This window comes from Aliiroseovarius sp. S253 (assembly GCF_049800855.1).
In the GTDB taxonomy this organism is placed as follows: domain Bacteria; phylum Pseudomonadota; class Alphaproteobacteria; order Rhodobacterales; family Rhodobacteraceae; genus Aliiroseovarius.
Genome location: NZ_JBNAFW010000002.1, coordinates 450981 through 506920 on the forward strand (window position 1 = coordinate 450981; position 55940 = coordinate 506920).

Consider the following 55940-nt stretch of genomic DNA (forward strand, 5'->3'; position numbering starts at 1 on the left):
TGAAGAATTCAAAGGTACCGGCAACAGCGAGATCGTGCTGGATCGCAAGATCGCCGACAAGCGCGTTTTCCCGGCCATCGACATTCTGAAATCCGGTACTCGGAAAGAGGACCTTCTGGTGGATCCGAAGGACCTGCAGAAAACTTATGTGCTGCGCCGCATCCTGAACCCGATGGGCACTACAGATGCTGTTGAGTTCCTGATTTCGAAGTTGAAGCAGACCAAGACGAACTCGGAATTCTTCGATTCGATGAACACATAATATCTAACAAAATCAATAGGTTAGTCCAATGGACACGATCTATGCTCTTGCCAGTGCTCGCGGGAAAGCGGGCGTCGCGGTGGTCCGGATTTCCGGGCCACACGCGTTTTCTGCGGCCCGTGCACTTGCGGGCGATCTGCCTGCACCGCGTCGTGCTGGGTTGCGCCGGCTGATAAATGCGGATGGCGCATTGTTGGACGAAGCCTTGGTGCTGCTGTTCGAGGCTGGCTCTAGCTTTACCGGTGAAGACGTGGCCGAACTTCAACTGCATGGATCGACTGCTGTGGTCCGGGCTGTGTTGGCCGAGCTGTCCAAGCAAGATGGATTGCGCCCCGCGGAGCCCGGAGAGTTCACCCGGCGTGCGCTTGAGAATGAATGCCTCGACCTGGCGCAGGTAGAAGGCTTGGCGGACCTTTTGGACGCCGAGACCGAGGCACAGCGCAAGCAGGCCGTAGGCGTCCTTTCTGGCGCTCTGGGCGACCTCGCAGGAGCATGGCGAACCGACCTGATCCGCGCGGCTGCTTTGCTGGAAGCAACGATCGATTTCGCAGACGAAGACGTGCCCGTTGATGTCTCGCCCGAGGTAAACGCGCTGCTCGATGTCACATTGGAAAGCCTTGAACGCGAGACGGCCGGCACCCGTATTGCCGAACGCATCCGCGAAGGGTTTGAGGTCGCCATCGTGGGCCGCCCGAACACAGGGAAGTCCACGCTGTTGAACGCTCTGGCGGGGCGAGAAGCTGCGATTACCTCGGACATCGCGGGCACTACCCGTGACGTGATCGAAGTCCATATGGAGCTCGCAGGGCTTCCTGTGACCGTTCTGGATACGGCTGGGGTTCGTGATACCGAAGATCAGGTGGAAGCCATCGGTGTCACCCGTGCACTGGAACGTGCGAAGGCTGCGGACCTGCGGGTCTTCCTGCTGGAAGGCGCTGACGATCAGCCCGCGATGGATCCGCTGAACGATGACCTTATTGTGCACGGCAAGGCCGATCTGGGTGCGTCTGGAGATCTGGTTGTCTCGGGTAAAACCGGGCAAGGGATGGATCTGCTGGTTCAGAAGATCTCGTCCGTGCTGGAAACCCGTGTTCAGGGGGCAGGGATCGCGACACGTGAACGGCACCGGATCGCGATGGAACGTGCTCTGTTTTCTTTGGAAGATGCGCGAATCGAGGTACAACACGGCCCCGAACGCGCTGAATTTGCCGCAGAAGAGATCAGAACCGCCATTCGTGCCCTTGATAGTCTTGTCGGGCATGTCGATGTAGAGCATCTGCTGGACGAGATTTTTTCCAGCTTCTGTCTGGGAAAATAGCGTGTGCGTAGCGAAGGAGTGTTTCACGTGAAACATTTGGATTTCGATGTGATTGTAGTTGGAGGCGGGCACGCTGGTGCCGACGCCGCCCACGCTGCTGCGCGCATGGGCGCGAACACAGCACTGATCACTTTGCGTAAAGAAGACTTGGGCGTAATGTCCTGTAATCCAGCCATTGGGGGCTTGGGCAAAGGGCATCTGGTGCGCGAGATTGATGCACTGGATGGCTTGATGGGACGCGTCGCTGACCAAGCAGGTATCCAATTTCGCCTGCTTAATCGGCGCAAAGGGCCCGCCGTACAGGGCCCACGTGCGCAGGCAGACCGGGCGATTTATCGCAAGGCCATGTCCGCCGAGATCCTGTCGACTGAACGCCTGACCCTGATCGAAGGCGAAACGACGGACCTGATCATGGACGGCGACCGTGTTGATGGTGTTGTTCTTGAGGACGGATCACAGCTGCGTGCGGGCGCGGTGGTGTTGACCACCGGTACTTTCTTGCGTGGCATCATCCATATTGGAGATAAACAAAGCCAAGGTGGACGCATGGGGGATCGTCCGTCGGTTAAACTGGCGGAACGCATTGATTCCTTTGAACTTCCTTTGGGTCGTCTGAAGACGGGAACACCGCCGCGCCTGAATGGGAAATCCATAAATTGGGACATTCTAGCGTCGCAACCGGGCGACGATGATCCGGCGATGTTCTCCTTTATGAACAAGGCGCCCATCGCGCGGCAGATCTCGTGCGGGATCACCCATACGAATGCACAAACACATGACATCATTCGCGCCAACCTAGACCGCTCAGCTATGTATGGTGGGCATATCGACGGCGTTGGCCCGCGTTATTGCCCGTCAATCGAAGATAAGATTGTGCGCTTCGCGGACAAAGATAGCCATCAGGTCTTCCTCGAGCCAGAGGGGCTGGACGATGACACCGTGTACCCCAACGGGATCAGCACCTCATTGCCGGTTGAAGTACAGGAAGATTACGTGCGCTCGATTGTCGGGCTTGAAAAGGTTGAGATCCTTCAGCCCGGCTATGCCATCGAATATGATTACGTCGACCCGCGTTCTTTGACGGAAACGCTGTCTCTGCGGGATGTGCCCGGGCTGTATCTGGCTGGGCAGATCAACGGAACCACTGGATACGAAGAAGCTGCGGCGCAAGGTCTGGTCGCCGGTACTAACGCCGCACTTGCAGTGCAGGGCCGGGATCCAGTGATTTTCTCGCGCTCTAACTCGTACATTGGCGTGATGATCGACGACCTGATTACCCGCGGCGTGACCGAGCCTTACCGCATGTTCACTTCACGCGCCGAATATCGCCTGTCGCTTCGCGCGGACAACGCAGACCAGCGCCTTACACCAATGGGAATTGAACTTGGCCTTGTAAAGAAAACACGAAGAACCGCGTTTGAAGCCAAGCGCGAAGCGTTGGAAAAGGCTAAGGACAAGCTGACACAGGTCACCTATACGCCACAAGATCTAGTAGGTCTTGAACTTAAGATACGTAAGGATGGTACACGGCGCTCTGCATACGAGCTTCTTGCGTTCCCAGATATGAGCTTTGAAAAGCTGGTTCAGCTGGATGATTCTCTTGATCAGATCGATGACGAAGTAAAGCTTCAGGTCGCTCGCGACGCGCTTTACGCGAACTACATCGATCGTCAGCAAAAAGATGTTGAGGCTTTGAAGCGGGATGAAGCGCACGTAATCCCGGAAGGTTTTGACTATTCTGCGTTTAGCGGGCTCTCAAACGAGCTTGCTTCTAAGCTTCAGGCCGCGCGTCCACGTACTTTGGCCCATGCTAGCCGCGTAGAGGGGATGACTCCGGCGGCTCTGACGCTACTTTTGTCCAAGATTCGCCAGTTCGAGCGGAAGCGCACAGCATGAACCACGAAGAGTTTCAGCGTCAGGTCGATGTTTCACGTGAAACATTCGAGCGGCTCGAGGCGTATGTCGCCCTGATGAAGAAGTGGAATTCGGCGATTAATCTGGTTTCACCCAGCACTATTTCGCAAATCTGGTCGCGGCACATCCTTGATTCAGCCCAGATATATGAACTTGCGCCTGAAAAGCCCAATATGTGGTGTGATATGGGGTCAGGTGGGGGCCTTCCGGCTTTGGTCGTCTCAATCATGTCGAAAGATGCGCACCCTGAGCTTTCCATGATCTGCATCGAAAGTGATCTTCGAAAAGCGACCTTTCTGCGAACGGTCGCGCGAGAGCTGGATCTTCAACTGACTGTCCGGTCAGAGCGAATCGAGAAGGTCGAACCGCTAAGCGCCGACGTTTTGTCTGCTCGGGCTTTAGCCCCCCTTGAAGCGCTTTGTGGATTTGCCGAGCGTCACTTGCGGCCTGGTGGCGTTGCCATTTTTCCCAAGGGCGAAAACTATCGACAGGAAGTTCACGAAGCCCTTGAAAACTGGTCGTTTCAGCTTGATACATATCCTAGTAAGACCCATCCAAGCGCCGTTATTTTGAAGATCGGAGAAATCTCACGTGTCTGACCCATTCCAAGTACGCGGGCCGAAGATTATTGCCATCACCAACCAGAAGGGCGGGGTTGGAAAGACCACAACGACAATCAATCTTGGTGCAGCGCTTGCTGAAGCCGGGAAAAGCGTTTTGCTAATTGATTTGGACCCGCAGGGTAATGCGTCGACCGGATTGGGCGTTTCGCCAGATGATCGCGAAATGAGCACCTATGATCTTCTACTGGAAGAAGCTTCGGTTTTGGATGTGGTGAAAAACACGCAGATCAAAAACTTGATGATCTCGCCAGCGACGACAGACTTGTCTTCGGCCGATATCGAGCTGGTCTCGAACGAAAAGCGCAGTCATCTTTTGCGTGATGCATTGCGAGATGTTGCGTTAGAGAAGCTCAATCTCGACTATATCTTGATTGACTGCCCTCCGTCTCTGAACTTGCTAACGGTAAATGCGCTGGTCGCAGCGGACAGTGTTCTGATCCCGCTTCAAAGCGAGTTTTTCGCGCTGGAAGGGCTGTCGCAGCTTTTGCTGACTGTGCGCGAAGTGCGACAGGCGGCAAATCCGGAACTGCGAATCGAAGGTGTTGTGCTGACCATGTATGACAGCCGCAACAACTTGTCTCGACAGGTCGAAGCAGATGCACGCGAAAACCTGGGCGAGCTGGTGTTTGAAACCATTATTCCGCGCAATGTGCGGGTCAGCGAGGCACCCTCTTTCGCGCTGCCTGTGTTGATGTATGATCCGAACTCCAAGGGAAGCCGGGCCTATCGCAATCTGGCTGCAGAGCTGATCAAACGATAATCGGAGGCGAGAAATGAGCAAGTCACAGAAAAATCGCGGCTTGGGTCGCGGCTTGTCGGCATTGATGGCTGATGTCGCGGTCGAAGAAACCCCCAAAGGTTCAGCGCCGGAGCTGCGCCGTGCGGACATGATGGTGCCGATCGAGAAGATCAAACCCAATCCAGAGCAGCCGCGCCGGACGTTTACTCAAGAGCAACTGGATGATCTTGCTGCGTCTGTGAAGGAAAAAGGCGTCATTCAGCCCTTGATCGTACGCCCTCGGCCCGGTCGGGAGGGCGAATACGAGATCGTTGCGGGGGAACGTCGCTGGCGTGCGTCGCAGATGGCGAAACTACACCAACTTCCTGTAATCGTTAGAGAATATAGCGATACAGAGGCTCTGGAAGTCGCGATTATCGAGAACATTCAGCGCGCTGATCTAAACGCGATCGAAGAGGCCGCGGGCTATCGAGATCTCATGGATCGTTTCGGGCACACTCAAGAGAAAGTGTCGGAAGCTTTGGGTAAAAGCCGCTCTCACATCGCCAACCTTCTACGCTTGTTGAACCTGCCTGAGGATGTCCAAAGCTTTGTGCGCGATGGAAAGCTGACCGCTGGCCACGCCCGAACACTGGTAACTGCGGACAATCCGTCCGTTCTGGCGCGCGAAATCATAAGCAAAGGCCTGTCGGTGCGCGCGGCTGAGAAGTTGGCGAAAGGCGTAACCCCAAGCAAACCCCGTGCTGCAGCGGGCCCGAAAGCCGAGAAAGATGCGGATACCAAGGCGCTTGAGGCTGATCTGTCAGCTGCGACTGGCATGAAGGTGCAGATTGATCACAAGGCTGGCGGCGAAGCTGGCGCAGTGACCATTCGCTATCAAAACCTGGATCAACTGGACGATATCTGCGGGAAGCTGTCCGGTTAATCGGGCAGTAGCTCTCGCAGAATTCCATTTAACACCGGGCGACCATTTTCGGTCGCTCGAAGTGTGTTTCCGTCCAAGTCGATGAGATCAAGCTCGATCAAGTCTTTGTATTTATTGATATTAATCGGGTTCTCGTGGATCTCGTTCAGACGGTCAAGATCGATGCCCTCGGCGGTGCGAAGGCCCATCAGCAAGAATTCCGTTGCCCATTCGTCGGCCGGAATGATGTCACGCAGGTTTTCGCCACTACCCAATGACACAGCCTTCAGCCATTCATTCGGCGCCAGCGCAGTTTCTGTCGCATAGCGCGTCCCATTCAGCGTGATACGCCCATGCGCGCCGGGGCCAATCCCCAGCCAGTCGCCGGATCGCCAATAAATTAGGTTATGTCGGCTCTCATCACCTCGTCGCGCGTGGTTCGAGACCTCGTAGGCTGGAATTCCGGCATCGCGCGTTATGCGCTGAGTCAGGAAGAACATTTCGGTGGCTTGTTCATCGAGTGGAAGGCCCGGAAGCTTTCCCGCTTCATGGCGCGCGCCGAATGCAGTGCCGGGTTCGATGGTCAGTTGGTACATCGACAGGTGAGAGGGCCCAAAGCTGAGCGCTTCGCGCAATTCTTCATCCCAGGCTTCAATGCTTTGATTCTGACGAGCATAGATCAGGTCGAAGTTAACCCGAGAAAATAGCGTTTTCGCCAGCGTTAGAGCCTGTTTTGCCTCGTCAACACTGTGAAGGCGGCCAAGTTTTCGCAGGTCGTCATCGTTCAAAGCCTGAATGCCCATCGACACGCGATTGACGCCGCCATCTCGATATCCGGCGAAGTTTTGCGCCTCGATCGAGCTTGGATTTGCTTCTAGTGTGATCTCGATGTCGTTGGCAAAGATCCAGTGCTGACGCGCTTCGTCGATGATCGCGGCGACCGTTTCGGGCGCCATCAGGCTGGGCGTTCCGCCGCCGAAATAGATCGAGTCCAGCACGCGGCCCTGCGTTTCGGCCCCAACACGGCGCAATTCGGCCAAATAGGCATCAAGCCACGCGGATTGATCGATTGTCGCCGCCACATGGCTGTTGAAATCGCAATAGGGGCATTTCGAGGCGCAAAAAGGCCAGTGAACATACAGCCCGAAGCCGCCGATCTGCCAATTCTCAGGCAAAGGCGCCCTTCACCAGTTTGGCAAACGCGTCGGCGCGATGGCTCATCTGGTGCTTCTTGTCGGGATCCATTTCGCCAAAGGTGATGTCAAAGCCTTCGGGCACGAAAATCGGGTCATAGCCAAAACCCTGATCGCCGCGCATGGGCCATGTCAGCGTGCCTTCGACTTTGCCTTCGAAGACTTCGTCATGACCGTCGGGCCAAGCAAGGCACAATGTGCAGCAAAAACGTGCAGTGCGGGGCAGGGGCGCGTTCTTTTCCTCAAGAAGCGTCCAAGTTTTCTCCATCGCCATTGGGAAATCACGCCCGTTCGGCGTTTCGGCCCAATCTGCGGTGTAAACGCCCGGCGCGCCCTCCAGCGCGTCGACCATGATGCCGCTGTCATCCGACAGGGCGGGCAAACCGCTTTCTTTTGCAGCAAAATGGGCCTTGATCCGGGCGTTGCCGATGAAGGTGTCTTCGGTTTCTTCCGGTTCTTCCAATCCCAGAGCGCCAGCAGAGGTGACGGCGATGCCAAAAGGCTCTAACAAGGCAGAAATCTCGCGTAACTTGCCCGCATTGTGGGTGGCTACCACCAGTTTATCGCCGTCAAACTTCCGCATTATGCTGTTGCCTGTAGCTGTGCTGCGACCAGCTCAGACACACCTTTGTCGGCCAGATCCATCATTTGGTTCATCTGGTCGCGGGTGAAGGTCGAGCCTTCTGCGGACATCTGCACTTCGATCAGTTTCGGGCCGCAGAGAACAAAGTTGCCATCAACACCCGCTTCGCAGTCTTCCGGATAGTCCAGATCCAGCACGGGTTGGCCGGCATAGATGCCGCAGGATACAGCGGCGACCGGATCCGTCAGCGGATCTGTGGTGATGTCGCCAGCTTTGAGCAGTTTGTTCACCGCCAGGCGCAACGCAACCCAACCACCAGTGATTGCAGCACAGCGCGTGCCGCCGTCAGCTTGGATCACGTCGCAATCGACGGTGATCTGACGCTCGCCAAGGGCTACCAGATCAATACCGGCGCGAAGGCTGCGGCCAATCAGACGCTGAATTTCAACGGTACGACCGCCTTGTTTACCAGCAGCAGCCTCGCGACGCATGCGCGACCCGGTCGAACGGGGCAGCATGCCGTATTCTGCAGTGACCCAGCCTTTGCCGGTATTGCGTAGAAACGGGGGAACGCGCGCTTCCAGCGATGCTGTGCACAGCACATGCGTGTCGCCGACACGGATCATACAGGATCCTTCAGCGTGTTTTGTTACCCCGGTCTCGATTGAAATCGGGCGCATTTGATCTAAATCTCGACCAGAGGGACGCATGGCTTCTTCCTTTGTTTCCGCTTTGAAAGCGTGATAGCCATGGGTCCGGCAAAAAGGCAAGGCTAAGCTGATGGCAGACGCTTCTGATTTGATGGAAGACATGAACGATCGCTCGCGCGAGGTCTTCCGCTGCATCGTTGAAAGCTATCTTGAAACAGGTGCGCCTGTGGGATCACGCAGCCTAACCCGCAGCCTGACCGAGAACGTCAGCGCGGCGACCATTCGCAACGTGATGCAGGATCTGGAGTATATGGGGCTGTTGAACAGTCCACATGTCTCGGCTGGCCGCATCCCGACCGAGCTTGGCTTGCGGATGTTCGTGGATGGGCTGCTTGAGGTGTCCGATCTGACGACGGATGATCGCCAGAAGATCGACGCAACCGTCGGAAATGAAAGCAATATCAACTCGATGATGGATCGGGTGGGAGCGGCCCTGTCCGGGATCACCGCCGGGGCCAGCCTGGTTCTGACGCCCAAGCACGAAGCGCCGATCAAGCACATCGAATTTGTTTCGCTCGGGGCGGATAGGGCGTTGGCCGTACTGGTCTTTGCGGACGGTCATGTTGAAAACCGCGTGTTCGAGCCACCGGTCGGTCAAACACCCAGTTCGATGCGGGAAGCGGCAAATTTCCTAAACGCTTTGGCCGAGGGCCGCACGATTTCCGAGCTTCAGCGTATTATTTCGTCTGAAATCGCAAACCGGCGGCAAGAGCTCAACACATTGGCGCAGGCATTGATCGAAAGCGGCGCTGCGATTTGGGAAAATGAAGGCCAGACCTATGAGCGGCTGATCGTGCGCGGCCGCTCGAATCTTCTGACAGAAGACGGGCCCGAAGTGGATTTGGAGCGTATCCGTACGCTGTTCGACGACCTTGAACGTAAGCGTGACATCGCCGAATTCCTTGATCTGGCCGATCAGGGCGAGGGCGTGCGCATTTTTATCGGGTCTGAGAACAAACTTTTCTCACTTTCGGGTTCCTCTTTGGTGGTTTCCCCTTATATGAACGCTGATCGAAAGATCATTGGTGCTGTGGGCGTGATTGGCCCGACGCGGCTGAACTATGGGCGGATTGTTCCTGTTGTGGACTACACCGCGCAGTTGATCGGCAAAATGATCTCGGATCGAGGATAAAGGCCGAGGATAGAGGCAAAGATTATGACGGACGCGAAAACCGAACGCGCAGAGGAACTGGAACCGGGCATCGACAAACTGATGACCGAAGAAGTGTCCATGGAAGACGAGATCAGTCTTGAAGACGAACTGATCGCGATGCGTGCTGAACGCGACGAGATGAAAGATCGTTTCATGCGTGCGCTAGCGGATGCGGAAAACACCCGCAAGCGCGGCGAGCGTGACCGTCGCGAAGCCGAGAATTATGGCGGCTCGAAGCTGGCACGCGATATGCTGCCGGTTTACGATAACATGAAGCGCGCCCTTGAGGCGTCGAGCGATGCCGGCGAAGCCGACAAGGCTCTGCTGGAAGGCGTTCAGCTGACCATGCGCGCGCTGCTGGGTATTTTCGACAAGCACGGGATTCACCTGCTGTCGCCGGAAGTCGGCGACGAATTTGATCCGGAAGTTCACGAAGCAATGTTCGAAGCCCCGGTGCCCGGCACGAAGGCAGGCGACATCATTCAGGTAATGGCTGAAGGCTTCATGCTGCATGACCGACTGTTGCGCCCGGCGCAGGTTGGCGTGTCGTCGACACCGAAATAAGCGGCTCTAACGCGGCTGAATTTAGTTAAACGCCCTCGGATTTCCGGGGGCGTTTACTTTTCCGCGGCCAGTTCTTTCAGCTCATACAGCAAGTTTAGAGCTTCGATCGGCTTAAGATCGTCCGGGTGGATGTCTTTCAATGCGCGATCAAGGTCGCTTGGGCCGGTTGGCGCGATGGTTGCAGGTTCGGGAATGGCCGAAAACAGCGGAAGGTCATCAATCACCGCTTTCTGGCCCGACCCTTCGCGCTCGCCTTTTTCCAGAGCTTCTAGAACGACATTTGCGCGGGCCACTACGCTGTCTGGAAGTCCGGCCAGCTTCGCAACTTGCACACCGTAAGACCGATCCGCCGCACCTTTGCGGACTTCATGCAGGAAAATCACTTCTCCTTCCCACTCTTTCACAGCAATCGTGGCGTTTTCGACCCCGTCCAGTTTGTCGGACAGTTGGGTCATCTCGTGATAGTGGGTGGCAAAGAGCGCGCGCGATTTGTTGACGTCGTGCAGATGTTCGAGCGTCGCCCATGCAATCGACAGCCCGTCATAGGTTGCTGTGCCGCGCCCGATTTCGTCCAGAATAACCAAGGCCCGGTCGTCTGCTTGGTTCAGAATGGCGGCCGTTTCGACCATTTCGACCATAAAGGTCGACCGACCCCGCGCCAGATCGTCGGATGCTCCGACGCGGCTGAACAGTTGCGAGACCAGCCCAATATGAGCCGACTTTGCGGGAACAAAGCTGCCAGCTTGCGCCAGCAAGGCGATCAAAGCGTTTTGGCGCAGAAAGGTCGACTTACCGGCCATGTTCGGGCCGGTCAGAAGCCACACATCGGCAGCCTTCGCTCCATCGGCAAGGTCGCAATCATTGGCTACAAATGCCTCGCCAGATTTACGAAGCGCGGCTTCGACCACGGGGTGACGGCCACCTTCCACGTGAAACACGCGGCTGTCATTTACAATCGGGGCGGACCAGTTGTCGGATCGCGCCAAGTCTGCGAAACCGGTTGCCACATCAATTTCGGACAGTGCGCGTGCCGTATCGGAAACCGCAGCCACCTGATCTAAAATTGCATCAGTCAGGCTGGAATAGAGACGTTTTTCGATCTCTAGTGCCCGGTTTCCCGCGTTCAAGATCTTGGTTTCCATATCGCTCAGCGCGACGGTGGTAAACCGCACTGCGTTCGCCGTGGTTTGCCGGTGGATATAGGTTTCCGACAGTGGCGGGTTCAGCATCTTTTCGGCATGGGTCGCTGTGGTTTCGATGAAATAGCCCAGCACGTTGTTGTGCTTCACTTTCAGAGAGCTGATCCCAGTGTGCTCGGCATATTGCGCCTGCATCGCGGCGATCACACCGCGCCCCTCGTCGCGCAACTGACGCGCTTCATCGAGCTCTTCATCATAACCGGGGGCAATGAAACCACCATCGCGGGCTAAAAGTGGTGGTTCCGCGACCAGAGCTTGATCCAGAAGGTCGATTAGATCGTCATGTCCGCGCAAGCTGGACGAGGCTTCTGCCAATTTGGTCGGCAGATCTGATTGCGATATGTTGTCGGAAAGATCATTTGCAGCCGCAAGCCCGTTGCGAATGGCACCCAGATCGCGAGGGCCACCACGTTCCAAGCCAAGACGGGATAGGGCGCGGTCGATATCTGGCACGTTGCGCAAGAACGCGCGCGTGTCTTCACAGATCTGTCTCTGTTCCACCAGAAAACGTACCGCATCTAGCCGAGCGTTGATCTCTGACAGAGTACGCGATGGGCTGGAAATCCGTCGTTCCAGCAAGCGCCCGCCGCCTGCGGTCACGGTCCGGTCAATGACAGACAAAAGTGAACCGTCACGCCCCCCTGACAGGCTATGTGTCAGCTCAAGATTGCGGCGCGTCGCGGCGTCGATCTGCATCGTGCCCTGCGCAAGTTCCTTTACGGGTGGACGCAGAAGGGGCAATTTGCCTTTTTGGGTGATGTCCAAGTACTCGACAATCGCGCCCATCGCACCAAGCTCGGCGCGCGAGAAGCTGCCGAACGCATCAAGTGATCCGATTTTATACAGGTCAAGAAGCCGCTTTTCTGCTCCGGTGCTGTCAAAGGCTGCGCGCCCCAGCTCGGTCGGCGAGGCGCCTGAATCCGTCACTATTTCAGCGCAATCTTGGTAATTAGCCTCGGACAGCACCACCTCGCGCGGGGCAAGGCGGGCCAGTTCCGGGCCAAAGCGCACGGGTGAGCATGGCATAACGCGGATGGCACCGGTTGAAATATCAACCCACGCCAAAGCCGCTTCGTCACGCACCACATTGTAGGCGGCCAAGAAGTTGTGGCGGCGTGCGTCCAACAAGCTTTCTTCCGTCAGCGTTCCGGGTGTGACCAGCCGTACCACATCGCGCTTTACAACGGATTTCGAGCCGCGCTTCTTTGCCTCGGCCGGGTTTTCCAACTGTTCGCAGACCGCGACGCGAAACCCTTTGCGGATCAGCGTCAGAAGGTATCCTTCGGCTGCGTGAAATGGCACGCCGCACATGGGAATGTCTTCGCCAAGATGTTTGCCGCGTTTGGTCAGGGCGATGTCCAAGGCCGCTGCCGCAGCGACGGCATCGTCAAAAAACAGTTCGTAAAAATCGCCCATGCGATAGAACAAAAGGGCGTCCTGATAGCCCTCTTTGATCTCAAGAAACTGCGCCATCATTGGCGTGATCTTGGCTGGTTTATCGCTCACCTGCTGCCCCCCGGCATATTGCTTTGCGACAGACTAGGGCCTCGCGCGCCGGGGTGAAAGAGGGGTCAGGTGTTTTTGCGGCGCGAGACCCAATTCCAGCTGCTTTCGCACATGTCATCCAGCCCGCGTTCGGCTTCAAACCCTAGAACATCGCGCGCTTTTGTCGGATCGCCGTAAACACTGGCAACATCCCCCGCGCGGCGCGGCGACATCTGATAGGGAAGCTCTTTCCCGGCGGCTTGCTCATAAGCGTGGAGCATGTCCATCACTGAATAGCCGGTGCCCGTGCCAAGGTTCACAGTGTGGCCTTCGCCCGTTTTCAACAGTGCATCTACTGACTGTACATGCCCCCGCGCCAGATCCATCACGTGGATATAGTCACGCACGCCGGTTCCGTCGGGCGTGTTATAGTCGTTTCCGAAGACAGAAAGCTTCTCGAGCTCTCCGGTGGCGACCTTGGCGATATAGGGCATCAGGTTGTTGGGAATATCGTTCGGATCTTCGCCAATCAGCCCGGTTTCGTGGGCGCCGGCGGGGTTGAAGTAACGCAGGATACCGAAAGCCCAGCGGTCATCGGCGGCGGCGACCTGTTCAAGTGACTGTTCGCAGACCAGCTTGGTATAGCCATATGGATTATTGAAGCTACGCGGGGCAGTTTCCGGTACCGGCAGCTGATCCGGCTGGCCATAAACAGTGGCCGAGGACGAGAAGACCAGACGAAACACGCCCGCTGCCTTCATCACGTTCAAAAGCGTATAAAGCCCCGAGATGTTGGTGGTCAGATAGTCCAGCGGCTTCTCGGTGCTTTCACCAACAGCCTTCAGAGCGGCGAAATGGATGACGGCGTCAAATTTGTGCTCGGCAAACACACGGGTCAGCAGGTCCTGATCCAGCACGTCGCCATCTACATGGACAACATTCTCGCCGCTGATCACTTCAAGCCGGTCCAGTACGCCCCGATCCGCATTCGAGAAATTATCGAGGATCACGACCTGATATCCAGCCTTGGTTAGTTCGACAAAGGTATGAGAGCCAATGAACCCTGCGCCGCCGGTCAAAAGGACTTTTTGTGTCACGAGATGCCTCCAAATCTATTGATCGAGATATAGGATGGATCGGGTTGAAAGGCACGTCGGAATGAAGTTTCGATCTGAAATTGCGATTGTTGCGGCGATCTTCGGAAATAATTTCCAACAATTACCAAGAAACCCCCAATAAAAGACAGATTAATAGCCGAATACCGGTTGAGGCCCGGATTTTCCCCCTGTAATGGTTTGACTTCGAAAGAAGATGACAAAGGCCTGAACCATGCCCAAAGCCAAGATCACTGATGAAGAGGCTCTTGCCTTCCATATTGACCCCACGCCGGGCAAATTCGAGGTCACGCCGTCGGTCCCGATGACCACTCAGCGCGACCTATCCCTGGCCTATTCGCCAGGTGTTGCGGTGCCCTGTGAGGCGATCGCCGAGAACCCGCAGACGGCTTATGACTATACCAACAAGGGCAACCTTGTTGCGGTGATTTCAAACGGGACCGCGGTTCTGGGGCTGGGCAATCTGGGCGCGCTGGCGTCGAAGCCGGTGATGGAAGGCAAGGCAGTTCTGTTCAAGCGCTTCGCTGACGTGAACTCGATCGATATCGAACTGGACACCGAAGATCCCGAAGCCATCATCAATGCCGTGAAACTGATGGGCCCGACCTTCGGCGGTATCAACCTTGAGGACATCAAAGCGCCCGAGTGTTTCATCATCGAGCAGCGTCTTAAGGAAGAAATGGACATCCCCGTCTTCCACGACGACCAACATGGCACGGCGGTGATCTGCGCGGCAGGCCTTTTGAACGCGCTGCATCTGTCGGGCAAGAAGATTGAAGACTGTCGCATTGTTCTGAATGGCGCAGGCGCGGCGGGCATCGCTTGTATCGAGCTGATCAAGGCGATGGGCGCTCAGCATGACAATTGCATCGTCTGCGACACCAAGGGTGTGATCTATCAGGGTCGTACAGAAGGTATGAACCAGTGGAAGTCGGCACACGCCGCCAATACCGAACTGCGCACCTTGGAAGAAGCAATGGACGGCGCTGACGTTTTCCTTGGCGTGTCGGTCAAGGGTGCCGTGACTCAGGACATGGTGGCCTCGATGGCCGACAATCCGGTTATCTTCGCTATGGCGAACCCCGATCCCGAGATTACGCCGGAAGAGGCCCACGAAGTGCGCAATGACGCGATTGTGGCGACCGGCCGTTCGGATTATCCGAACCAGGTGAACAACGTGCTGGGCTTCCCGTATTTGTTCCGTGGCGCGCTGGACATCAACGCGCGTGCCATCAATGACGAGATGAAGATCGCCTGCGCTCAGGCGCTGGCCGAACTCGCCCGCGAAGACGTACCGGACGAAGTTGCCATGGCCTATGGCAAGAAGCTGACCTTTGGTCGCGACTATATTATTCCGACGCCCTTTGATCCGCGTTTGATCCACGTGATCCCGCCTGCGGTTGCACGGGCTGGAATGGACACCGGCGTTGCGCGCCGTCCGATCATCGATATGGACGGGTATGAACAAAGCCTGAAGGCGCGGATGGATCCGACAGCTTCGATCCTGCGCGGTATCACGGCGCGGGCGCGTAAGAACCAGGCGACGATGATCTTTGCCGAAGGCGACAACTCGCAAGCACTGCGGGCTGCGGTGCAATATCAGCGTAATGGCTATGGTCGCGCGCTTGTTGTTGGACGTGAAGAAGATGTGAAGGCCAAGTTGGCCGCCGATGGTTTGGGCGATGCCGTGCGCGAACTGCGCGTGGTAAATGCTGCAAACACCGAGCATCTCGAGACCTACAAAGACTTCCTGTACCAGCGCCTTCAGCGTCAGGGCTTCGACCGCCACGACATCCACCGTCTGGCCGCGCGCGACCGTCACGTCTTTGCGTCGCTGATGTTGGCGCACGGGCATGGTGATGGTCTGATCACGGGCGCGACCCGTAAATCGGCTTACGTTCTAGATCGGATCAACCACGTGTTTGACGCCCGCGCCAGCGATGGTGCGGTGGGTGTGACCGCTATTTTGCACAAGGGACGCATCGTTCTGATGGCAGATACCTTGGTGCATGAATGGCCCGAAACCGAAGATCTGGCCAACATCGCAGAACGCGCTGCCGCCGTAGCACGTGGTCTGGGGCTTGAGCCACGCGTGGCATTCGTAAGCTTCTCGACTTTCGGCTATCCGGTGTCGGAACGCGCCTCGAAACTGCACGAAGCACCGGCCATTCTGGAAGCGCGCGGTGTAGACTTCGAGTTTGAAGGCGAAATGACGGCGGACGTGGCGCTGAACGCAGATGTTATGGCGCAGTATCCGTTCTGCCGCCTGTCCGGCCCCGCCAACATTTTGGTGGTTCCGGCACGCCATTCGGCGTCGATCTCGGTCAAGATGATGCAAGAACTGGCAGGCGCCACAGTGATCGGCCCGATCCTGTCGGGCATCGACCAGCCAATCCAGATTTGTTCGACCAACTCGACCTCGAACGACATTCTGAACATGGCGATGCTGGCAGCGACCCGTCTGGGTAAACGCTAATCTCGCTAAGTTAGAGACTGAAACGGCCCGTAGGACATCCTGCGGGCCGTTTTTCGTTCTGTGCAGGTTTGAACAGATAGGTCGCGTATCACATTGAATTGCTCGACCACTCAGAGGTGCTATCTTTCCAGCTGATGATAGGAGGCACCAATGGGTCAGCTTGTAGATGGCGTTTGGCAGGATGTTTGGTACGACACCGGGAAAACTGGCGGGAAATTCAAGCGCGAGGACGCACGCTTTCGCAATTGGGTCACGGCAGATGGATCGGCGGGCCCGACGGGTGATGGCGGGTTCAAGGCCGAGGCCGGACGCTATCACTTGTATGTCTCGCTTGCTTGCCCTTGGGCGCACCGCACGCTGATCTTTCGCAAGCTGAAGGGGTTGGAAGATCTGATCGGCGTGACTGCCGTGCATCCTCATATGCTGTCCAATGGGTGGGAGTTTGATTCCGCTGACCCCGATCCGCTGTTCGGGCACAGCTTCATGCATCAAGTCTATACCACCGACAAAGCTGATTACTCGGGCCGCGTGACGGTTCCGGTTCTTTGGGACAAGCAACAAAACCGGATCGCCAGTAATGAAAGTTCGGAAATTATTCGGATGTTCAACACGGCGTTTGACGGGCTGACCGGAAACACGCTGGATTTCTATCCTGAACCGCTACGGACCCAGATCGACGAGATCAACGACGATATCTATCAAAACATCAATAATGGTGTCTATCGCTGCGGATTTGCGACCACGCAAGAGGCGTATGAACAGGCATTCGACGCGCTTTTCGAGGCTTTGGACCGCGTTGAAACCATCCTGACCGAGAGCCGCTATCTGGTCGGCAGCCACTTGACCGAGGCCGACTGGCGTCTGTTCACAACGCTAATCCGGTTTGATGCGGTCTATCACGGGCACTTCAAAACGAACCTGAAACGGATTGAGGATTTCCCGAATATCTCGAACTATCTGCGCGAGTTGTATCAACATCCCGGTGTGGCCGAGACGGTGAACATGGAGCACATCAAGTCGCACTACTATTACTCGCACGAGACGATCAATCCGACGCGCGTGGTGCCAAAAGGTCCGGCGCTCGATTTCAACCGGCCCCATGACCGGGACCGTTTCTAACGCTATTTGACTTGCGCGACGGCGCGACCCTAGGCTTGCCTATGGGGTATGCGCTGGACCATCTGCGCGGAAAGCATCCGCTTTGGCAAAGCTTCTGGGTCAACGGCGTTGGGGTCCGGGTGGCTGTCTACGCCCTGATTTTGGTGATATTGCGCGACGCCCCGATTGCGCTTTGGGTGGCTGCGTTGCTGATTGGCGCCGATGCGCTGTGTCTGCTGTGGCAAAGCGTCGGCTATTTCCGCGCAGCGGAAGGGCGGTTGCGCGATACCGGGTCGATGCTGCCCATTTGGGGCGGGATGATTGCCCTGATCATCGCGATATTCGTTGTTGTGTCACAGTGGTGGGCCTTGGGTCTGGCGACGCAGTTGGGCGATGGTGGACCCAGCTTTGCAGAACGCAAGTTGCAAGAGCGGCAGGCGCAGTATCAGATCACTCGTCAGCCGGATGGAGATCTGCTGTTTCAGGGGCAGATTGTTCTAGGAGTGACCAAGGCGCTGGGCCAGGAACTGACGCAGGAGCCGATCCCCACAAGCATCACCCTTAGCAGTGAAGGCGGCAATGTGTTCGAGGCGCGTGGCCTTGCCAAACTGATCGCGACGCATGGCCTGAATACCCAAGTGAACGACACCTGTAGCTCGGCGTGTACCTTGGTGTTCATCGCTGGAGGCCAGCGGCTAATTGGACCCGACGCACGTTTGGGGTTTCACAGCTATTCGCTGGAAGACGCACAGCGGTTGCCGGGGTTTGACATTGAGGCCGAGCAAGCTCGAGACCGTGATTTCATGCTGGGAAGAGGGGTGTCTTCAGATTTCATCGACCGAGTGTTTGACACATCACCCAGAAAGATCTGGTTTCCGGAACGCATTGCTTTGCGTCAGTCTGGCGTCGTGACGCAAGGCCGCTGAAAACAGAAAACCCCGCCACAAGGACGGGGTTTCCGATGATTTAGAGACGTATCTTAGTCGATGATCGCGTTCAGCGTGGCCGAGGGGCGCATCACTTTGGCTTTCAGTTCGACCGAGGGGCGGAAGTAGCCGCCAATGTCAGCTGCCGGACCTTGGGCCGCAGCAAGTTCTGCCAGAATGGCTGCTTCACCGTCGGCCAGCGCCTTGGCAACCGGAGCGAACTCGGCAGCCAGACCCGCATCGTCCGACTGAGCGGCCAGAGCATCAGCCCAGTAACGGGCAAACCAGTAGTGGCTGTCGCGGTTATCCGGATGACCAACTTTACGCGAAGGCGAGTTGTTGTTGTCCAGAATACCTTGGGTCGCAGCTTCCGCAGCGGCACCCAGAACACCCGCTTTGGCGTTGCCTTTGACGTCCGCCAGGAAGTTCAGGCTTTCACCCAGCGCACAGAACTCACCCATCGAGTCCCAACGCAGGTGGTTTTCTTCAACCAGCTGCTGAACGTGCTTCGGTGCCGAACCACCGGCGCCGGTTTCAAACAGACCGCCACCTTTCATCAGCTTCACGATCGACAGCATCTTGGCCGAGGTGCCCAATTCCAGGATCGGGAACAGGTCGGTCAGATAGTCACGCAGCACGTTGCCGGTGATGGCGATGCTATCGTTGCCAGCCGTGATGGTTTTCAGCGACTGAGCCGTTGCTTCACGTGGGGCCATGATCTGGAACAGGTCGGCTTTACCGGCAGCTTCCAGAGCGGGGGTTACGTATTTGATCAGCTCGGCATCGTGGGCGCGGTTTGCGTCCAGCCAGAAGATAGCTTCCGAACCGGTCAGGCGCTGACGGTCAAGGGCCAGCTCGATCCAGTTTTCGATCGGAGCTTTCTTCACAGTGCACGAACGCCAGATGTCGCCAGCCTCAACGTCGTGGCTGTGCAGCGTGTCGCCATTGGCAGTCACGACGCGGATGGTGCCGTCTGCAGGCGCTTCAAAAGTGGTCGGGTGCGAACCGTACTCTTCCGCTTTCTGAGCCATCAGGCCAACGTTTGCCACTGAACCAGCGGTGGTTACGTCCAACGCGCCGTTGGCTTTGAAGAAGTTGATGCTTTCATCATAGATGGTGGCATAGCAGCGGTCGGGGATCACGCAGTTGGTGTCGCCCTTGTTGCCAGCTTCATCCCAACCTTTACCGCCTGCGCGGATCACGGCGGGCATCGAAGCGTCGATGATGACGTCCGACGGCACGTGTAGGTTGGTGATGCCTTTGTCGCTGTCGACCATGTACATCGACGGACGATCCAAGGCGGCGATTTCCGCTTTGATTTCGTCAGCGTTGCCCAAGCCGTTGATGACGTCCAGAACCGCGCCCAGACCCGAGTTCGGCGAACCGCCGGCAGCAGCGATTGCCTCACCGTGCTTGTCCCAAACCGGACCCAGCCATGCCTTAACAGCGTGGCCGAAGATGATCGGGTCCGACACTTTCATCATGGTCGCTTTCATGTGAAGCGAGAACATGGTGCCGTCTTTTTTGGTGTCTTCGATGGCGTCAGCCAGGAAGGCACCCAGAGCTTTTGCCGACATGAAGGTCGCATCCGCGATGGTGCCTTCTTCCAGCGGCCAGCCGTCTTTCAGAACGGTGGTCGAGCCGTCTTTGCCGACGAATTCGATCTTCGCGTCACCGGCCTGAGCGGCGGTGATGGTGGCCGATACTTCGTTGGCGTAGAAGTCGTTGCCCGGCATCGACGATACTTTGGTCTTCGAGGACGATTCCCAAGCACCCATCGAATGCGGGTTGTTCTGGGCGAAGTTCTTAACGGCGCGGGCCGAACGGCGGTCCGAGTTGCCTTCGCGCAGAACCGGGTTCACAGCCGAGCCTTTGATGGCGTCAAAGCGTGCGCGGATGGCTTTTTCTTCGTCGGTCGACGGATCTTCCGGATAGGACGGGATGTTGTAACCCTGACCCTGAAGCTCTTCGATGGCGGCTACCAGCTGCGGGACCGAGGCCGAGATGTTCGGCAGTTTGATCACGTTCGCACCGGGGGTCTTCACCAGCTCGCCCAGCGCGGCCAGATCGTCCGACTGACGCTGTTCGTCGGTCAGGTTCTCGGGGAAAGTCGCGATGATGCGGCCTGCCAGCGAGATGTCCGGCGTGCCGACGGTAATTCCTGCGGCGGAAACGAACTTGCGGATGATCGGCAGGAACGAGGCCGAGGCCAGCTCGGGCGCTTCGTCTACAATTGTATACAGAATGTCTGCTTGCGATTTATCGGTCATTTTAGAACACCTCTTTTTTCGCGGAAAACTTCGCCACGGGGCCAATGCCCTGAACGGCGAAAGGTGGGATTTCCCCTTCCCCATACACAAGTCCGGCACGAAAAAAAAGGGACTTGGGGGATTCAGGGGTCGATTTCGATCATGATTGCGCAAGCAATGGCATGATCTGCTTCTTCAAAAGATAATGTGACGCGATCTGCCGGCCATTCAGCACCATCGAGAAGACTCCATACGGATTTGGAACACGAGCACGCAGATCGTGCGCGCTGATGATCTCGGATGCGGTAAAGGGGATACCGGCCTCTTCCGCGGCGTCTTTGGCGTGTTGAACCGCATCTTCAAGATAGGGGCATTGGGCTGAATGCAGCACGGTCAACCCGTCCCCCAGCGCCTCTGCTTTCTTATCCCATCGACCGACAAGTTTCGGAGTTGGCGTAGAGCCATCAAACGAACGCGCCATAAGTGCGTATCCGGGAGGGGCCGTGTCGATTGCATCGTATCCGCGCGCTTGCAAAATCTTGTTGTCCACAAGCCAGTTGCCCGAACTGGTCAGGGCGGCGATGCCTTTGAAGCCGTTGTCTTGGGCAAATGCCTCGGCGTGATCAAGAAGGGCTTTGGCGTGCCCTTTGCCTTTGCTTTTTCCAACCACCCACAGGCAGTGGATAATCATATAGTCTTGTGCGTTTTCGATTCCGCGCCACGCAAACTCTCCGGGTGTGAATTCGATAAACCCGCGTTCTCCATCACCCAGAAGCCGCATCTGCAGGCCTTCCTCAAATCGGTCTGCCAACCACGCGCGTTTCCGCTTCCACGCCGAGCTTTTGCGCGCCGACATCTTGCAGAAGAAGCCATGCTTTTCGACGTTATTATTTGTGATGGTGATGAGATTGGTCATGCGAGCCTCCTTGGTTGAAGGCTCGCATGTGTGGTGTCACGCGTCTTTGAGGCGCATCAAGCCTTACAGGCGGTCCATGATCGCTTCGGCAATCGACATCGTGTTGCCGGTGCCGCCAAGGTCCGGTGTGACTCGGTCTTTGGCCTGCACCGTCTCGATCACGGCTTTCTTCAGGCGCTGGGCGTCGTCAGTTTTGCCAACATGTTCCAGCATCAGGCCTGCGGCCATCAGGAATGCACAGGGATTGGCCTTTTGCTGACCCGCGATGTCGGGGGCCGATCCGTGGACGGCTTCGAAGATTGCGGCGTCCTTACCAATGTTAGCACCCGGGGCCAGGCCCAGACCGCCCACAAGGCCGGCGGCCAGATCCGACAGGATGTCGCCAAACAGGTTTGTGGTGACGATCACGTCAAAGGCATCCGGGTACATGACCATCTGCATGGCACAGGCATCGACGATGCGCTCGTCGAAATCGACGCGGCCTTCGTATTCCTGTGCAATCTTACGGGCTTCTTCCAGAAACATGCCAGACAGCAGCTTCAGGATGTTGGCCTTGTGCACGATCGAGACCTTCTTGCGCCCGTTCGCCAGTGCATATTCGAATGCGGCGCGGGTGATGCGCTGGGCACCTTCTTTGGTGTTGTACCCGGTCGAGAAGACTTTGCCCTCGGGGTCGCCGTTGTGCTCCATGTAACCTTCGTCCGAGATGTAGTACCCCTCGAGGTTCTCGCGGAAGATCACCATATCAACGTTGTCAAAGCGCCCGTCCAGCTTGATCGTCTTGGTTGGGCGGACGTTGGCATAGAGGTTGAACGCCTGACGCAGTTGCAGGTTAATCGACTTGAACCCTCCACCAACAGGCGTGGTCAGCGGACCCTTCAGCGCCAGCTTGGTTTTGCGGATGCTTTCCAGTGTGGCCTCGGGCAGAGGCGTGCCGACAGAATCGAAAGCGGTCATCCCGGCCTGTTGGACATCCCACTCAAACGGGCTGCCCATTTTGTCGAGGATTGCGGTGACGGCTTCGGTGATTTCGGGGCCAATCCCGTCGCCGGGGATCAAGGTGGCTTGGATCTTTGTCATGGTCGTCTCCATGCTGATGAGCGCGTTTATGGCTCGTATAAACTGTATACAATGGAATACAATAGCAAAGTCCTATTCAAAAAGGTGAATAAAACAAGGCAGTTCCCCCCTATCCTAGGCGCGACTTGCACCTGTGGGCAAGCACGCTAACGTGGACGGGCAAGGAGGCGCCCGTGACCATTTTCAATCTCGGATCCATTAATATCGACAACTTCTATCGTGTGACCCACATGCCCGCCCCGGGCGAGACGTTAACGGCGCATGACTACAAGGTTGGACTGGGGGGCAAAGGGGCCAATCAGTCAGTGGCTGCGGCGCGGGCCGGTTCTAATGTCGTGCATATCGGAGCCGTTGGGCCGGAAGGGCAATGGTGTTTGGATACGCTTAAGGGTGCGGGTGTCGATATCAACCATGTTAAGCAGCTAGGGACAGCAACCGGGCACGCGAACATTGTTGTTGATGCACGGGGCGAGAACCAAATCATTCTCTATACCGGCGCGAATACCTCTTTGAAGGTGGATCAGATTGATGCGGCGCTGGCCCGTGCCAAGCCGGGCGATGCTCTGATCCTGCAAAATGAAACCAATCTGACGGTCGAGGCGGCGAAGGTGGCGCGGGCGCGTGGTATGCGCGTGATTTATTCCGCAGCGCCTTTTGTAACCGAGGACGCCAAACAGATGCTGCCCCATGCAGATATGCTTGTGTTGAATGCGGTCGAAGCGCAGCAGTTAACCGCCGCGCTGGGCGTGTCAATTGCGGACCTAAACTTGCCGGTAGTGGTGATCACGAAAGGCGCAGACGGGGCGGTCTGGCTTGAAGATGGCATCGAGACGGTACAAACCCCGGCCTTTCCGGTCACAACTGTTGACACGACTGGCGCGGGGGACTGCTTTATTGGATATGTCGCCGCTGGATTGGATCAAGGCATGCCGCCGGAACGGGCGATGCAACTGGGCGCGGCGGCATCAGCCATCAAAGTCACACGGTTCGGAACCGCGGATGCGATACCCTTGCGTTCGGAAGTCGATAGGTATTTGGCAGATTAGAGTCTAATTAGCCCTTCAGAAGCTGCCCCAAACGCATCGCGATCGACACATCGCCCGAGACTTTAATCTTGCCCATCATGAAAGCGGTCATCGGGTTCAAATCGCCCTTCATCAGCTTTTCCAGATTGGCGTGGGACATAGAGATGGTGCAATCCGTATCCACGTCTTCACGCGACAGCATCCCGCCCTGCAAAACGATTACGCCATCCTCACCGCAATCAAGCTTCAGGCTTTCCTCGAACGGAACCTTGGTCAGGCCGCGTTCAATCTTTTCGACGATGTGGGTCAGGGGCATGGGGGTCCTCATGTAAAAACGCCCCCGTGTGATACGGGGGCGTTTGAACGCGGTCCACAGTGACGTGGCGCGAGTTTACTTGACGCGTTTGTTGCGCATCGCGATCAGCTTCAGACGCAGTGCGTTCAGCTGGATGAAGCCGGCGGCGTCGGTCTGGTCGTAAGCGCCCATGTCTTCTTCGAAGGTCACGTGCTCTTCCGAGTACAGCGAGTGATCCGACCAACGGCCAACCACACGGGCCAGACCTTTGTACAGCTTCATGCGAACGGTACCGGTCACGTGCTCTTGGCTCAGGTCGATGGCAGCCTGAAGCATCTCACGCTCGGGCGAGAACCAATAGCCGTTGTACAGAAGCTCTGCGTATTTCGGCATCAGCTCGTCTTTCAGGTGCATTGCGCCGCGGTCCATGGTGATCGACTCGATACCACGGTGGGCATCCAGAAGGATGGTTCCGCCGGGAGTTTCGTAAATCCCACGCGATTTCATACCGACATAGCGGCCTTCCACCAGATCCAGACGGCCAATGCCGTGCTTGCGACCGTATTCGTTCAGCTCGGTCAGGATGGTTGCGGGCGACATCTTTTCGCCGTTGATGGCAATGGGATCGCCTTTTTCGAACTCAATCTCGATGAATTCGGGCGTGTCCGGCGCATCTTCCGGGTGCACGGTGCGCTGATAGACGTAATCCGGTGCATCCTCGGCGGGATCTTCCAGAACTTTACCTTCCGACGAGGTGTGCAGCAGGTTTGCATCAACCGAGAACGGAGCCTCGCCGCGCTTGTCCTTGGCAATCGGAATCTGGTTCTTCTCGGCGAAGTCCAGCAGTTTGGTGCGCGAGCCAAGATCCCACTCACGCCACGGGGCGATTACGACGATCTCGGGGTTCAGCGCGTAAGCCGCCAGTTCGAAACGAACCTGGTCGTTGCCTTTACCGGTCGCGCCGTGGCTGACAGCGTCAGCGCCGTGCTCGGCGGCGATTTCCACCAGACGCTTCGAAATCAACGGGCGTGCGATCGAGGTGCCCAGCAGGTACAGACCTTCATACTGCGCGTTGGCGCGGAACATCGGGAAGACGTAATCACGCACGAATTCTTCACGCAGGTCTTCGATGTGGATGTTATCGGGCTTGATGCCCATCATTTCGGCTTTCTTGCGCGCGGGCTCAAGCTCTTCGCCCTGACCAAGGTCGGCGGTGAAGGTGATCACTTCGCAACCATATTCAGTTTGCAGCCACTTCAGGATGATCGAGGTATCAAGGCCACCCGAGTAAGCCAGAACAACTTTTTTCGGCGCAGCCTGCGGCGCGGTGTTGGACGAAATCATCAGTTTCCCTTTCACAGAGTATCGCACGGTGAAAAACGGCGAGGTTACCGGGCGATTATCCTTTATTTAAAGGCGGGGCAAGCGTTGCTTGAAGTTGGATGGGCCACTTCTGGTTGAACCGCGGCAAGTTCTGTGATTTTCACGCCAAAAGCATTGCAAGTGAGAAGAATTATGACTGGTTCAGAACTGTTCAAACATGCCTACGATATGGTCCGTCGCAACATGGGGACAGCGTTCCGACTGTCGCTGGTGCTGTTTTTGGCGTCATTGGCGTTTCAGATGGTGTTTTCGTTTGGGCTGATGTCCTACCCCAACTTGATGCTTAGTCTTGGTACGATTCCGTTCATCTTACTGTCCTATATCCCCTCTATCGTATCATTGGTGATGGGCGCATGGGTGGCTGTTGCGTGGCACCGCTATGTTCTTCTGGAAGAAAGCTCCGGCGGATGGATCCCGCCCTTCCACGGGGTTGAAGTTTTTCGGTATATTCTGTGGGTGATCGCACTGTTCGTAATCTATCTTGTGTTGGCGCTTCCCATCATTCTTGTGGGCGCATTTTCTGTTACCGGAATTGAAAGTGGTCAGAATCCATCGGCTGGGATGATTGCCCTTTTTGTGGTTGGGTTTCTGGCTACGTTTCTGGCGGTCGTGATTGTGCTGTCACGTCTTTCGACAAGTCTAGTATCGCGCGCTGTGTCTCAGCGCCTTAGCCTTGCGGGCGCTTGGGCCGCGACACGCGGATCAAGCTGGCCGATCCTGATGTGCGCGCTGATTATGTTGGCGATCATGTTTGCGTACATGATCATTGCGGCAATTCTGTTTGCTGTGTTGGGTGCTGGCGTGATGATCATCGTGTTGCCGTTCCACTTGCTCTTCTCGTGGTTCGTGATTTTCTTCCAAATCAGCTTTATGACCACGCTTTACGGTGTCTATGTGGAAGGTCGCGGATTGGTGGCCTGACGAAATCTGGCTTGCCAAGTTACAACGCTTTGGGTCACACATTCTGCATGAGCGATTTTCTGAAACGGGCCCGTGTGGCTGAACAGCAGATGCGGGCGCTTTTCCCCGCGACCCCACTTCAACGCAACGACCACCTGTCAGCTCGTTATGGAGCTGACATCTGGTTGAAGCGGGAAGACCTGAGCCCTGTGCGCAGTTACAAAATCCGTGGCGCTCTGAATGCGATGGGCAAGGCGCTGGCTGCAGACCCCTCGCGGGATCTGTTTGTTTGTGCCTCTGCTGGCAATCACGCTCAGGGCGTAGCCTACACCAGCCGTCATTTCGGTGTGCGCGGCGTGATCTTCATGCCCGTTACCACGCCTCAACAGAAGATCGAGAAAACACGAATTTTCGGCGGGGATAGTATCGAAATCCGACTGGTCGGGGACTATTTCGACGACACCCTGAAAGCCGCTCAGGAGTATTGTGAAGCCGAAGGGGGCCATTTCCTGTCGCCTTTTGACGATACGGATGTGATCGAAGGGCAGGCAAGCGTTGCGGCCGAGATCGTGTCGCAACTTGGACGCGCGCCGGATCTGGTCATTCTGCCCGTCGGAGGAGGAGGGCTGTCGTCTGGGATCACGAAGTATCTTGGCGAAACCGCGCCAGAAACAGCTTTGCGCTATGTCGAGCCTGCTGGCGGGGCCAGTCTTCAGGCAGCGCTGGACGCCGGACGTCCGGTTGCATTGGATTACGTGGATAATTTTGTCGATGGCGCCGCCGTAGCCCGGATCGGAGCCATGACGTTTGACGTTCTGAAACATGTTGATCCAGCTCATGTGCTGTCGGTACCCGAGGATCGGATTTGCCTGACAATTCTGGACATGCTGAATGTCGAGGGCGTGGTGCTAGAGCCCGCCGGAGCGCTGTCGATTGATGCCCTGAAAGACCTTGGGGACGAAGTTCGCGGAAAAACGGTGGTCTGTGTGACCTCTGGCGGCAATTTCGATTTCGAACGGCTGCCTGATGTAAAAGAGCGCGCACAGCGTTTCGCCGGGCTTAAGAAGTATTTCCTGCTACGGCTTCCGCAACGCCCCGGCGCGTTGAAAGACTTCCTTCAGATCCTTGGCCCGGACGACAACATTGCTCGGTTCGAATACATGAAGAAAAGCGCGCGCAATTTCGGGTCTGTTCTACTTGGCATCGAAACCAGCCAGCCCGAGAATTTCGATCTGCTGGAAAAGCGGCTGGAAGAGCACGGCTTTGCCTTCTCGGACATCACGGACGACGAAACCATTGCGGAATTCGTGGTCTAGCACTGCGCCAAAAACTCCAGCTTGGACTGGTCATAGGCGGTGAAGACAGGCGCAAGCTGGATTTGGTTGCCCTGACCATTTGCCGCGGCTTGCTCGTTCTGACTGCATATCTCGGACAGGTCTTGAAATCCTAGGTTCAGGGCCGAGCCTTTCAGGAAATGCATGTCATGTTCGAACTGCGCGGGATCCGGATTGGACCTTAGGCGCGCAATCACCTCGTCCACTTCTTCTAGAAAAATTTCGGCCACTTCGCCAAAATCTTCTTCCCCGATTTCATCTTTCAATTCGTTTACGCGGCTCCAGTCGATCATGGGCGCCTCCTGCTTGTCCGCGGGGATCATGCGAGATGCAGGTTAACATACTGTTATAAGTACAGATAATGTTGAATTTTATCTTTAAAGACCTGTTAAAACGCGCGCCCTAAAGATGATCGAGAATGTCGTATGTTCTAAAAGTCTTGGGGCAATCTTGGGTGTAGCAAAACCACATAACACTGAGGTTATCAGCACACGTGCCGCGCAAAAGGACGCGGTCAGACCTGATTCGATTCAGCGTATTCTGCTGGTCGATGACAGCCGTGCCCAACGCAGCCTGATGTCCCGGTCGCTGGCGAAACAGGGCTATCAGGTTACCGAAGCCGGATCAGGGCTTGACGCGATCAAGCTGTTTACTGCACAGGATTTCGACCTGATCCTCAGCGATTGGATGATGCCCGGCATGAACGGGTTGGAGTTGTGCCAAGCGATCCGGGCGCAAAGCGCGAAGGGTTATGTCTATTTCATCCTGCTGACGTCGAAGTCGGACAAAGACGCGGTTACGCGCGGCTTAGATGTTGGGGCCGACGATTTTCTGGCCAAACCCTTCAACCCGGACGAACTGCGGGCGCGTATCGCGGCTGGTGGGCGTATTTTGTCGATGGAGCGGGAGCTTCAGGAAACAAACCGGCTGGTGTCATCCGCGCTGGCCGAGCTGAAAACGCTCTATGATTCGTTGGACCGCGATTTGGTTGAAGCTCGGAAGATGCAGCAGTCTTTGGTGCGTGAGTCCTTCCGTGACTGGGGACGAGCGGAAGTGTCCTTGCTGTTGAAGCCCTGTGGCCATGTGGGCGGCGATCTTGTCGGGTTTTTTGACGCTGGAAAGGATCACATCGCCTTCTATTCGATTGATGTGTCTGGTCATGGCATTGCCTCGGCGTTGCTGACTGCGCGACTGGCGTCATACCTATCTGAAGGCTCGCCGGCGCATAACATCGCACTGATCGAGCAGGAGGACGGAAATCACCACCGCCAGCCACCAGAGATGGTCGCGGCTCAACTGAATACGCTTTTAACAAAGGACATGTTGTCCGAGCATTATTTCACGATGCTGTTCGGGTATCTGGATATGACCACAGGAAGGGTGGAATTTGCCCAGTGCGGCCATCCAAACGCAGTGGTCCTGAACCGATCAGGCCAGGCGCATTTCATAGGGGAAGGGGGAATGCCGATTGGTCTTATCCCGGCCGCTGAATTCGAACGTCAACATCTGCACCTTCAACCGGGAGAACGGCTGATTTTCTATTCGGACGGCTTCACCGAATGTGAAGATATCGATGGAGTTCAAGTTGACGAACAAGGATTTGGTGAGATTCTTGAGAAAAACAGCGGCCTAACGAACGAGATGCTGTTTGACGCGATGGTCTGGGATCTGGACCTGTTTGCAGGCGGGCAGGAGTTCGGCGATGATCTATCTTGTGTGATGCTGACCTATAAATCGCGCACATAGCTTTGCATAAAATGACGATCACCAGCGCTGTGCAGGATTTTTGTGGCGGTGTGAACATTGCTCCAAATCGCGCTGTGATCGGGTTCAATCGGTGCGCTGATCCGCCGAACTGGGACGGCTAGGAAGATGTGACAGATCTTTTCGGCCCAAAGATCGTATTCGGGCATATAGGTAAACCGGCGATAAGCCCCGATGCGCAAGGGGTTCCGGATTGACCAGCCTGTTTCCTCCATCACCTCACGATGCAGGGCCGCAATGGCGCTTTCTCCTGCATCAATTCCGCCGCCCGGCAGCTGGTATTCATCGAACACGCCGCCCTGATGGGTGATCAGCACATCCAGACCAGAGGCAAGGATCGCATACGCGCCCGGACGCGGGGTGTAGTGCTGATTTCGCTGCTTTGGTGCCCCAAATCTTCGCATCATCCCTTTTCCATTCGGTTGCTGCCACCATATAGACGCGGTATGCCAAGCTGAACGCCGATAGGAAACCCCAATGACTCTTGGATCTCAAATCGCATGGGATGACACCATTCTGCCATTCCAACTGGACAACAGCGATGTCCGCGGGCGCCTTTTGCGCCTAGACGGAGTGCTGGACACGATCCTGTCCCAGCACAATTACCCGCCCGCAATCGAAGCGCTGGTGGCTGAAGCCGCCATGCTTACCGCGATGATCGGACAGACGATCAAGCAAAGCTGGAAGCTGTCGCTGCAGATCCGCGGCGATGGTCCGGCGCGATTGATTGCGACCGATTACTATGCACCTAAGGTGGCGGGGGAACCTGCTGAAATCCGCGCCTACGCTAGCTTTGATGAAGAGCGTCTGGACCCCACTGGTCCCAGCTTTCCGCAGATCGGTAAGGGCATTTTTGCGATCCTAATCCAGCAGAAGGAAGGCCAGCAGCCCTATAAGGGCATGACGCCGCTTGCTGGGAACTCTCTGTCCGATTGCGCACAGGCTTACTTCGCGCAATCCGAACAGCTGCCCACCCGCTTCCACCTGACCTTTGGCAAATCGGTCTGGGCCGGTGGGCAAGAAGGTTGGCGAGCTGGCGGTGTGATGTTGCAGCATATGCCAAAAGCCTCGCCCGAGGTGACGGGTGAAGGTGGCTCGGGTGAGGGCGGCTTGCTGACACCCAGTGATCTGCTGACGGATGAGGACAGTGAAAACTGGAACCGTGCGAATATTCTGCTGGATTCGGTAGAAGAACTTGAGCTGGTTGGACCGTCTGTTCAACCAACAGACCTGCTGGTGCGCCTGTTCCACGAGGAAGCGCCGCGCGTCTATGATCCGCAGCCGATTAGCTTTGGTTGTCCTTGTTCGGAAGATCGCGTGCGCGAAAGCCTGTCAATCTATTCCGAGCGCGACATTGGCCATATGACCAATGACGAGGGCCGCGTGACCGCAGATTGTCAATTCTGCGGGGCACATTATGACCTAGATCCGGCCACCGTTGGCAAGGATGCAAAGGGCGTGGATGGTGACAGCGCCTGATCAAATCTTGCGCCTTCGGGCTGCCCTGTCCCTGCCGGGGACGGGAAGCTCGGACTTTGATCTGTCGCCCGGCGTGAAACCTCTTGCCGGGCGAAAGCTTCGTCCGGCGGGCGTTCTGATGCCGTTTGTTGAAACACGAAATGGACTGGATCTGGTGCTGACCATGCGGTCCTCGGCCCTCAAGCATCACCCCGGCCAAATCGCCTTTCCGGGCGGCAAAAGTGACGAGTTAGACACTGATATTGTCGCCACCGCACTGCGCGAAGCGGATGAAGAGATAGGCCTGAATCCCGCGAAAGTCGAAGTTCTGGGGCAATTGCCTGCGCATGAAACTGTGACCGGATTCACTGTGACCCCTGTCGTGGGTTTGGTGCGGAGCGAGTTTACAGCGGTCGTTGAGCCCGGCGAGGTCGAAGAGGCCTTCCGCGTACCTTTCGATCATGTTTCTGATCTTGCAAAGTTCAGCAGGCAGGGGCGCTATTGGCAGGGGCAAATGCGTTGGTACGAAACGGTACCGCTTGGCCCGTATTACATCTGGGGCGCAACCGCGCGGATGTTGCGCGGATTAGCTGAAAGGCTGGCACAATGACCCGTATTCAGGGCGACTGGATCAATGACCCGGGTGCGCAGCAAGTTTGCGCTTTGCTGTCTGGTGCCGGGTATCAGGTTTACTTTGTCGGCGGATGCGTCCGCAACGACCTGTTGGGGGTTGGGATTTCGGATCTGGATATGTGCACGGACGCCTTGCCCGCGCGCGTGATGGAGCTGGCCGAAGAGGCAGGATTGCGTGTGCTGCCAACCGGGATCGACCATGGCACAGTGACAATCGTCATTGACCATGAACCTTATGAGATCACGACCTTCCGTAAGGATGTTCAAACTGACGGGCGTCGCGCCGTCGTCGCGTATTCGGATCAGGTCGAGGATGATGCGAGGCGCCGCGATTTCACGATGAACGCGCTCTATGCCGACCCGACAGGGCAGGTCTTGGACCCGCTGGGCGGGCTTCCTGATCTGCAAGCGCGACGCGTGCGGTTTATCGATGATGCAGGCGCGCGAATCCGGGAAGACTATCTGCGTACCCTTAGATTTTTCCGATTTCACGCTTGGTATGGCGATGACGACAAGGGGATTGATCCTGATGGGCTTGCGGCCTGTGCTGCGAATTTGGGTGGGTTAGAGACGCTTTCGAAAGAGCGTGTGGGAACAGAGATGCTTAAAATCCTGTCTGCCCCCGATCCCGCGCCTTCAATGGCGGCAATGGCGCAGTCTGGTGTTCTGGCGCACATATTGCCCGGCGCGGATGCGTCGAAGCTGGCGGTTCTTGTGCATCTTGAGGCAGATTTGGCCGTGGATTCCTTACGACGTCTGGCGCTTTTGGGCGGGCATGGCGTCGCAAAGGCGCTGCGATTGTCAAAGAAGCAGGCGAAACGGCTTGAGGACTTGCGACACGGGATGGGATCGGCCGCAGGAACAGGAGAGCTGGCCTTCAGATTGGGGGCCGATCAGGCACGAAACATTGCCCTGCTGCGCGCTGTGATGTTTGAAACGCCGCTGCCCGATGGACTGGACCACCAGATCGAGGTCGGAGCCGCTGCCAAATTCCCCATCAAGCCGGTCGACCTGATGCCAGACCTTCGTGGCCCGGCGTTGGGCGAAAGGCTGCGCGAGCTTGAGACAAGTTGGATCGCATCGGGCTTCACCCTAACGCGCGAGGAGTTGCTGAAATGAGCGATGTGACGCACACAATCACCCGTCTGGGCCATTTGGGCGATGGGATCGCAGATGGACCGATCTTTGCGGCCCGCACCTTGCCGGGCGAGGTTGTTCGCGGGGACGTGTCGGGCGACCGGATCGATGTGCCAAAGATTGTCACGCCATCAGCCGATCGGGTGAAACCTGCTTGCCCGCACTACAACACGTGTGGGGGATGTTCCTTGATGCATGCCTCGGATGAGTTCGTGGCGAATTGGAAGACCGAGATTGTCCGAAATGCGCTGTTTTCCCACGGGATAGAGACTAGTTTTAGACCGATCCATACCTCGCCCGCCCGGTCCAGACGGCGTGCTGTGCTGTCGGCGCGACGGGGAAAGAAAGCACCGATTGTTGGGTTTCATGGCCGTCGGTCGGGCACCATCACCGAGATTTCGCAGTGTCACCTTATCCATCCCGAGATCCTGCAAGCCCTGCCTGCGCTGGGCGAGCTAACCACGCTCGGCGCGTCGCGCAAGGGTGAGTTGTCGATCAATGCGACTGTCTCGAATGCGGGGCTGGATATCTCGGTCACCGGGGGCAAGCCGCTGGATCGCGCGCTTCAGGCCGAGTTAGGTCAGGCCGTAAATCGGTTCGGCTTTGCCCGCCTGTCGTGGGATGGCGAAGTAATCGCGATGGAAACCCCGCCGACACAGAGCTTTGGAGCTGCTGGCGTGACGCCTCCTCCGGGTTCGTTCCTGCAAGCCACGCGTGAGGGCGAAGCCGCCTTGCTGGCAGCCGTGCGTGAGGCAGTGGGGGATGCGGATCATATCGTGGATCTGTTTGCGGGGTGCGGGACGTTTGCCCTGCCATTGGCGGAAAACGCATTTGTCCACGCGGTCGAAGGTGTGGACAGCATGCTGAAAGCGCTCGATGCCGGGTGGCGTCATGCCCAAGGTCTGCGCGAGGTGACAACCGAGACGCGCGATCTGTACCGAAATCCGTTTTATGAGGAAGACTTGAAGCGTTTCGATGCTGCTGTCATCGACCCGCCCCGCGCCGGAGCCGAAGCGCAGATCGAACAAATCGCAGCGTCGGATCTGTCGACTGTGGCGATGGTGTCTTGCAATGCGGTCAGTTTCGCCCGGGATGCAAAGATTTTGCTTGATGCAGGGTTTGAAATGGATTGGATACAGGTCGTGGATCAGTTCCGCTGGTCAACTCATACCGAACAGGTGGCCAGTTTCCAGCGCCGGTAAGCTGGAAATTGCACCAATTGATCCGACGGGTTTGATAGGGTTTGAGTTGCCCTGCGTGCGCGTTACCATGTGTCAAACAACAAGTACGGGTGTAATATGAGAACCGTCGTCGCAATCGCAGCAGTGCTTGCCATTCTGTTTACCGCCTCGTGTGGGCCGAAACGTCATCAGTATGACGGGCCCGAGGTCACGCGGATTGTCGTGAACAAAGAGGATCGCAAGATGTATCTTCTTCACGGCACCGAAATCCTGAAAAGCTATAACATCGAACTGGGCTTCGCTCCGGAAGGCCACAAGCAGTTTGAAGGTGACGGAAAGACACCTGAAGGGCGTTATGTGATTGACCGCCGCAACCCGAATAGCGCGTTTTATCTGTCGATCGGCGTGTCTTATCCCAACCGAGCGGATGTCGAACATGCCAAGGCAAACGGCAAAAAGCCGGGTGGCGAGATCTTCATCCATGGCGGGCGACGCCCCAAAGATCCCAAGCGGCCGGATTGGACGGCTGGCTGTATTTCGGTCAAGAACCGAGAAATGCTTGAAATCTTCACGATGGTGCGACTGGGCACGGTGATTGACATCAATCCTTAAACGAAAAGACCCGCCAATTTAGGCGGGTCATTTTTTGTGGTCTACGGTGCGGCTTAGGTGCCTACATCCAGAACCCACCAGATCTTGCCGTTACGCTCTTGATGCCATGCAAAGCCCATGTTGCGCGCGCGCGGATCCATCAGGATGCGGCGGGTGTTGGGGTCTGCCATCCAGGCTGACAGGGTCTGAAGTTCACTTTCGAAGGTCTCGGAAAGTGTCTGGCCGATGTAACGCCCCGAATACCCGACGCGCTGGGCGCGATCCAAGGGTGACGATCCGTCAGATCCGAAATGCCACGGGCGGTTCTGTACCGACATGTCCTTGGCGTGGGTCTTGGCGGCGGCATTCAGTTGGCTGTTCAACTGCAGGGGGCCGGCACCGGACGCAGCCCGCAGCTCGTTCACGGAATCGAGCATGCGATACTGGATGGTCGAGGTTTTCGCCGCCGAAATCCGATACACTTTGACACCGTTGCCAGTCGTGGTTGTTCCAGTAGAGCAAGCTGCCAGTGTGGTTGCTGTGGCCAATGCCAACAAAATCGCGCGCATTTGTATCTCACCAATAAAAACTTGTTTCCCTGTTTCTCTATAGACAGAATGCGATGAATTCAAACAACGGGCGCGTGATCTTGCCTATTTCACAGCTGTTTGAATTGCGACTGATGCGAACGCGCAATATAGAGGCGTTTAATAAAAGTGATTTGTTTGGAGTGGCGAGATGAATGACAAGACAGGATTGAAGATCGGACGCCGCGCGTTTCTTAGCGGGGCCGCTGCCGTCGCGGGCGGCGTGGCGACACCGGCCATTGCGCAGTTTGACAACTCGACCGAGGTTGAGCGTGATCTGACCGAGGTGGTTAAACGCAACATTTCAAGCTTCCGTACGCTGAACTGGCAGCCCTATTTCAGCAACACCAAAAACGGTGTGATCCTGGTGGATATCAGCTCGCGTTGCTTGCACTATTGGTCCGAAGACCAGTCGGTCTATCGTCTGTACCCGACCTCGGTGCCGCTAAGTGAAGATCTGACCCGCCGTGGCCGCACCAGCGTGATCCGCAAGGTCGAAGGCCCGTCTTGGGCACCGACCCCAGCAATGCGCAAGCGTAACCCGGAATGGCCCGCCTTTGTGGGCCCGGGTCCTGACAACCCGCTGGGTACCCACGCGTTGTATCTGGGTTGGAAATACTACCGGATCCACGGCACCCACGACACGCGTAAGATTGGGCGCCAGTCGTCGAACGGCTGCATTGGCCTGTATAACGAACATATTGCCGAGCTTTTCGCACTGACGAAGAACGGCGCGCAGGTTCTGTTGATCTAAACGCGACACACCGCAGAAACAAAAAAGCCCCGCAAACTGCGGGGCTTTTCTTTTGGCGATGTGCTGGGATCAGACGCTTTCGTCGATCCACGACTGCAGGGCCGCTTTCGGAGCCGCGCCAACCTTGTTCGAGATCACCTGACCGTCTTTGAACATGAACAGTGCCGGAATGCCGCGTACGCCCATCTGAGCAGGCGAATTCGGGTTTTCGTCCACGTTTACCTTCACGATTTTGACTTTGCCTTCGTACTCGGCCGACAGCTCTTCCAGGGCTGGTCCGATCTGTTTGCAGGGGCCACACCATTCGGCCCAGAAATCTACAACAACGGGAACATCCGCGTTGCGGACTTCTTCGTCAAAGGTGGCATCGGTGACAGCGACGGTTGCCATTAGCATTCTCCTGAAATTTTGGTTGGTCAGAACCTAGGTAGCCAGACCCTCAGCGTCAAGGCGACCAAATGCGTCATCGACAAGTTGGTCGTCCAACGGCATCAGCTCACGCGTTTGTGTCCACAGGATCGCGGTGTGGACAGGACGGTCGGGATAAAGCGCGCGCAGCATCCAGCGATAGGCCCCCATCTGGCGCAGCAAACCCTCTGGGGTTTGGTCTGGATGTTCGGGGGTGATGCGGTTCGATTTAAAATCCACGGCCAATACTTGATCATCTGTCACGATCAATCGGTCGATAAACCCGTGCAGTATCTGCGATGGTACATCAGGCAGATGCCCTGTGATCGGAGCTTCCGCGATGCTGTTTGCATCAAATAGATGGATCAGAGTCGGGTCGGTCAAAAGCGCCGTTACTTCGTCCGATAGGCTTTCAATTACGTTCGCTTCAGCTGCATCCGGGCCAGTGGACAACAGATGTCGGGCCATCGCGCTCCAAGTTTCCGGCGGGGTATTTGGCAGATGCTCTAGCAGCAGGTGTATCTGTCGCCCGCGGATCAAAGGGTCCTCGTCGCCAAACAACTCAATTTCGCCGGGCAAAGCCTTTGCCCCGCCCAGATCAGAGGGCGACAAGGGCTTGGGTGCGCTGGCAGGTAGAGAAGCGTTGGTGGTCAGCCAATCTGGCAGCGGGTTTCGCTTGGCGTCTGGCGCTTTGGTGTCGTTTGCACCGGGCTCTGGCCATTCGCCGGTATGAAAGCGTTTGCCCATTCCTGTGGGAAACGGGCAATCTGCACCGCCTGCCCGCTCCATCGCGGTTTCGCAGATGCGGTACCAGCCAGTATCGGCTTTCCCAAGATCTCCTGCGGCAGTCAGAACGAGCCACTGTTCAGCGCGGGTCATAGCGACATACAGCAAACGCGTACGTTCTTCGATTTCAGCCTCTTTCAGGCTTTCGGCTACGTCCTCGATGGCGTCGGTCCGATCCGCTTTCGATGGGAACCAGAACGGCTGATCCGCGGACAGTTTCCCGATCTGCGGTGGGTCTGAGGCGCGGCGCGCTGCCAGATCCGGCAAAAGAACAATCGGAGCCTCAAGCCCCTTTGAGCCGTGGATCGTCATGACCCGTACCAGATGCCCCTTGCTGTCCACCTGACGCTTGATCGTGATGTCACCGGTCTCTAGCCACGAGATAAAGCCGGTCAGGCTGGGGATTTCGAGCCGCTCATAGTTCATCGACTGATGAAGAAGAGCGTCGATGCCGTCCTCGGCCTCTTGCCCCAACCGTGCCAGCAGCTTCTTGCGACCGTCATGACGGGTCAGAATGCGCTCTAATAGTTCGTAAGGACGCAAGAAATCCGCGCGGTCCCGCAGGTCATGAAGTGTCTCTAATGTTGCTGAAAATTGCTCTGCTTGATCTGACAAAGCCCTCCACAGAAAGGTGTTCTTTCCGCGATAATGCGCTAGGCGGAACAGGTCATCTTCGCTCCACCCGAACAAGGGGGACCGCAAAACGGTGGCCAGCGAAAGATCATCTTCTGGCGTTGCAAGGAAAGACAAAAGAGCGGTCAGATCCTTAACCGCAAGTTCCGCCCCGATGCGCAGTTGGTCTGCCCCGGCAATCGGAATGTCGCGGGCTTTGCAGGCGCGGATCAGTTCGTGAAACAGCTCGCTTCTGGATCGGACCAGAACCAGAATGTCGCCGGGATCGACAGGGCGCGATCCGCCTTTGTCGTCGGGTAGGCTCTCTTCCCGGATCATGCGTTGGATCTCATCGGCTAAATTGTCGGCCAGCTGTACGCGGTGATCGCGCGGGGACGGGCGGTCAACGGGATCGTTCCAATCCCGATCTTCTTCGTGCTTCACGGGCTCGATTGACGGCCACAGGTCCACGCGTCCCGGTTTGTCGCCAAAAAACGCCCGGTGCTTGAAGCCGCCACCAAGGCCGGACCGCCCTTCCAGTGCCATATCTACGAACCCCAGTACGGCGGCCGAGGAACGGAAGGAATATTCCAGCGGCTGAACTGCCAGCGCGCGCCCGACCTGTTGCAAGCGATCCGCAAAACTGTGCTGCATCCGCTGAAATTCGGCCGGTTCCGCACCTTGGAAGGAATAAATCGACTGTTTCGGGTCGCCGACCACGAAAATCGTGCGCTCCACATCATCCCGCGCGCCGGACCCGGTGGTGAACTCCCGCGCAAGGCTGTCGATCACGCGCCATTGCACGGGGCTGGTGTCCTGCGCTTCGTCCACCAGAATGTGATCGATGCCGCCGTCCAATTTGAACAGCACCCACGCAGCGACCGAAGGATCGGTCAACAGCCCGCCTGCTTTCAGGATTAGGTCGTCAAAATCCAACCATCCTCGCGCCAGTTTGGCAGCTTCGTATTCCTGTACGAAAGCGTGCGCGAAACGATACAGAACCTGCGTTCGCTTCGCGTTATGCAAGGCCAACCGTTTGTGCCGCGCGTCCTCGACGCGGGTCATCAGGTCGTTCAGCTGATCCATGATGGGTGCCAGCGCGCCGGACTGCAGAGATTTGGTCGGTACAGACCCTATCTTTGCGGAAAAGGGAGGTTTTTGCAGGAGAAAGATCTTTTCGAGCTGCTGTAGCAGGCCTAGGTTTGGCTGGGACAGGTCCGCCCCTTGAAGTGCTTCGGCGCGCTTCTGATCCTGTGCACTGCCCGTGGCTGATCCAGCGCGAAACTTGGTGAGCACATCCAGATCGTCCGACGCAAAGCACCCTTCAAGGACCGCTTGCAAATCATCCCCAGTCGCCAACCCAAACCAGTTGTTGATTTGTTCTTCGTCTTTCTCATCCACAAACATCATCCGGGCCGAGGTGATGCCAGCGGTCAGCCGCATCAGGTCCTCACCAGTAAACAGTTGCGCCAGATCCTGCACCAATCCCCTTTGCGGCCCGCCGCTCATCTGCTCCAGAATTTTGGCGCGAAGATCGTTGGCAGCGCGGTCATCCATTTCGGTGAACTGGGGGGATACGCCAGCTTCGGTCGGGAACCGACGCAAAAGCGAGGCGCAATAGGCGTGAATTGTCTGAATCTTCAGCCCGCCGGGGGTCTCAATCGCGCGGGCGAACAATTGACGCGCCAACGAAAGGTCGCGTGCACCTTCAACGCCCAGTTCGGCCAGCGCCTTGGTCAGGCTGTCGTCATCCTTCATCGCCCACTCGCCCAGGCGTAGGAACAGGCGGTTCTGCATCTCGCTTGCGGCGGCCTTGGTATATGTCAAACACAGGATGTTCTGCGGGGATACGCCATCCAGCAACAGGCGCGCCACGCGGTCGGTCAGAACGCGGGTTTTTCCCGACCCTGCATTGGCCGACAGCCAGGTTGATGCGGTGGGATCAGCGGCGCGGATCTGGGCAAGAGTTGCGTCGTTAAACTTCATCGCCCGACCTCCTTCACCACCGGGGTGTCGCTGTCATCCCATTCGCCGTAGCGCGCAAGATGATCATAGTCGCCCGCGAAGCGTTGCATATGCATGGCGCGGCGAGAGGTATAACCCTGTGCGTTGTCATTATAGGCTCTAATAAGGCCCAAAAGCTCGTCTTTGATTGCTGCGATATTGGTAGCCACCAGATTGGTCGAGACCTCTTTCTGCGGTGTCAGTCCGATATAGCTGACCAAAGATACAGATGAAGCATCGATATTTTCGAAGCCGCCGACCTCGGCGATGACAGCCTCGAGCAACAACTGTTTGTCGAAATGCTTTTGCTGCTTCTCGTTCGGGGGCGCGCCGGTTTTATAGTCGTAAATTAGAAGCGATCCGTCCTGATGCCGGTCAATCCGGTCAGCCTTGGCCACAAGGGTGAAATCCGGGTCGTCAAACTTCGTGCGCCCCCAGGTTTCGTTCTCCAGATTGTGCGAGAAATCGCGGCGCAGCAGCTCTTGCTGGACAAACCACGGCGCAATCCGGTCAATCCGCGCCTTCCAAAGGATGCGAGTGGCAAGGTTGGGCACGTGCTCGGCCAGAATGTCGTCCGCGATCTGGCGCAAGCGATCCTGTTCCTGTTCGGGGTTCGGATCGTCGGGCAAAGACGCCACATAGTTCTCGAACACATCGTGCAGCACCGTCCCGCGCATCAAAGCATCTGAGCCGCGCAATAGCGGATCAAGCGCTCGCAAATGGAGCACTTTGTCCGCATAGATCGCAAAGGGATCACGGATAAGCTTTGTCACCCCCGTGGCTGACAGCTGTCTGGGCCTGCTCGACAGCGGTGGGGATGGAGAAGGTCTGTTTTCAGCTGGAATAGTCACAGTAGGTTGGTCAATCTGACGCGCGAATTCCAGCCATTGTGCGCCACGTGCGCGCATATCCTGCAAGGCTTGCTCTCCGTCAGATGACATGCCTGCCATCAAGTTGCAGATGCGATTTAGCCAGCGGGACGGAATGGTTTCGCTGTCTTCGTCTTTGACAGAGCGGGTTAGGATCACCTCTGACGTGGCGATGGCCTGCTGGAAATCATGTGCCGACAAGCCAACACGTCGTTCGGGCAGGGAAAGCCCAACTTGCAGCCGCATCTGACGGTTCAACCACGGATCTGGGCCGGGTAGTTCAGGCCAGATCCCATCATTCAATCCTGCCAGAATGACGCGTTCTGCCCCTTGAACACGTGCCTCGAGTGTACCCCAAAACATCACGCCGGGATGGGGTGTATTGGGATCGCGAACCTCGCCCTTCGACAAGATAGAGCGGAACAGATCGCGATAGGCAAGTGGGGATAGAACGCCTCCATGTACCGCATTATCTGCAAGGTTAGAGACTATTTCCTGACACAACTGCCCCGCCGCACGGTTCCAAAGTTCGCCCGTGCCCTCGCCATCTGGTCCCCGGGCAATTGCGCGCGCAAGATCAAGATGTTGGTCCAAAAGTTCGGCGAGAGGTAAGTCGGCAGAAATTGGTTCTGACAGACAATAGTCCGCGACCCAGTTCGCCCAAATGGCACGCTTTGGCTCTTCTTCAAATTTTTGCGCCCATTCTAAAAGCCCATCCCGATCGGGAACCGAAGCTGATCCCCGCAGCACCTGAAGCTCCAGATCACGAGTCCAGCGCAGATGATCTCCGCGAGCGTCTCCGCCTGTGTTTGTTAACGGATGCTTCAGAAGGGCCAGCAATCGGTCAGCAGCGGGAGCTTCACACATCATAACAGTAATCTGCCGAAGAAACCGGCCCGGAGCCGACAAAGCCAGCGGGCGACCGGCGCTGTCATCAGGTTCGATATTCCAGCGATCCAAAGCGGCCGCGACCTGCCGGGTCAGGATCCTGTCTGGCGTAATCAGAGCGACGCTGACCCCGTCTTTCACGGAACGTCGCAAGACCGCGGCGATAGCCAGTGCTTCGTCACGGGGAGTTTTGGCTTCGACCAGTGTTAGGTTTTCCGTGGCCCTTTCGATGTTTTCAAAACGTCGCCCCTCAATCTGCCACTGGTCCGTCACAGGGGCAGGGCGCAACGCAAGAGAGATCAGTTTGTTTCGTTCAGGTGCCACGGGATCAAGGTCAGACCAATTCCGAACCTCGTTCCGGCTTGTCTCTAGTCGTTTCAGAAGCGCAGCAAAGCGATACTGTGGGTGATCTTCGGCGGACAGAGCATCTTCCAGACTACGCCATGTTTGCTCGGGCAAGTCCGTATCAAAACCGGGCAGGATCAATGCTCCTTGCGGAAGGCGCGCGACCGCTTGCATCAAAAGCGACGTGGTCCCGCGTGACCCGGTCGAGCCGGCAATCAGGATTGGGTGATCGGGGGGGGACACCTTCCACCCTTCGATGATCTTGGAGACAACCATTCGCTGTCGTGTTTCGGCGTCTGGGGCATGGCCAGCCTCAGGATCGAAGAATGGGTTGATCAGGGAAAGAAACCGCAGGCTGCGTGCCCAATGCTCGGACATATCTTGGACATCAAGTGTCTCTAACGCAGCGGGATTTATGCCCTCACCGTGCATCTCGTCCATTAGCTTGGCAACGCTGTCGGCCAGATCAAAGGCTGCGCTTTTTGGCGCTAGATCAGGCTCTTTATCTAGAAGCGCCAGGATCAGTTGATGCAACTCTAACTGACGACGCAACGGGGACACGGCGTTGGGGATCGTGCTGTCCAGCGGCATCTGCGCTAGGTCGGTGATCAGTCTTAGTCGTGGAACAAACCCCGGTTGATCGTCAAACAGGGTGCGCACCCGATTCAACATGCGTCGAGAATTCACGAACAGCTCGACCCGCGCGATGTCATGCGGTGAGCGGTCCCGCATACGGTGGCGCAGCCCTTGGACCAGCGCCTTGGGAAAATCTATCCCCAACGGGACACCGTAGACACGTGCACTTGACGAAGGATCAAACATTGCGATCCCCGAGCATTTCCTCGGCCAATGTAATTCCGTCCGGGTGCCCGACATCACACCATGACCCGCCGTAGGGCAGACCAAACAGGCGGTCGGTTTGCTGTATGACATCCCAAACAGAGTTCAGCGAGAAAACGTCGTCCGACACGTCATTGACCGGAGGTGTCTTGATGATCTGACAGCCTGTGTAAACCAGTCCCGGGCCTCGGGTTAGCTGGCCATTTGGATCCATCAGGAAATCGCCTTGCCCGAGATGGCCGATGGCGTGTTCGGGCGGAACCAAAAGCATAAGCGCGTCCATCTGGTCGGGATTCCACGCCAGCAAAAGCGACTGAATGGGATTGGGACCGGACCAAACTGCATCAGCGTTCAGGGTAAACACCGCATTCGTTTTATGCAGGGTTAGAGCCTGTTTCAGGCCGCCCCCGGTTTCCAGAAGTGTGTTTTCGTGTGAAAAAATAACGTCCCGATCCGACAGATGGGTGTGGATTTGGTCTGCCAGATAATGCGTGTTCACGATGACCTGCGAGATGTCTTGCACCCCATCCACAATCTCTAACGCGTGATCCAGAAGCGGCTTGCCGGCTACAGAGATCATCGGTTTTGGCTGCGTTTCCGTCAGCGCACCCATTCGAGTGCCGCGCCCGGCGGCAAAGATCATTATTGTGTCAGGCATGGCTGTCTGAGCCTTTCAAGATGGGCGTGGTCGGGTTCGGTCAAGATGGCGTTCAACTGCGCGCGTAACTTTGCAAGGGGCGGATGTTTCAGGTCCGCTTGAAGAAGTCGCCAGACGCGTGGGATCAAATCGACATAGTGCGGTTTGCCCATCTGTTGCGACAGGCGTGCGAAGATCCCAAGGATGCGAAGATTGCGCTGGACTGCGACAAGGTGGAACTCATTTTGAAAGGCGTCGTGATCCAGCCCGCGGCGCTTGGCGAATGTTTCGCGCGCCGACTGCGCGAAATCGTCCGACACTTCGCGCCGCACATCCCGCAAAAGGGACACCAGATCATAGCTGGGCAATGTATTCACCGCGTCTTGAAAGTCCAACAGTCCAACGCGCGCTACGCCCGCTCGTTTTGACAGCCAATGCAGGTTTTGAGCATGGAAGTCGCGTAGTGAAGTTCGAAGCTCGGTCTGGAAAGGGGCCAGCGCATCCTCGATCGCGGTCAAAGCCTCGTTCATTATGGTGGCGGGCTGAGGGGTGTAGTGCAGAAAGGCCAAGTCACAAGCGCTGGCCAATTGAGGGATGTCATAGTTTGCGACCTGTGCGGGATCAGCATCCAGCACATTATGAATGACGTCAATTGCGCTGAAATAGTAACTGTTTTCTAGTGACGCATCCCGGTCAATCAAGGACGCGAAATCATCGTCGCCGAAGTCTTCAAGCACCAGGAAACCGCTTTGCAGATCAGAGGCAAAGATCTGCGGAGCAGACAGCCCAAGCGCAGAAAGATACTGTGCCATGTCGACAAATGGCTTCAACGAGCCACAGGTCTGTGGTGGTGCATCCATCAGGATTGCGGGGTGCTGGCTGTGTGTCCGAAAGTAACGCCGAGCCGAAGCATCCCCGGTCAGGGGTATGAACTGTGCATCAGCCCAATCAGTTTCTGCCAGAAAAGCGTGGCGATCATGTGTGCGCTGATCGCTCATGACAAAGCCTTTTGGATGCGAGCTTCCCACAGCTCGGACGGGCCCGAAATTTGGACGTGCCGAAGATCTGGGTCGTCCGAGGTGCCGCCGGTCGAGAACGTCATTGCAAGGGCGTCCTGCGGAATCAGCGCACCCAGACGGTCGGGCCATTCAACAAGGCAGATTGCGGTGTCGAATGCGTCGATAAGGCCAAGCTCTTCCACTTCGTCGGGGTGGGTCAGGCGGTAAAGGTCGGAATGCCAAATTTCGCAGGTGGTGTCGTCATAGGTCTGAACCAGCGTAAATGTCGGCGAAGGGACATCTTCGACCAGCTCATGCGCTGCCAGCCGTGACTGGATCAACGCACGGGCAAAGTGGGTTTTACCAGCCCCGATCCCGCCAGACAGCAGGATCACATCGCCAGCGCTCAGCTGCGCGGCAAGCGCGGTGGCGAAGGCAGTCGTATGATCTGGTGTCGGAAATGTAAGGTCGAGGTGAAAGGCGTGCGTCATAGGACGAGTTTTAGACGCCCTGAGCGCCGGTGCAAGACCGGATCCCCTGGTCTGGTGTCAGGGTGTCAAAGACAGGGCTGATTTCGGCGCAGGTTGAAGATCGCGCTGGGCTGGATGAACGTGAAACCGGGCCATGGTGGCACCGCGGACCATGGGCACAAATTGGCAATCGACCTGCCGTCCATCGAGAAGGGCGATATGATCCGTCCAGGATTGGCGTTCACCGTGGGCGGCCACGAATTCCTTCAGCATACGCCAAACAGGCGTGTCACCAGCGGTGCTGCGCCATGTGCGGATCGCATCGCCCAGATTGATGTCCTCTAGCGTGGTCGAGGGATCGTTGCCCCAGAGTTTGGTATAGGCCGCGTTGGACATGGACAGCACCCCGCCAGGCGAGAAGATGGCAATCGCATCTTCGATGCAATCCAACGCGGATTGGCCCATCTCAAGCTCGCGACGGAACCGACGGGTCAGCGATATCTCCGAAGTGATATCTTCAAACAGAAATGCCACAGCGCCATCCGGGTGGGGGCGCCCCGTCACGCGATAGGTCTGGCCGGTTGGCAGCGACCACGTTTCTTCATAAGTGCCGTTCACGGCTGCGCTTTCCAGATCCGTCATCTGCTGCCGCCACGATACATAGTCCTTCGGCTCAGGCATCATGCGTTTCTCGCGCAGGCGATCAAGGAAGGCGAAGAGGGTGGGTTGCCCGACAAGGAACGAGGCGCTCATCGCCAGAATGTCGGTTAGCGCTGGGTTAAACAGGCTAAGCTGTCGTTTGCGATCGAAAATGGCCAATCCAATGGGCAGATGCGCAAAGGTCTTGGTCAGAGTGGTGACAAACTCGGCCCGCGACTTTTCGGCATTCACAACGCGATCTACGGGAATGGCTGTCATCAAGGTCTCGTCCCCCAGAGCGGCGTCGTAAAGCTCGAACCAGTGTCGTTTGCCGTCGACCGGCAGTTGAACCGCAACGCGGCGCGGTGTTTCCAAGTCCTTGGCATCTTCAAGCCGAGGCCTATCGAACAGCTTGCTGGGGGGCCAGCTTGCCACCCCGTCAGTGCCGCCGGGTTCGGCGGCCTGATCCAGATAGGATCTATTCGCCCAGGTGATTTTACCGTTGGTATCCTCGCGCCATATCATAACCGGAACATGTTGCGCGGTGGCGCGCAGCCCTTCCAGTTCGTCCCGAAGGGCGTCAAACGTCATCCGATCCACGATTGGAGCACCACCGCTGGCGTCGTCGAAGTTCAACTGAACCCTCGCCAATCCATCGCGCCATTCAGCTTCAATTCGATGTGCCCCATCCACCGAGAGTATGGAGAGATTTCCAAGCTCAGCCAGTTCTCCGACCTGCTCGGTCAGATTGGGAAAGCGGGATTCAAGGACATGGGACAGGTGTTGCCAATCCGAACCCGATCCTTGTTTTGGAAGGGCGTCCAAGATCTGCCGGCCAGCGGGCGTGGCATCAGTGAGTATCTGGTCATTGAATAAAAACACCACACTGTCTTTTTCATGCGCGGTTTGCTTTCGCAGTTTTTGATCTTTTGCCGGGTCCAGCACTGACAAAATGTACAGCGCTGCGATTGAAATCGTCAGGGCCGTCAGAACCAGCGCCACTGCGTAAAATGTATTCAGCATATCCACACCTGTCGTTTCGGCGGGCTGCCTCCCGCGTTATCAACAGTGTGAGCCTAGGCCAGTGTGGTTAATGAAGGTTTAATCGTGCCAAACGCCTTGAAACTAGGGGCGTTTCAGCCCGCATCATGGGCGAAATGGATGTTTTCCCCCAATGCGCCGCTTGTGTTTGTCGCTTCCAGACCATGTGTACCACGCGGCCATTCCACTTGTGCAATCGCCCCAGATTTTTCTCGTGGGTGGGGGCGACCGGTATAAGGCGACGAGGCATTGGCGAAATGCAGCGTTGCCCCTGTGCGTTCAAGCAGGGTCTTTGCGATAAACAGCCCCAGACCCATCCCTTTATAGGCCTGACGCTGGCCGCGTTCTGCCTGCGACTTGCGGCGGCGAATGAACGGGTCGCCGATCCATCCCAGAACTTGCGGGGAATACCCCTTGCCGTCGTCCAGAATTCGGATGGTGATGCGCTCATCGTTCCAACACAACTCGATCCAGACCTTGGTCGAGGCGAAATCCACCGCGTTCTGGATCAGGTTGCGCAGCCCGTGAATGATCTCGGGTCGGCGCATGAGGATGGGTTGATCCAGAGGATCGGCCTCAATGCAGGTAATTTCAATCTCAAGCGCCTTGCCGCGTTCGCGGTGGGGCTCGGCTGCTTCTTCGATCAGGGCGATCAGAGGCGCATGCTTAACAAGCATGTCATCCTTGCCAGCCCGGCCCATGGACTGAAGAATGTCCCGGCAGCGATCAGCCTGTTCACCGATAAGTCGGGCGTCGTCGCGCAGTTCGTCATCCCCATCCAGCTCTTCTACCAGCTCAGAGGACACCAACTTGATCGTTGCAAGCGGCGTGCCAAGCTCGTGCGCGGCTGCGGCCACCACGCCGCCCAGATCGGTCAGGTTCTGTTCGCGGGACAGGGCCATCTGGGTGGCCAGCAGTGCTTCGGACATCGACCGCATCTCGGACGAGATCCGGCGCGTATAAAGCCCAATGAAGCCGACCGAGATTGTGACCGACACCCAAAGGCCAAAAACGAACAGATCGGGCATCTGCAAAATGCCTGTCGCGGTTTGAAGTGGGATGTTGATCCAAGTCACCAAGCTGGTCGCGGCAATCGCGACAGCTCCGACAAGAATGGTCGACCGAGTCGACAAAGCGGTGGCGGCGACCGTCACCGGGGCAAGGATCAGCACCATGAAGGGGTTGTGAATGCCGCCAGTCAGAAACATCATCACGCCCAATTGCAGCGTATCGAAGACCAGAATTCCGGCGGCCTGACGCTCGTTCAAACGGGTGTTGCGCGGGAAAAGCGTGCTGGACACAAGGTTGGCGATCACTGCGACCCCGATGGCAGCAGCTACCAAACCGAACGGTATTTGGACGGTAAAGAACTGAACGGCCACGGCAATTGCCGCAATCTGACCTGCAACCGCCGCCCAGCGCAGAAGGATCAGCGTGCGCAAGCGCACCCAACTGCTTTGCTGGCTGCCAACTGCGGCATCAGTTGCCGGGTCTGTCTGTCGTTCCGCCATTTGTGATCAGCCAGATTTGCTTTTTCGGTTGCGTCAATCTGTTCTCTTGCTAGTCGTGACGAAAGGCAGGATCAATGCCTGCGCGAACAAACCGGAGAATTTCTATGCAACGCATCTATGCTGTGACGGCCGCAACGGCGATTGTGGCGCTTGTCGGGGTGACATGGTTTGTCACCAGTGGAGAAGAAGATGCGTTTGCCGAATGCCGTGCAGGCGCCATCGGGACAGGCGTCGCCTCGATCGGTGGTCCATTCGAGCTGACAGATGAGACCGGCAAACTTGTGACCGAGAAAGACGTGATCACTAAACCCACGCTGGTTTACTTTGGTTATACGTTCTGCCCCGACGTTTGCCCCTTGGACAACGCTCGCAACGCCGAAGCGATGCGCATTCTTGATGGTCAGGGCTATGACGTGCAGTCGGCCTTCATTTCGATCGACCCAGAGCGCGACACGCCCGAGCATCTGGCGGATTTCACCAGCTATATGCATGACAATATGGTCGGCCTGACGGGTACGCCTGAACAGGTCAAAGCGGCCAGCCAAGCCTATAAGACCTATTACCGTAAGCAAGAGCCGGAAGAAGGGATGGAAGAGTATTATCTGATGGATCACTCGACCTTCACTTATCTGATGTTCCCCGAAAGCGGGTTCGCGGATTTCTTCAAGCGAGATGAGACGCCAGAGTCCATGGCAAAGCGGGTAAGTTGCTTCATTGACGCAGGTGCATAGCAAGCATCGCTGCGTCAAAATTGACCTTACGGTCTAAAATACCTAGGTATCTGAGTGCAGACGCAAACCGGAGGTTGCTGCGATGACCACTGAGGAACTCAAGCCAATTGGTGAAGACGCCTCCCTTCTATTGGTAGACGACGACGAACCGTTTCTGCGCCGTTTGGCGCGCGCGATGGAAAAACGCGGATTTGCGCCTGAAATGGCAGGATCTGTGGCTGCAGGCAAAGCCATCGCAACGGCACGTCCGCCAGCCTATGCTGTGGTTGATCTGCGGCTTGACGATGGCAACGGACTGGATGTGGTGGAAACCATCCGGGATAAGCGTCCCGATGCTCGGATCGTGGTTCTGACCGGATACGGCGCGATTGCCACCGCTGTGGCTGCAGTCAAGCTGGGCGCGGCGGATTACCTGTCGAAGCCCGCGGATGCCAACGACATCACAGCCGCATTGCTGGCGATGCCGGATGAGCTGCCTCCTCCGCCGGAAAACCCCATGTCCGCCGACCGCGTACGTTGGGAACATATCCAGCGTGTGTACGAACTGTGCGACCGCAACGTGTCGGAAACCGCGCGTCGTCTAAACATGCACCGCCGCACGCTTCAGCGCATTCTGGCCAAACGCAGTCCGAAATGAGGGCGCTTTTTGCGGGCGTCATTGGTCTTGCGCTGCTATCTGCCTGTGTTCAGCCCGAGGGACAAACACGCCAAAAGCACCAAGGGGTTGAGTTCGCGCCAGATGCGCAAGGTTTGGCCGTGCTTCCCAGTAATCAGCGGGTAGATTTTGGGCGATCCCCCAAAGGTGTGATCCCCGCGATGATCCGCGAACTTGGCCGACCAACTGCGATGTCGCTGAACGACTGTCCCGCTGGTATCACCCAACGTCTGCGCTGGGCGGATTTGGAGCTTAGCTTCACATCCGAGCGTTTCGTGGGCTGGAAGCGTGGAACCGAACAGCAAGGGCGCGTATGCGCCTGAGTCGTGATTGGCGAATTGCGGCTCTAATCCACGTCAAAGCGCTTGCGGATTAGTCCGGGTTCGGTGGCGTAGGTCGCAAACCCAATCGCACTGTAATACCCTAAACCTTTGTGGTTATCGTCTCCGATCGAGGCCTCAATGGTCTTGATCCCAGCCGACCGCGCAGCCTCAAGTGTCGAAGCAAACATCGCTCGTCCGATCCCGCCACGCCCGGCATCCAGCGCAACATATGTTCCGATCTCGCCCCAGCCGTCTGGCGTGTCGTAGACGTTTGCTGTTTTCGGCAAGATGAGAGACTGAAAACCAACCAGTCGCCCGTTGTCTTCAATCGCTACGGTGCATCGGATGTTATCTGGATTTTGAATATAGTTTGCGAGCATATGCTCAGGATCACGCCGCCGCGCACTTTTCCAACTTTCCAAGATGGGTGTGATCAGATCGCTCATCGCGTGGGCGTCTTCTGGGGCAGCCTCGCGTGTCGTGATCATCCCATCTGCTCCAAAAGGTCATTGTGGCGGGCGGTGAAATCGGCGCGGACCTCGGCAGGAGGACGCAGGGTGATGTCCAGCCCTTTGGTGATCGTGGGATCCGGCACACCAAAGAACTTCCCGGCTTCTTCGACACTGAACCCAGCGATTTGCGTGGCCTCAAGAAAGGCCGACACTCTGTCCGCACGCTTTATCGCCTTTTTCACCGTCGCGGGGATCTTCGCGGGCAGGCCAAAACGGATGTGAATGGCGGCGGTCAGGCGATCGTCCAGTTCTCCGTATCCTGCACCAACCGAGGCTTTCACGGGCGAGATCATGTCGCCGATCACGTATTCTGGCGCGTCATGCAACAGCGCAGCCAGCTGCCATTTGACCGGCGCTTTGGGGTTCATGCGCGTATAAAGCGCCTCGACCAACAAAGAGTGCTCGGCCACGGAATAGGGGAAATCGCCAAAGGTCTGTCCGTTCCACCGCGCCACGAAAGCAAGGCCGTGGGCGATGTCCTCGATCTCGATATCGACAGGGGTGGGATCCAGAAGATCCAGCCGTCGACCAGAGAGCATCCGTTGCCATGCACGGGGTTGAGCGGGCATTTTGCGTCCTTCCCTTGGAATTCAACCCGCAATGTCGCCTTTTTCCGGCGCAAGTCAATTGGCCTTCATTGCGCGTTCAAAGATTGGATGATAGGGCAGGTCGAACAGTAATGAGATCAGGACCGGAGAAATACCGTGACTAAGGACTATATCGTTAAAGACATTGCTCTGGCCGAGTTTGGCCGTAAAGAGTTGAACATCGCAGAAACCGAAATGCCGGGCCTGATGGCTCTGCGCGAAGAATACGGTGAGACCAAGCCGCTGGCTGGTTCACGGATCGTTGGTTCGCTGCACATGACCATTCAGACCGCCGTTCTGATTGAAACATTGGTCGCGCTGGGCGCGGATGTGCGCTGGGCATCGTGCAACATCTTCTCAACCCAAGACCACGCAGCCGCTGCGATTGCGGAAGCCGGTGTTCCGGTCTTCGCCATCAAAGGCCAGTCGCTGGAAGAGCACTGGGATTATCTGGACCTGTCATTCCAGTTCCCCGAAGGTCCGAACTTGATCTTGGACGACGGCGGCGACGCCACCCTGTACATCCTGCTGGGTGCCCGCGCCGAAGCTGGCGAAGATCTTGGCGTTCCGGGTTCGGAAGAAGAAGAAGTCATCCACGCCCAGATCAAAAAACGCATGGCGGCCAGCCCCGGTTGGTTCACCAAAATGCGTGACCAGATCAAAGGTGTCTCGGAAGAGACCACCACTGGTGTTCACCGCCTGTACGATCTGGTGAAGAACGGCCAGTTGCCCTTCCCCGCGATCAACGTGAACGACAGTGTCACGAAGTCGAAGTTTGACAACAAATACGGCTGTAAGGAATCGCTGGTCGACGGCATCCGCCGCGCCACTGACACCATGATGGCCGGTAAGGTCGCTGTGGTCTGTGGTTACGGTGATGTGGGCAAAGGCTCGGCCGCGTCGCTTAGCGGTGCTGGTGCACGCGTGAAAGTGACCGAGATCGACCCGATCTGCGCGCTGCAAGCCGCCATGGACGGGTTCGAGGTTGTGACGCTGGAAGACGCCGTCGCAGACGCCGACATCTTCATCACAACCACCGGCAACAAAGACGTTATCCGGATCGAGCATATGCGCGCGATGAAGGACATGGCGATTGTTGGCAACATCGGCCACTTCGACAACGAAATTCAGGTGGCAAACCTGAAGAACCACAAGTGGACCAACATCAAAGAACAGGTGGACATGATCGAGATGCCCTCGGGCAACCGCATCATCCTGCTGTCGGAAGGTCGTTTGCTGAACCTTGGCAACGCGACCGGCCACCCGTCCTTCGTGATGTCGGCTTCGTTCACCAACCAGGTTCTGGCTCAGATCGAGCTGTGGACCAAAGGTGACGAGTACAACAACGACGTCTACATCCTGCCCAAGCATCTGGACGAGAAAGTCGCCCGCCTGCACCTGGATCGTATCGGCGTGAAGCTGTCGAACCTTGCCAAAGAGCAAGCGGATTACATCGGCGTTTCGGTTGATGGCCCGTTCAAGCCGGAACACTACCGTTACTGATCGTCCAGTGATGGAAGAAGACTCCAATAAGCGCCGTCCGTTTGTTTTGCGGGCGGCGCTTTTTCTTTTGTCCTCACTGCTGTCGATTGCGCTTCTGGGACTAGTTGCGATGTGGGTGCTGCTGCGGCCGGACAGTGTTCTGCCAGAGCATTGGAACCCCACGCGTCCTTTGTCGATTACTGCTCCCGTGACGCCTGTGACGCGCTGGCAATTGCGTGTGGCCTCGCGGGATGAAGCTGTGTGCCGGGATGTGCTTGCGCAGGCGGGGATCGGGTTCTCGAAGATGGAGCCGTTGGTATCGGGCGAGCACTGCGGGATTTCCCAGCGGGGAAGCCTGTCATCCTTGATCGATGCGCAGGTCTCGCCCATTGAGACCCGTTGCTCTACCGCCTTGCGTCTAGCCATGTGGGAGCATCACGACATTCAACCCGCCGCGCGTCAGCATCTGGGGTCGGATGTGTCGCAGCTTCTGCACATTGGCAGCTATAACTGCCGCAAAATGCGTACATCGCGTGGCACCGAAAACGCATGGAGCAGCCACGCAACAGCGCGTGCTTTCGATATCACCGGCGTGCGTCTGAGTGATGGCCGAAGGCTGACTTTGTTGAAGAACTGGGAAGGTGCCGGGGCCGAAGCTGCATTTATGCGTCAAATCTGGCGCGGATCATGCAAGTGGTTCCGCTTGGTTCTGGGACCGGATTACAACCGACTTCACGCCGATCATTTTCACCTGCAAACCAGCGGCTGGGGTTTTTGCCGTTAGAACGAAAAAGGGGCGCCGAAGCGCCCCTGATCTTTAGGGTCTTTAAAGCTTACAGATCTTCGCCGAAGCCAAAGTTCTCGGTCACGTAATCGATGTCTTTATCTCCACGACCCGACATGTTGATCAGGATCGACTTGCCCGGATGCTTCGGCGCTTCGCGCATGGCGAAGGCAACAGCATGCGCGCTTTCCAGTGCCGGGATGATGCCTTCGGTGCGGCTGACGGTGAAGAACGCGTTCAGCGCTTCTTTGTCGTCACAGGCCGAATAGTTCGCCTTGCCCGTACGGTGCAGGTGCGCATGTTCCGGACCAACGCCCGGATAATCCAGACCCGAAGCCACGGTGTGAACCGGAGCCGGTTCGCCGTTTTCGTCCTTCAGAACCATGGTGCGGAAGCCGTGGATGTCGCCATCTTCCCCGAAGGTGATGGTGGCAGCGTGTTCGCCCAGTTTGGACGAGGTGCCCATGGGTTCAACACCGTGCAGCGAGACGTCTTCGTCATCGATAAAGCCCGAGAACAGGCCCATTGCGTTCGAACCACCGCCGACACAGGCAGCAACCATGTCGGGCAGACCGCCGGTCATCTCGATGAACTGCTCGCGCGCTTCGACGCCAACGATGTGCTGGAAGTCGCGAACCATCATCGGGAACGGATGCGGACCCACGACCGAGCCGATGGCGAACAGGGCACGGTCGGCTTGCTCCATGTAGCTGCCGAAACAGCTGTCAACGGCCTCTTTTAGCGAACGACCGCCGAAGCCCACGGGAACAACCTCGGCACCCAGCAGCTTCATGCGGGTCACGTTGGGGGCTTCCTTGGCGATGTCGATCTCGCCCATGTGGATTTCACACTCCAGACCGAAATAGGCCGCAGCGGTCGCCAGCGCCACGCCGTGCTGGCCCGCGCCGGTTTCTGCCATCAGCTTTTTCTTACCCATGAACTTGGCCAGAAGACCTTCGCCCATGCAGTGGTTCAGCTTGTGCGCGCCGGTGTGGTTCAGGTCTTCACGCTTGGCATAGATCTGGGCACCGCCGCACTGTTCAGACAGGTTTTTCAGATAGGACACAGGGGTCGGACGGCCCTGGAAATGCTTGCGGATGTGGCGCAGCTCGGCGATGAAGTCGGCCGACTTCGAGATCCGGTCATAGGCCTCGCGGATTTCCTTGAAATGCGGTTCCAGCGGGGGCGGCAGCATCGCGCCTCCGTACTCGCCAAAGAAGCCGTCACGTGTCGGTGTGGATTTGAGATATGAAGCCATGTCCTGTTGTCCCTCGTGTAATTTGTCCACGAGATGAGACAAGGAAACGGCCTGCGTCACAAGTCGAAAGTTGCGGTTCACAATGATTATCTAAAATAAAATTGCGGCCCCGCGTGAACGAGGCCGCAATAAACTAGTTCGAATAGCTGAAATTAGCCGGGGATGCGCAGGTTCTGGCCCGGATAGATCAGGTCAGGGTCCTTCAGCATCGGCTTGTTGGCTTCAAAGATCTCTTTATAGCGCGCGCCGTTGCCCAGTGTCTTCTCAGCGATCGCCCAAAGCGTGTCGCCTTTTTCAACGGTGTGGAATGTCGGATCACCTTCGAGCTCGGCTTCGACCTCGGCCACGCCTTCGACATTGCCAACCGCTAGGATGACCTTCTCACGCTCTTCCGCGCTCAGGTTCTCGCCACCTTTAACGGTGACCTTTTCACCATCAACCTGAATATCCAGCCCCGAGGTGTCGATGCCCAGATCTGCGACTTCCTTGTTCAGGGTGTCGGCAGATGCGGTTTCATCTCCGCCAAACAGCGATTTGCCCGCACCTTTTACGAAACTCCAAAGACCCATTGTTCTCTCCTTGAGTAGTATGTGTTGCGATCATCCTGCGTCAAATAGGCGAAAAAACCTAGGGGGAATGCTGCGACAAACTTTTCCTTTGTGGAAACCATGTTTCCGCCTAGAGTTTCGGTGACAATATTGAACCACCAGCAAATTGGGAGACAGAAATGGGAAAGCGTGACGATCTGATCGCAAAGTATGCGGATGATCTTAAGAACAAGTGTGGCATGTCGCCGGATATGGACCTTCTGACCAAAGTAACAATCGGATGTGGCCCGGCGATTTACAATGCCGACGCATCGACCGTTGCTGCCGGTCAAGAAAGCGAACTTGAGACCGTCAAAAACAATTTCCTGATCAAGAAACTGGGTCTGGCTGATGGGCCGCAGCTGATGGACGCCATCAACTCGGCAATCGAAACCTATGGCCGCAGCGAGCGTAACAAATACCGCGCCGTGGTGTATTACATGCTGGTAAAACAGTTTGGGAAAGAATCTGTCTACGGCTGATATGCCCGGACATTCTTGACCTATCAAAGCGCGGCCATTCGGTCGCGCTTTCTGCATTTTAAGGGGATGTTAAGTGTAAACCATTGCAATTGAATGGTATTTTACCGGCATTTCGATTGCGAGACACCGCAGCATGCGATAGCTTCATCTACGAAGACCAGGACGGTCGGACCTTTAATTCAGAGACACGTGTGGTGCTGAGGGAGCACGTGGGGTGAGGAAGGGGTCCGAGACGTCGGGCCCCTTCTTGTTTCTCACATCACGCCCAGAACCAGCCCGATGACGGTGCAGCCCCCAACGGCATAGCCCCCATCCATCCAGATCAATGACTTCGAGCGATCGCTGAACATGACATTGTTGATCATCCATGGGGCGACCACGAATAGCCCAAGCCCCAACCCGGCGATCATGCTTTTGCCCGCACCATCAATGCCTGCCATGCTGAACATGTGCCGCATCATTCCAGCGACGACGACAGCCCCCAGAAAGGCCACGATATAGGGTTTCGGATCGGATGCGTTGTGTGGCTTGCCTTGGTCGTCGGTCTGGATACCCGAGGCTTCAACCCACTGTTTTGAAAGCGTCATGTACCAGACTGCACCGAAAGCATAGCCCGCAACGGCGGCAACGATGACTTCCAACATATGATTTCCTCCTGTTCGACTGATCTCATGCGATCAGCAGGGCAAGAGGTTGTCAAGCGTCGCCCGCAAGTTCCAGAATGATGGCCCATTCGGCGTCGGTGACGGGTTGAACCGACAGGCGTGTGTTGTTGACCAACACCATATCGGCCAGACGCGGGTCATCCTTACACATGGCCAGCGTCACGGGTTTTGGCAGGGCGCGTACGGCCTTGATGTCCACGCAATCCCAGCGCTCGTCGTCAGTCGTGCTGTCCTGATGGCTTTCCGCGATCACCTCGACGATGCCGACGATCTCTTT

General features: G+C 56.9%; 54 protein-coding genes (2 of these 54 cut by a window edge). 27 read left to right on the top strand and 27 right to left on the bottom strand.

The features are described from left to right. The 6 genes in view from rho to ACP15F_RS13715 are tightly spaced (at most 28 nt apart) and all read left to right on the top strand, a layout consistent with a single transcriptional unit that may run on beyond the window. On the top strand, positions 1-262 hold the end of the coding sequence (rho, locus tag ACP15F_RS13690; RefSeq protein ID WP_424941381.1) for a transcription termination factor Rho. It extends 1010 nt beyond the left edge of the window; 262 of the gene's 1272 nt are visible here — the last part of the coding sequence; its start codon lies off the left edge, out of view; its stop codon occupies positions 260-262. Positions 263-290: 28 nt separating this feature from the next. After that, complete coding sequence (mnmE, locus tag ACP15F_RS13695; protein WP_424941382.1) at positions 291-1580, top strand: tRNA uridine-5-carboxymethylaminomethyl(34) synthesis GTPase MnmE; 1290 nt, start codon at positions 291-293, stop codon at positions 1578-1580. Positions 1581-1598: 18 nt separating this feature from the next. Further along, positions 1599-3476, top strand: a complete 1878-nt coding sequence (gene mnmG, locus ACP15F_RS13700; protein WP_424941641.1) for a tRNA uridine-5-carboxymethylaminomethyl(34) synthesis enzyme MnmG — start codon at positions 1599-1601, stop codon at positions 3474-3476. After that, positions 3473-4093: a 16S rRNA (guanine(527)-N(7))-methyltransferase RsmG gene (gene rsmG, locus ACP15F_RS13705; protein ID WP_424941383.1), complete on the top strand. Its 621-nt coding sequence runs from the start codon at positions 3473-3475 to the stop codon at positions 4091-4093. Before mnmG ends, rsmG begins: the two co-directional genes overlap by 4 nt. Beyond that, on the top strand, positions 4086-4877 hold the full coding sequence (locus ACP15F_RS13710) for a ParA family protein (protein WP_424941384.1): 792 nt from the start codon (positions 4086-4088) through the stop codon (positions 4875-4877). The genes rsmG and ACP15F_RS13710 overlap by 8 nt, the downstream gene beginning before the upstream one ends. A gap of 13 nt (positions 4878-4890) precedes the next feature. Then, on the top strand, positions 4891-5781 hold the full coding sequence (locus ACP15F_RS13715) for a ParB/RepB/Spo0J family partition protein (RefSeq protein WP_424941385.1): 891 nt from the start codon (positions 4891-4893) through the stop codon (positions 5779-5781). Here ACP15F_RS13715 and hemW read toward each other — a convergent pair. From hemW to rph, 3 genes are read right to left on the bottom strand one after another with little or no spacing between them, the layout of a single operon-like run. After that, a complete protein-coding gene (gene hemW / locus ACP15F_RS13720; protein ID WP_424941386.1) occupies positions 5778-6935 on the bottom strand; it encodes a radical SAM family heme chaperone HemW in 1158 nt (385 codons plus the stop codon). The genes ACP15F_RS13715 and hemW overlap by 4 nt on opposite strands. Further along, positions 6928-7536, bottom strand: coding sequence for an RdgB/HAM1 family non-canonical purine NTP pyrophosphatase (gene rdgB / locus ACP15F_RS13725; RefSeq protein WP_424941387.1), 609 nt, complete (start codon positions 7534-7536; stop codon positions 6928-6930). The genes hemW and rdgB overlap by 8 nt, the downstream gene beginning before the upstream one ends. Further along, positions 7536-8246: a ribonuclease PH gene (rph, locus tag ACP15F_RS13730; RefSeq protein WP_424941388.1), complete on the bottom strand. Its 711-nt coding sequence runs from the start codon at positions 8244-8246 to the stop codon at positions 7536-7538. Before rph ends, rdgB begins: the two co-directional genes overlap by 1 nt. 70 nt (positions 8247-8316) lie before the next feature. Here rph and hrcA point away from each other — a divergent pair, with 70 nt between their 5' ends. Together hrcA and ACP15F_RS13740 are read left to right on the top strand one after the other, a co-directional pair. Beyond that, a complete protein-coding gene (hrcA, locus tag ACP15F_RS13735; RefSeq protein WP_424941389.1) occupies positions 8317-9378 on the top strand; it encodes a heat-inducible transcriptional repressor HrcA in 1062 nt (353 codons plus the stop codon). 24 nt (positions 9379-9402) lie between these two features. Beyond that, positions 9403-9963, top strand: a complete 561-nt coding sequence (locus tag ACP15F_RS13740) for a nucleotide exchange factor GrpE (protein ID WP_424941390.1) — start codon at positions 9403-9405, stop codon at positions 9961-9963. Between the two features lie 53 nt (positions 9964-10016). Here ACP15F_RS13740 and mutS read toward each other — a convergent pair whose 3' ends face one another. Both mutS and galE read right to left on the bottom strand, forming a co-directional pair. After that, positions 10017-12638, bottom strand: a complete 2622-nt coding sequence (mutS, locus tag ACP15F_RS13745; RefSeq protein ID WP_424941642.1) for a DNA mismatch repair protein MutS — start codon at positions 12636-12638, stop codon at positions 10017-10019. 95 nt (positions 12639-12733) lie between these two features. Then, on the bottom strand, positions 12734-13744 hold the full coding sequence (galE, locus tag ACP15F_RS13750; RefSeq protein WP_424941391.1) for a UDP-glucose 4-epimerase GalE: 1011 nt from the start codon (positions 13742-13744) through the stop codon (positions 12734-12736). A 232-nt stretch (positions 13745-13976) separates the two neighbouring features. Between galE and ACP15F_RS13755 the strand changes: the two genes are divergently transcribed. From ACP15F_RS13755 to ACP15F_RS13765, 3 genes are all read left to right on the top strand, one after another. After that, complete coding sequence (locus ACP15F_RS13755) at positions 13977-16238, top strand: NADP-dependent malic enzyme (RefSeq protein WP_424941392.1); 2262 nt, start codon at positions 13977-13979, stop codon at positions 16236-16238. Positions 16239-16388: 150 nt separating this feature from the next. After that, positions 16389-17357 carry a glutathione S-transferase family protein gene (locus ACP15F_RS13760; RefSeq protein WP_424941393.1) on the top strand — a complete coding sequence of 323 codons (969 nt, stop codon included), beginning with the start codon at positions 16389-16391 and terminating at the stop codon, positions 17355-17357. A gap of 41 nt (positions 17358-17398) precedes the next feature. Next, a complete protein-coding gene (locus ACP15F_RS13765) occupies positions 17399-18262 on the top strand; it encodes a hypothetical protein (protein WP_424941394.1) in 864 nt (287 codons plus the stop codon). Between the two features lie 53 nt (positions 18263-18315). Here the strand turns inward: ACP15F_RS13765 and ACP15F_RS13770 are convergent, their stop codons facing one another. From ACP15F_RS13770 to ACP15F_RS13780, 3 genes are all read right to left on the bottom strand, one after another. Then, a complete protein-coding gene (locus ACP15F_RS13770; protein WP_424941395.1) occupies positions 18316-20532 on the bottom strand; it encodes an NADP-dependent isocitrate dehydrogenase in 2217 nt (738 codons plus the stop codon). Positions 20533-20671: 139 nt separating this feature from the next. After that, entirely contained in the window at positions 20672-21427 is a 756-nt protein-coding gene (locus ACP15F_RS13775) for a GNAT family N-acetyltransferase (protein WP_424941396.1), read from the bottom strand. Positions 21428-21490: 63 nt separating this feature from the next. After that, positions 21491-22507, bottom strand: a complete 1017-nt coding sequence (locus tag ACP15F_RS13780; protein WP_424941397.1) for an isocitrate/isopropylmalate dehydrogenase family protein — start codon at positions 22505-22507, stop codon at positions 21491-21493. Between the two features lie 173 nt (positions 22508-22680). On the opposite strand from ACP15F_RS13780, the gene ACP15F_RS13785 reads away from it, so the two are divergent. Next, on the top strand, positions 22681-23553 hold the full coding sequence (locus tag ACP15F_RS13785) for a ribokinase (RefSeq protein WP_424941398.1): 873 nt from the start codon (positions 22681-22683) through the stop codon (positions 23551-23553). A 7-nt stretch (positions 23554-23560) separates the two neighbouring features. On the opposite strand, the gene ACP15F_RS13790 is transcribed toward ACP15F_RS13785, so the two are convergent. Beyond that, a complete protein-coding gene (locus ACP15F_RS13790) occupies positions 23561-23848 on the bottom strand; it encodes an SCP2 sterol-binding domain-containing protein (RefSeq protein WP_424941399.1) in 288 nt (95 codons plus the stop codon). A 75-nt stretch (positions 23849-23923) separates the two neighbouring features. Continuing rightward, entirely contained in the window at positions 23924-25171 is a 1248-nt protein-coding gene (locus ACP15F_RS13795; protein WP_424941400.1) for an argininosuccinate synthase, read from the bottom strand. 171 nt (positions 25172-25342) lie between these two features. On the opposite strand from ACP15F_RS13795, the gene ACP15F_RS13800 reads away from it, so the two are divergent. Next, positions 25343-26131 carry a hypothetical protein gene (locus tag ACP15F_RS13800; RefSeq protein ID WP_424941401.1) on the top strand — a complete coding sequence of 263 codons (789 nt, stop codon included), beginning with the start codon at positions 25343-25345 and terminating at the stop codon, positions 26129-26131. Between the two features lie 47 nt (positions 26132-26178). After that, positions 26179-27426 (top strand): threonine ammonia-lyase IlvA, encoded by a 1248-nt coding sequence (gene ilvA / locus ACP15F_RS13805; protein WP_424941402.1) that lies wholly within the window; start codon positions 26179-26181, stop codon positions 27424-27426. Here ilvA and ACP15F_RS13810 read toward each other — a convergent pair. Then, the gene (locus ACP15F_RS13810) at positions 27423-27737 is read right to left on the bottom strand and encodes an Hpt domain-containing protein (RefSeq protein ID WP_424941403.1); all 315 of its coding nucleotides are present in this window, start codon (positions 27735-27737) and stop codon (positions 27423-27425) included. The genes ilvA and ACP15F_RS13810 overlap by 4 nt on opposite strands. 157 nt (positions 27738-27894) lie before the next feature. On the opposite strand from ACP15F_RS13810, the gene ACP15F_RS13815 reads away from it, so the two are divergent. Beyond that, the gene (locus tag ACP15F_RS13815; protein ID WP_424941404.1) at positions 27895-29190 is read left to right on the top strand and encodes a PP2C family protein-serine/threonine phosphatase; all 1296 of its coding nucleotides are present in this window, start codon (positions 27895-27897) and stop codon (positions 29188-29190) included. Here the strand turns inward: ACP15F_RS13815 and ACP15F_RS13820 are convergent. Further along, complete coding sequence (locus ACP15F_RS13820; RefSeq protein ID WP_424941405.1) at positions 29172-29615, bottom strand: NUDIX domain-containing protein; 444 nt, start codon at positions 29613-29615, stop codon at positions 29172-29174. The genes ACP15F_RS13815 and ACP15F_RS13820 overlap by 19 nt on opposite strands. 70 nt (positions 29616-29685) lie before the next feature. Between ACP15F_RS13820 and ACP15F_RS13825 the strand changes: the two genes are divergently transcribed. The 5 genes from ACP15F_RS13825 to ACP15F_RS13845 all read left to right on the top strand — a co-directional run bounded on the left by ACP15F_RS13825 (position 29686) and on the right by ACP15F_RS13845 (position 34229). After that, positions 29686-30687, top strand: coding sequence for an Hsp33 family molecular chaperone HslO (locus tag ACP15F_RS13825; protein WP_424941406.1), 1002 nt, complete (start codon positions 29686-29688; stop codon positions 30685-30687). Then, positions 30671-31276: a CoA pyrophosphatase gene (locus ACP15F_RS13830; RefSeq protein WP_424941407.1), complete on the top strand. Its 606-nt coding sequence runs from the start codon at positions 30671-30673 to the stop codon at positions 31274-31276. Before ACP15F_RS13825 ends, ACP15F_RS13830 begins: the two co-directional genes overlap by 17 nt. Next, positions 31273-32418 carry a CCA tRNA nucleotidyltransferase gene (locus tag ACP15F_RS13835; protein WP_424941408.1) on the top strand — a complete coding sequence of 382 codons (1146 nt, stop codon included), beginning with the start codon at positions 31273-31275 and terminating at the stop codon, positions 32416-32418. Before ACP15F_RS13830 ends, ACP15F_RS13835 begins: the two co-directional genes overlap by 4 nt. Further along, positions 32415-33638, top strand: a complete 1224-nt coding sequence (locus ACP15F_RS13840) for a class I SAM-dependent RNA methyltransferase (RefSeq protein ID WP_424941409.1) — start codon at positions 32415-32417, stop codon at positions 33636-33638. Before ACP15F_RS13835 ends, ACP15F_RS13840 begins: the two co-directional genes overlap by 4 nt. Positions 33639-33734: 96 nt before the next feature. After that, positions 33735-34229: a L,D-transpeptidase family protein gene (locus tag ACP15F_RS13845; RefSeq protein ID WP_424941410.1), complete on the top strand. Its 495-nt coding sequence runs from the start codon at positions 33735-33737 to the stop codon at positions 34227-34229. 53 nt (positions 34230-34282) lie between these two features. Here ACP15F_RS13845 and ACP15F_RS13850 read toward each other — a convergent pair whose 3' ends face one another. Continuing rightward, a complete protein-coding gene (locus ACP15F_RS13850; protein ID WP_424941411.1) occupies positions 34283-34777 on the bottom strand; it encodes a CAP domain-containing protein in 495 nt (164 codons plus the stop codon). A 169-nt stretch (positions 34778-34946) separates the two neighbouring features. On the opposite strand from ACP15F_RS13850, the gene ACP15F_RS13855 reads away from it, so the two are divergent. Beyond that, the gene (locus ACP15F_RS13855) at positions 34947-35549 is read left to right on the top strand and encodes a L,D-transpeptidase (protein WP_424941412.1); all 603 of its coding nucleotides are present in this window, start codon (positions 34947-34949) and stop codon (positions 35547-35549) included. Positions 35550-35618: 69 nt separating this feature from the next. Here the strand turns inward: ACP15F_RS13855 and trxA are convergent, their stop codons facing one another. The 8 genes from trxA to regB form a co-directional block, all read right to left on the bottom strand. Next, entirely contained in the window at positions 35619-35939 is a 321-nt protein-coding gene (trxA, locus tag ACP15F_RS13860; RefSeq protein ID WP_424941413.1) for a thioredoxin, read from the bottom strand. 33 nt (positions 35940-35972) lie between these two features. Further along, the gene (gene addA / locus ACP15F_RS13865) at positions 35973-39341 is read right to left on the bottom strand and encodes a double-strand break repair helicase AddA (protein ID WP_424941414.1); all 3369 of its coding nucleotides are present in this window, start codon (positions 39339-39341) and stop codon (positions 35973-35975) included. Further along, positions 39338-42283: a double-strand break repair protein AddB gene (addB, locus tag ACP15F_RS13870; RefSeq protein ID WP_424941415.1), complete on the bottom strand. Its 2946-nt coding sequence runs from the start codon at positions 42281-42283 to the stop codon at positions 39338-39340. The genes addA and addB overlap by 4 nt, the downstream gene beginning before the upstream one ends. Then, positions 42276-42959 (bottom strand): nucleotidyltransferase family protein, encoded by a 684-nt coding sequence (locus ACP15F_RS13875; protein WP_424941416.1) that lies wholly within the window; start codon positions 42957-42959, stop codon positions 42276-42278. Before ACP15F_RS13875 ends, addB begins: the two co-directional genes overlap by 8 nt. Further along, entirely contained in the window at positions 42944-43936 is a 993-nt protein-coding gene (locus ACP15F_RS13880) for an aminoglycoside phosphotransferase family protein (protein WP_424941417.1), read from the bottom strand. The genes ACP15F_RS13875 and ACP15F_RS13880 overlap by 16 nt, the downstream gene beginning before the upstream one ends. After that, positions 43933-44427 carry a tRNA (adenosine(37)-N6)-threonylcarbamoyltransferase complex ATPase subunit type 1 TsaE gene (gene tsaE, locus ACP15F_RS13885; RefSeq protein ID WP_424941418.1) on the bottom strand — a complete coding sequence of 165 codons (495 nt, stop codon included), beginning with the start codon at positions 44425-44427 and terminating at the stop codon, positions 43933-43935. The genes ACP15F_RS13880 and tsaE overlap by 4 nt, the downstream gene beginning before the upstream one ends. A 57-nt stretch (positions 44428-44484) precedes the next feature. Further along, positions 44485-46068, bottom strand: a complete 1584-nt coding sequence (locus ACP15F_RS13890) for a PAS-domain containing protein (RefSeq protein ID WP_424941419.1) — start codon at positions 46066-46068, stop codon at positions 44485-44487. 113 nt (positions 46069-46181) lie between these two features. Continuing rightward, a complete protein-coding gene (gene regB / locus ACP15F_RS13895; RefSeq protein WP_424941420.1) occupies positions 46182-47597 on the bottom strand; it encodes a sensor histidine kinase RegB in 1416 nt (471 codons plus the stop codon). A 104-nt stretch (positions 47598-47701) separates the two neighbouring features. On the opposite strand from regB, the gene ACP15F_RS13900 reads away from it, so the two are divergent. From ACP15F_RS13900 to ACP15F_RS13910, 3 genes are all read left to right on the top strand, one after another. Then, positions 47702-48328 (top strand): SCO family protein, encoded by a 627-nt coding sequence (locus ACP15F_RS13900; RefSeq protein ID WP_424941421.1) that lies wholly within the window; start codon positions 47702-47704, stop codon positions 48326-48328. An 82-nt stretch (positions 48329-48410) separates the two neighbouring features. Beyond that, on the top strand, positions 48411-48965 hold the full coding sequence (locus ACP15F_RS13905) for an ActR/PrrA/RegA family redox response regulator transcription factor (RefSeq protein WP_108858055.1): 555 nt from the start codon (positions 48411-48413) through the stop codon (positions 48963-48965). Continuing rightward, positions 48962-49306: a hypothetical protein gene (locus ACP15F_RS13910; protein ID WP_424941422.1), complete on the top strand. Its 345-nt coding sequence runs from the start codon at positions 48962-48964 to the stop codon at positions 49304-49306. Before ACP15F_RS13905 ends, ACP15F_RS13910 begins: the two co-directional genes overlap by 4 nt. A gap of 23 nt (positions 49307-49329) precedes the next feature. On the opposite strand, the gene ACP15F_RS13915 is transcribed toward ACP15F_RS13910, so the two are convergent. After that, positions 49330-49794, bottom strand: a complete 465-nt coding sequence (locus ACP15F_RS13915; RefSeq protein WP_424941423.1) for an N-acetyltransferase family protein — start codon at positions 49792-49794, stop codon at positions 49330-49332. Then, a complete protein-coding gene (locus ACP15F_RS13920) occupies positions 49791-50387 on the bottom strand; it encodes an HD domain-containing protein (protein ID WP_424941424.1) in 597 nt (198 codons plus the stop codon). Before ACP15F_RS13920 ends, ACP15F_RS13915 begins: the two co-directional genes overlap by 4 nt. 135 nt (positions 50388-50522) lie before the next feature. Here ACP15F_RS13920 and ahcY point away from each other — a divergent pair, with 135 nt between their 5' ends. Beyond that, positions 50523-51908 (top strand): adenosylhomocysteinase, encoded by a 1386-nt coding sequence (ahcY, locus tag ACP15F_RS13925; protein ID WP_424941425.1) that lies wholly within the window; start codon positions 50523-50525, stop codon positions 51906-51908. Between the two features lie 10 nt (positions 51909-51918). After that, positions 51919-52671 (top strand): extensin family protein, encoded by a 753-nt coding sequence (locus ACP15F_RS13930; protein WP_424941426.1) that lies wholly within the window; start codon positions 51919-51921, stop codon positions 52669-52671. Between the two features lie 49 nt (positions 52672-52720). On the opposite strand, the gene trpB is transcribed toward ACP15F_RS13930, so the two are convergent. Together trpB and lysM are read right to left on the bottom strand one after the other, a co-directional pair. Continuing rightward, positions 52721-53929, bottom strand: coding sequence for a tryptophan synthase subunit beta (gene trpB, locus ACP15F_RS13935; protein ID WP_424941427.1), 1209 nt, complete (start codon positions 53927-53929; stop codon positions 52721-52723). 152 nt (positions 53930-54081) lie between these two features. Next, positions 54082-54498 (bottom strand): peptidoglycan-binding protein LysM, encoded by a 417-nt coding sequence (lysM, locus tag ACP15F_RS13940; protein WP_424941428.1) that lies wholly within the window; start codon positions 54496-54498, stop codon positions 54082-54084. Between the two features lie 158 nt (positions 54499-54656). Here lysM and ACP15F_RS13945 point away from each other — a divergent pair, with 158 nt between their 5' ends. Continuing rightward, positions 54657-54998 carry a DUF2853 family protein gene (locus ACP15F_RS13945; protein WP_424941429.1) on the top strand — a complete coding sequence of 114 codons (342 nt, stop codon included), beginning with the start codon at positions 54657-54659 and terminating at the stop codon, positions 54996-54998. A gap of 254 nt (positions 54999-55252) precedes the next feature. Here the strand turns inward: ACP15F_RS13945 and ACP15F_RS13950 are convergent, their stop codons facing one another. Continuing rightward, positions 55253-55642 carry a DUF1761 domain-containing protein gene (locus ACP15F_RS13950; RefSeq protein WP_424941430.1) on the bottom strand — a complete coding sequence of 130 codons (390 nt, stop codon included), beginning with the start codon at positions 55640-55642 and terminating at the stop codon, positions 55253-55255. A gap of 52 nt (positions 55643-55694) precedes the next feature. Then, positions 55695-55940, bottom strand: partial view of an EVE domain-containing protein gene (locus tag ACP15F_RS13955; protein ID WP_424941431.1) — the 3' portion only. Its footprint extends 171 nt past the window's final position; 246 of the gene's 417 nt are visible here — the last part of the coding sequence; its start codon lies off the right edge, out of view; it ends in the stop codon at positions 55695-55697.

What these genes read in the sequence shown, in the direction of transcription:
- mnmE (WP_424941382.1), top strand. Translation starts at nt 291, where the DNA reads ATGGACACGATCTATGCTCTTGCCAGTGCTCGCGGGAAAGCGGGCGTC.
- rsmG (WP_424941383.1), top strand. Translation starts at nt 3,473, where the DNA reads ATGAACCACGAAGAGTTTCAGCGTCAGGTCGATGTTTCACGTGAAACA.
- ACP15F_RS13715 (WP_424941385.1), top strand. Translation starts at nt 4,891, where the DNA reads ATGAGCAAGTCACAGAAAAATCGCGGCTTGGGTCGCGGCTTGTCGGCA.
- rdgB (WP_424941387.1), bottom strand. Translation starts at nt 7,536, where the DNA reads ATGCGGAAGTTTGACGGCGATAAACTGGTGGTAGCCACCCACAATGCG.
- rph (WP_424941388.1), bottom strand. Translation starts at nt 8,246, where the DNA reads ATGCGTCCCTCTGGTCGAGATTTAGATCAAATGCGCCCGATTTCAATC.
- hrcA (WP_424941389.1), top strand. Translation starts at nt 8,317, where the DNA reads ATGGCAGACGCTTCTGATTTGATGGAAGACATGAACGATCGCTCGCGC.
- ACP15F_RS13740 (WP_424941390.1), top strand. Translation starts at nt 9,403, where the DNA reads ATGACGGACGCGAAAACCGAACGCGCAGAGGAACTGGAACCGGGCATC.
- mutS (WP_424941642.1), bottom strand. Translation starts at nt 12,638, where the DNA reads ATGATGGCGCAGTTTCTTGAGATCAAAGAGGGCTATCAGGACGCCCTT.
- ACP15F_RS13755 (WP_424941392.1), top strand. Translation starts at nt 13,977, where the DNA reads ATGCCCAAAGCCAAGATCACTGATGAAGAGGCTCTTGCCTTCCATATT.
- ACP15F_RS13760 (WP_424941393.1), top strand. Translation starts at nt 16,389, where the DNA reads ATGGGTCAGCTTGTAGATGGCGTTTGGCAGGATGTTTGGTACGACACC.
- ACP15F_RS13765 (WP_424941394.1), top strand. Translation starts at nt 17,399, where the DNA reads ATGGGGTATGCGCTGGACCATCTGCGCGGAAAGCATCCGCTTTGGCAA.
- ACP15F_RS13770 (WP_424941395.1), bottom strand. Translation starts at nt 20,532, where the DNA reads ATGACCGATAAATCGCAAGCAGACATTCTGTATACAATTGTAGACGAA.
- ACP15F_RS13775 (WP_424941396.1), bottom strand. Translation starts at nt 21,427, where the DNA reads ATGACCAATCTCATCACCATCACAAATAATAACGTCGAAAAGCATGGC.
- ACP15F_RS13780 (WP_424941397.1), bottom strand. Translation starts at nt 22,507, where the DNA reads ATGACAAAGATCCAAGCCACCTTGATCCCCGGCGACGGGATTGGCCCC.
- ACP15F_RS13790 (WP_424941399.1), bottom strand. Translation starts at nt 23,848, where the DNA reads ATGCCCCTGACCCACATCGTCGAAAAGATTGAACGCGGCCTGACCAAG.
- ACP15F_RS13795 (WP_424941400.1), bottom strand. Translation starts at nt 25,171, where the DNA reads ATGATTTCGTCCAACACCGCGCCGCAGGCTGCGCCGAAAAAAGTTGTT.
- ACP15F_RS13800 (WP_424941401.1), top strand. Translation starts at nt 25,343, where the DNA reads ATGACTGGTTCAGAACTGTTCAAACATGCCTACGATATGGTCCGTCGC.
- ilvA (WP_424941402.1), top strand. Translation starts at nt 26,179, where the DNA reads ATGAGCGATTTTCTGAAACGGGCCCGTGTGGCTGAACAGCAGATGCGG.
- ACP15F_RS13810 (WP_424941403.1), bottom strand. Translation starts at nt 27,737, where the DNA reads ATGATCGACTGGAGCCGCGTAAACGAATTGAAAGATGAAATCGGGGAA.
- ACP15F_RS13820 (WP_424941405.1), bottom strand. Translation starts at nt 29,615, where the DNA reads ATGATGCGAAGATTTGGGGCACCAAAGCAGCGAAATCAGCACTACACC.
- ACP15F_RS13825 (WP_424941406.1), top strand. Translation starts at nt 29,686, where the DNA reads ATGACTCTTGGATCTCAAATCGCATGGGATGACACCATTCTGCCATTC.
- ACP15F_RS13830 (WP_424941407.1), top strand. Translation starts at nt 30,671, where the DNA reads ATGGTGACAGCGCCTGATCAAATCTTGCGCCTTCGGGCTGCCCTGTCC.
- ACP15F_RS13835 (WP_424941408.1), top strand. Translation starts at nt 31,273, where the DNA reads ATGACCCGTATTCAGGGCGACTGGATCAATGACCCGGGTGCGCAGCAA.
- ACP15F_RS13840 (WP_424941409.1), top strand. Translation starts at nt 32,415, where the DNA reads ATGAGCGATGTGACGCACACAATCACCCGTCTGGGCCATTTGGGCGAT.
- ACP15F_RS13845 (WP_424941410.1), top strand. Translation starts at nt 33,735, where the DNA reads ATGAGAACCGTCGTCGCAATCGCAGCAGTGCTTGCCATTCTGTTTACC.
- ACP15F_RS13850 (WP_424941411.1), bottom strand. Translation starts at nt 34,777, where the DNA reads ATGCGCGCGATTTTGTTGGCATTGGCCACAGCAACCACACTGGCAGCT.
- ACP15F_RS13855 (WP_424941412.1), top strand. Translation starts at nt 34,947, where the DNA reads ATGAATGACAAGACAGGATTGAAGATCGGACGCCGCGCGTTTCTTAGC.
- trxA (WP_424941413.1), bottom strand. Translation starts at nt 35,939, where the DNA reads ATGGCAACCGTCGCTGTCACCGATGCCACCTTTGACGAAGAAGTCCGC.
- addA (WP_424941414.1), bottom strand. Translation starts at nt 39,341, where the DNA reads ATGAAGTTTAACGACGCAACTCTTGCCCAGATCCGCGCCGCTGATCCC.
- addB (WP_424941415.1), bottom strand. Translation starts at nt 42,283, where the DNA reads ATGTTTGATCCTTCGTCAAGTGCACGTGTCTACGGTGTCCCGTTGGGG.
- ACP15F_RS13875 (WP_424941416.1), bottom strand. Translation starts at nt 42,959, where the DNA reads ATGCCTGACACAATAATGATCTTTGCCGCCGGGCGCGGCACTCGAATG.
- ACP15F_RS13880 (WP_424941417.1), bottom strand. Translation starts at nt 43,936, where the DNA reads ATGAGCGATCAGCGCACACATGATCGCCACGCTTTTCTGGCAGAAACT.
- tsaE (WP_424941418.1), bottom strand. Translation starts at nt 44,427, where the DNA reads ATGACGCACGCCTTTCACCTCGACCTTACATTTCCGACACCAGATCAT.
- ACP15F_RS13890 (WP_424941419.1), bottom strand. Translation starts at nt 46,068, where the DNA reads ATGCTGAATACATTTTACGCAGTGGCGCTGGTTCTGACGGCCCTGACG.
- regB (WP_424941420.1), bottom strand. Translation starts at nt 47,597, where the DNA reads ATGGCGGAACGACAGACAGACCCGGCAACTGATGCCGCAGTTGGCAGC.
- ACP15F_RS13900 (WP_424941421.1), top strand. Translation starts at nt 47,702, where the DNA reads ATGCAACGCATCTATGCTGTGACGGCCGCAACGGCGATTGTGGCGCTT.
- ACP15F_RS13905 (WP_108858055.1), top strand. Translation starts at nt 48,411, where the DNA reads ATGACCACTGAGGAACTCAAGCCAATTGGTGAAGACGCCTCCCTTCTA.
- ACP15F_RS13910 (WP_424941422.1), top strand. Translation starts at nt 48,962, where the DNA reads ATGAGGGCGCTTTTTGCGGGCGTCATTGGTCTTGCGCTGCTATCTGCC.
- ACP15F_RS13915 (WP_424941423.1), bottom strand. Translation starts at nt 49,794, where the DNA reads ATGATCACGACACGCGAGGCTGCCCCAGAAGACGCCCACGCGATGAGC.
- ACP15F_RS13920 (WP_424941424.1), bottom strand. Translation starts at nt 50,387, where the DNA reads ATGCCCGCTCAACCCCGTGCATGGCAACGGATGCTCTCTGGTCGACGG.
- ACP15F_RS13930 (WP_424941426.1), top strand. Translation starts at nt 51,919, where the DNA reads ATGGAAGAAGACTCCAATAAGCGCCGTCCGTTTGTTTTGCGGGCGGCG.
- trpB (WP_424941427.1), bottom strand. Translation starts at nt 53,929, where the DNA reads ATGGCTTCATATCTCAAATCCACACCGACACGTGACGGCTTCTTTGGC.
- lysM (WP_424941428.1), bottom strand. Translation starts at nt 54,498, where the DNA reads ATGGGTCTTTGGAGTTTCGTAAAAGGTGCGGGCAAATCGCTGTTTGGC.
- ACP15F_RS13945 (WP_424941429.1), top strand. Translation starts at nt 54,657, where the DNA reads ATGGGAAAGCGTGACGATCTGATCGCAAAGTATGCGGATGATCTTAAG.
- ACP15F_RS13950 (WP_424941430.1), bottom strand. Translation starts at nt 55,642, where the DNA reads ATGTTGGAAGTCATCGTTGCCGCCGTTGCGGGCTATGCTTTCGGTGCA.